Source organism: Microbacterium sp. (assembly GCF_026393345.1).
Taxonomy (GTDB): Bacteria; Actinomycetota; Actinomycetes; order Actinomycetales; family Microbacteriaceae; genus Microbacterium.
Genome location: NZ_JAPLAI010000069.1, coordinates 4,589 through 53,539, shown reverse-complemented (window position 1 = coordinate 53,539; position 48,951 = coordinate 4,589). Strand labels below are relative to the sequence as shown.

Annotated in this window: 50 protein-coding genes, 2 tRNA genes and 2 pseudogenes; 22 read left to right on the top strand and 32 right to left on the bottom strand. The window is 68.7% G+C overall.

The genetic code is table 11. The annotated features are described in order from the left end of the window. The 5 genes and pseudogenes from groEL to NT132_RS13885 all read right to left on the bottom strand — a co-directional run. A pseudogene (gene groEL / locus NT132_RS13905) lies at window positions 1-754 on the bottom strand (chaperonin GroEL); the annotation flags it as partial. A gap of 272 nt (window positions 755-1,026) precedes the next feature. Next, window positions 1,027-1,227, bottom strand: a complete 201-nt coding sequence (locus NT132_RS13900) for a cold-shock protein (protein WP_297790065.1) — start codon at window positions 1,225-1,227, stop codon at window positions 1,027-1,029. Between the two features lie 135 nt (window positions 1,228-1,362). Continuing rightward, entirely contained in the window at window positions 1,363-1,923 is a 561-nt protein-coding gene (locus tag NT132_RS13895; protein WP_297790063.1) for a LytR C-terminal domain-containing protein, read from the bottom strand. Between the two features lie 35 nt (window positions 1,924-1,958). Beyond that, entirely contained in the window at window positions 1,959-2,204 is a 246-nt protein-coding gene (locus tag NT132_RS13890) for a DUF3263 domain-containing protein (protein WP_297790061.1), read from the bottom strand. A gap of 9 nt (window positions 2,205-2,213) precedes the next feature. After that, complete coding sequence (locus NT132_RS13885; protein WP_297790059.1) at window positions 2,214-3,221, bottom strand: DUF2332 domain-containing protein; 1,008 nt, start codon at window positions 3,219-3,221, stop codon at window positions 2,214-2,216. A gap of 79 nt (window positions 3,222-3,300) precedes the next feature. Between NT132_RS13885 and msrB the strand changes: the two genes are divergently transcribed. Both msrB and NT132_RS13875 read left to right on the top strand, forming a co-directional pair. Next, complete coding sequence (msrB, locus tag NT132_RS13880; RefSeq protein WP_297790057.1) at window positions 3,301-3,708, top strand: peptide-methionine (R)-S-oxide reductase MsrB; 408 nt, start codon at window positions 3,301-3,303, stop codon at window positions 3,706-3,708. Next, complete coding sequence (locus NT132_RS13875) at window positions 3,705-4,250, top strand: nitroreductase family protein (protein ID WP_297790055.1); 546 nt, start codon at window positions 3,705-3,707, stop codon at window positions 4,248-4,250. The genes msrB and NT132_RS13875 overlap by 4 nt, the downstream gene beginning before the upstream one ends. 12 nt (window positions 4,251-4,262) lie before the next feature. On the opposite strand, the gene NT132_RS13870 is transcribed toward NT132_RS13875, so the two are convergent. The 5 genes from NT132_RS13870 to NT132_RS13850 form a co-directional block, all read right to left on the bottom strand. Beyond that, window positions 4,263-5,228 carry a DMT family transporter gene (locus NT132_RS13870; RefSeq protein ID WP_297790053.1) on the bottom strand — a complete coding sequence of 322 codons (966 nt, stop codon included), beginning with the start codon at window positions 5,226-5,228 and terminating at the stop codon, window positions 4,263-4,265. 177 nt (window positions 5,229-5,405) lie between these two features. Further along, window positions 5,406-5,714 carry a hypothetical protein gene (locus NT132_RS13865; protein ID WP_297790051.1) on the bottom strand — a complete coding sequence of 103 codons (309 nt, stop codon included), beginning with the start codon at window positions 5,712-5,714 and terminating at the stop codon, window positions 5,406-5,408. A 163-nt stretch (window positions 5,715-5,877) separates the two neighbouring features. Further along, on the bottom strand, window positions 5,878-6,126 hold the full coding sequence (locus NT132_RS13860; RefSeq protein ID WP_297790049.1) for a hypothetical protein: 249 nt from the start codon (window positions 6,124-6,126) through the stop codon (window positions 5,878-5,880). 188 nt (window positions 6,127-6,314) lie between these two features. After that, window positions 6,315-6,387, bottom strand: a tRNA-Thr gene (locus tag NT132_RS13855). A gap of 29 nt (window positions 6,388-6,416) precedes the next feature. After that, on the bottom strand, window positions 6,417-7,340 hold the full coding sequence (locus NT132_RS13850) for a thioredoxin domain-containing protein (RefSeq protein WP_297790048.1): 924 nt from the start codon (window positions 7,338-7,340) through the stop codon (window positions 6,417-6,419). A 209-nt stretch (window positions 7,341-7,549) separates the two neighbouring features. On the opposite strand from NT132_RS13850, the gene ugpC reads away from it, so the two are divergent. Both ugpC and NT132_RS13840 read left to right on the top strand, forming a co-directional pair. Beyond that, window positions 7,550-8,653: a sn-glycerol-3-phosphate ABC transporter ATP-binding protein UgpC gene (gene ugpC / locus NT132_RS13845; protein ID WP_297790046.1), complete on the top strand. Its 1,104-nt coding sequence runs from the start codon at window positions 7,550-7,552 to the stop codon at window positions 8,651-8,653. 70 nt (window positions 8,654-8,723) lie between these two features. Then, window positions 8,724-10,031, top strand: coding sequence for a DUF4032 domain-containing protein (locus NT132_RS13840; RefSeq protein ID WP_297790044.1), 1,308 nt, complete (start codon window positions 8,724-8,726; stop codon window positions 10,029-10,031). A gap of 276 nt (window positions 10,032-10,307) precedes the next feature. Here NT132_RS13840 and NT132_RS13835 read toward each other — a convergent pair whose 3' ends face one another. From NT132_RS13835 to cysS, 3 genes are read right to left on the bottom strand one after another with little or no spacing between them, the layout of a single operon-like run. Further along, a complete protein-coding gene (locus NT132_RS13835; RefSeq protein WP_297790042.1) occupies window positions 10,308-10,949 on the bottom strand; it encodes an NAD(P)-dependent oxidoreductase in 642 nt (213 codons plus the stop codon). Window positions 10,950-10,972: 23 nt separating this feature from the next. Next, window positions 10,973-11,971, bottom strand: coding sequence for a 23S rRNA (guanosine(2251)-2'-O)-methyltransferase RlmB (rlmB, locus tag NT132_RS13830; protein WP_297790040.1), 999 nt, complete (start codon window positions 11,969-11,971; stop codon window positions 10,973-10,975). After that, a complete protein-coding gene (cysS, locus tag NT132_RS13825) occupies window positions 11,961-13,379 on the bottom strand; it encodes a cysteine--tRNA ligase (RefSeq protein WP_297790038.1) in 1,419 nt (472 codons plus the stop codon). The genes rlmB and cysS overlap by 11 nt, the downstream gene beginning before the upstream one ends. Window positions 13,380-13,441: 62 nt before the next feature. On the opposite strand from cysS, the gene NT132_RS13820 reads away from it, so the two are divergent. After that, window positions 13,442-14,365 (top strand): EamA family transporter, encoded by a 924-nt coding sequence (locus NT132_RS13820; RefSeq protein WP_297790036.1) that lies wholly within the window; start codon window positions 13,442-13,444, stop codon window positions 14,363-14,365. A gap of 1 nt (window position 14,366) precedes the next feature. Further along, entirely contained in the window at window positions 14,367-14,828 is a 462-nt protein-coding gene (locus NT132_RS13815; RefSeq protein WP_297790034.1) for a GNAT family N-acetyltransferase, read from the top strand. A 79-nt stretch (window positions 14,829-14,907) separates the two neighbouring features. Here the strand turns inward: NT132_RS13815 and ispD are convergent, their stop codons facing one another. After that, on the bottom strand, window positions 14,908-16,113 hold the full coding sequence (gene ispD, locus NT132_RS13810; RefSeq protein WP_297790032.1) for a 2-C-methyl-D-erythritol 4-phosphate cytidylyltransferase: 1,206 nt from the start codon (window positions 16,111-16,113) through the stop codon (window positions 14,908-14,910). Window positions 16,114-16,126: 13 nt separating this feature from the next. After that, window positions 16,127-16,609 carry a CarD family transcriptional regulator gene (locus NT132_RS13805; protein ID WP_297790030.1) on the bottom strand — a complete coding sequence of 161 codons (483 nt, stop codon included), beginning with the start codon at window positions 16,607-16,609 and terminating at the stop codon, window positions 16,127-16,129. 142 nt (window positions 16,610-16,751) lie between these two features. Between NT132_RS13805 and NT132_RS13800 the strand changes: the two genes are divergently transcribed. After that, on the top strand, window positions 16,752-17,255 hold the full coding sequence (locus NT132_RS13800; RefSeq protein ID WP_297790028.1) for a DNA modification methylase: 504 nt from the start codon (window positions 16,752-16,754) through the stop codon (window positions 17,253-17,255). 72 nt (window positions 17,256-17,327) lie between these two features. On the opposite strand, the gene NT132_RS13795 is transcribed toward NT132_RS13800, so the two are convergent. Both NT132_RS13795 and NT132_RS13790 read right to left on the bottom strand, forming a co-directional pair. Then, window positions 17,328-18,011 carry a response regulator transcription factor gene (locus tag NT132_RS13795; protein ID WP_297790027.1) on the bottom strand — a complete coding sequence of 228 codons (684 nt, stop codon included), beginning with the start codon at window positions 18,009-18,011 and terminating at the stop codon, window positions 17,328-17,330. Beyond that, window positions 18,008-19,219 carry an ATP-binding protein gene (locus NT132_RS13790; RefSeq protein WP_297790025.1) on the bottom strand — a complete coding sequence of 404 codons (1,212 nt, stop codon included), beginning with the start codon at window positions 19,217-19,219 and terminating at the stop codon, window positions 18,008-18,010. Before NT132_RS13790 ends, NT132_RS13795 begins: the two co-directional genes overlap by 4 nt. A 152-nt stretch (window positions 19,220-19,371) precedes the next feature. Between NT132_RS13790 and phoU the strand changes: the two genes are divergently transcribed. Further along, entirely contained in the window at window positions 19,372-20,040 is a 669-nt protein-coding gene (gene phoU / locus NT132_RS13785) for a phosphate signaling complex protein PhoU (protein WP_297790023.1), read from the top strand. 441 nt (window positions 20,041-20,481) lie between these two features. Here the strand turns inward: phoU and NT132_RS13780 are convergent, their stop codons facing one another. Continuing rightward, on the bottom strand, window positions 20,482-21,231 hold the full coding sequence (locus tag NT132_RS13780; RefSeq protein ID WP_297790021.1) for a phosphoglyceromutase: 750 nt from the start codon (window positions 21,229-21,231) through the stop codon (window positions 20,482-20,484). Between the two features lie 52 nt (window positions 21,232-21,283). On the opposite strand from NT132_RS13780, the gene NT132_RS13775 reads away from it, so the two are divergent. After that, window positions 21,284-22,105, top strand: coding sequence for a class I SAM-dependent methyltransferase (locus NT132_RS13775; RefSeq protein ID WP_297790019.1), 822 nt, complete (start codon window positions 21,284-21,286; stop codon window positions 22,103-22,105). Window positions 22,106-22,238: 133 nt separating this feature from the next. On the opposite strand, the gene NT132_RS13770 is transcribed toward NT132_RS13775, so the two are convergent. The 3 genes from NT132_RS13770 to NT132_RS13760 all read right to left on the bottom strand — a co-directional run bounded on the left by NT132_RS13770 (window position 22,239) and on the right by NT132_RS13760 (window position 24,381). Next, window positions 22,239-23,336, bottom strand: a complete 1,098-nt coding sequence (locus NT132_RS13770) for a glycine cleavage T C-terminal barrel domain-containing protein (protein WP_297790017.1) — start codon at window positions 23,334-23,336, stop codon at window positions 22,239-22,241. Next, window positions 23,336-23,935: an FABP family protein gene (locus NT132_RS13765; RefSeq protein ID WP_297790015.1), complete on the bottom strand. Its 600-nt coding sequence runs from the start codon at window positions 23,933-23,935 to the stop codon at window positions 23,336-23,338. The genes NT132_RS13770 and NT132_RS13765 overlap by 1 nt, the downstream gene beginning before the upstream one ends. Window positions 23,936-24,087: 152 nt before the next feature. Next, window positions 24,088-24,381, bottom strand: coding sequence for a hypothetical protein (locus NT132_RS13760; RefSeq protein ID WP_297790012.1), 294 nt, complete (start codon window positions 24,379-24,381; stop codon window positions 24,088-24,090). A gap of 189 nt (window positions 24,382-24,570) precedes the next feature. Here NT132_RS13760 and NT132_RS13755 point away from each other — a divergent pair, with 189 nt between their 5' ends. The 8 genes from NT132_RS13755 to NT132_RS13720 all read left to right on the top strand — a co-directional run bounded on the left by NT132_RS13755 (window position 24,571) and on the right by NT132_RS13720 (window position 33,702). Continuing rightward, entirely contained in the window at window positions 24,571-25,269 is a 699-nt protein-coding gene (locus NT132_RS13755) for a response regulator transcription factor (RefSeq protein WP_297790011.1), read from the top strand. Between the two features lie 52 nt (window positions 25,270-25,321). Next, window positions 25,322-27,487 (top strand): RNA degradosome polyphosphate kinase, encoded by a 2,166-nt coding sequence (locus tag NT132_RS13750; protein ID WP_297790008.1) that lies wholly within the window; start codon window positions 25,322-25,324, stop codon window positions 27,485-27,487. Beyond that, a complete protein-coding gene (locus NT132_RS13745) occupies window positions 27,484-28,422 on the top strand; it encodes an NUDIX hydrolase (RefSeq protein WP_297790006.1) in 939 nt (312 codons plus the stop codon). Before NT132_RS13750 ends, NT132_RS13745 begins: the two co-directional genes overlap by 4 nt. 163 nt (window positions 28,423-28,585) lie before the next feature. Further along, window positions 28,586-29,698 (top strand): phosphate ABC transporter substrate-binding protein PstS, encoded by a 1,113-nt coding sequence (pstS, locus tag NT132_RS13740; RefSeq protein ID WP_297790004.1) that lies wholly within the window; start codon window positions 28,586-28,588, stop codon window positions 29,696-29,698. Between the two features lie 77 nt (window positions 29,699-29,775). Further along, the gene (pstC, locus tag NT132_RS13735; protein ID WP_297790002.1) at window positions 29,776-30,726 is read left to right on the top strand and encodes a phosphate ABC transporter permease subunit PstC; all 951 of its coding nucleotides are present in this window, start codon (window positions 29,776-29,778) and stop codon (window positions 30,724-30,726) included. Continuing rightward, complete coding sequence (gene pstA, locus NT132_RS13730; protein ID WP_297790000.1) at window positions 30,726-31,814, top strand: phosphate ABC transporter permease PstA; 1,089 nt, start codon at window positions 30,726-30,728, stop codon at window positions 31,812-31,814. Before pstC ends, pstA begins: the two co-directional genes overlap by 1 nt. Before the next feature lie 19 nt (window positions 31,815-31,833). After that, entirely contained in the window at window positions 31,834-32,613 is a 780-nt protein-coding gene (gene pstB, locus NT132_RS13725) for a phosphate ABC transporter ATP-binding protein PstB (protein WP_297789998.1), read from the top strand. A gap of 249 nt (window positions 32,614-32,862) precedes the next feature. Beyond that, window positions 32,863-33,702 carry a type IV toxin-antitoxin system AbiEi family antitoxin domain-containing protein gene (locus NT132_RS13720; protein WP_297789996.1) on the top strand — a complete coding sequence of 280 codons (840 nt, stop codon included), beginning with the start codon at window positions 32,863-32,865 and terminating at the stop codon, window positions 33,700-33,702. Window positions 33,703-33,905: 203 nt separating this feature from the next. Here NT132_RS13720 and NT132_RS13715 read toward each other — a convergent pair whose 3' ends face one another. The 4 genes from NT132_RS13715 to sigK all read right to left on the bottom strand — a co-directional run bounded on the left by NT132_RS13715 (window position 33,906) and on the right by sigK (window position 37,200). Then, window positions 33,906-34,790: an aminodeoxychorismate lyase gene (locus tag NT132_RS13715; RefSeq protein ID WP_297789994.1), complete on the bottom strand. Its 885-nt coding sequence runs from the start codon at window positions 34,788-34,790 to the stop codon at window positions 33,906-33,908. A 169-nt stretch (window positions 34,791-34,959) separates the two neighbouring features. After that, entirely contained in the window at window positions 34,960-35,598 is a 639-nt protein-coding gene (locus NT132_RS13710; protein ID WP_297789992.1) for a DNA-directed RNA polymerase subunit beta, read from the bottom strand. A 235-nt stretch (window positions 35,599-35,833) separates the two neighbouring features. After that, window positions 35,834-36,613, bottom strand: a complete 780-nt coding sequence (locus NT132_RS13705; protein WP_297789990.1) for an anti-sigma factor — start codon at window positions 36,611-36,613, stop codon at window positions 35,834-35,836. Further along, window positions 36,610-37,200: an ECF RNA polymerase sigma factor SigK gene (sigK, locus tag NT132_RS13700; protein WP_297789988.1), complete on the bottom strand. Its 591-nt coding sequence runs from the start codon at window positions 37,198-37,200 to the stop codon at window positions 36,610-36,612. Before sigK ends, NT132_RS13705 begins: the two co-directional genes overlap by 4 nt. A 187-nt stretch (window positions 37,201-37,387) precedes the next feature. Here sigK and NT132_RS13695 point away from each other — a divergent pair, with 187 nt between their 5' ends. Continuing rightward, the gene (locus NT132_RS13695) at window positions 37,388-38,044 is read left to right on the top strand and encodes a fasciclin domain-containing protein (protein ID WP_297789986.1); all 657 of its coding nucleotides are present in this window, start codon (window positions 37,388-37,390) and stop codon (window positions 38,042-38,044) included. A gap of 114 nt (window positions 38,045-38,158) precedes the next feature. After that, window positions 38,159-38,234 (top strand) — tRNA-Lys (locus tag NT132_RS13690). Window positions 38,235-38,996: 762 nt separating this feature from the next. Here the strand turns inward: NT132_RS13690 and NT132_RS13685 are convergent. From NT132_RS13685 to NT132_RS13670, 4 genes and pseudogenes are all read right to left on the bottom strand, one after another. Next, a pseudogene (locus NT132_RS13685) lies at window positions 38,997-39,443 on the bottom strand (transposase); the annotation flags it as partial. Window positions 39,444-39,786: 343 nt separating this feature from the next. Continuing rightward, window positions 39,787-40,776, bottom strand: a complete 990-nt coding sequence (locus NT132_RS13680) for a hypothetical protein (protein WP_297789983.1) — start codon at window positions 40,774-40,776, stop codon at window positions 39,787-39,789. Beyond that, complete coding sequence (locus tag NT132_RS13675) at window positions 40,776-42,134, bottom strand: aminomethyl transferase family protein (protein ID WP_297789981.1); 1,359 nt, start codon at window positions 42,132-42,134, stop codon at window positions 40,776-40,778. The genes NT132_RS13680 and NT132_RS13675 overlap by 1 nt, the downstream gene beginning before the upstream one ends. A gap of 145 nt (window positions 42,135-42,279) precedes the next feature. Next, window positions 42,280-43,191, bottom strand: a complete 912-nt coding sequence (locus NT132_RS13670) for a LysR family transcriptional regulator (RefSeq protein WP_297789978.1) — start codon at window positions 43,189-43,191, stop codon at window positions 42,280-42,282. Window positions 43,192-43,353: 162 nt separating this feature from the next. Here NT132_RS13670 and NT132_RS13665 point away from each other — a divergent pair, with 162 nt between their 5' ends. Genes NT132_RS13665 through NT132_RS13655 form a run of 3 tightly spaced genes read left to right on the top strand, consistent with a single transcriptional unit; the run spans window position 43,354 to window position 46,705 of the window. Then, complete coding sequence (locus NT132_RS13665; RefSeq protein WP_297789976.1) at window positions 43,354-44,439, top strand: iron-containing alcohol dehydrogenase family protein; 1,086 nt, start codon at window positions 43,354-43,356, stop codon at window positions 44,437-44,439. A gap of 15 nt (window positions 44,440-44,454) precedes the next feature. After that, window positions 44,455-45,951 carry an aldehyde dehydrogenase family protein gene (locus NT132_RS13660; RefSeq protein WP_297789974.1) on the top strand — a complete coding sequence of 499 codons (1,497 nt, stop codon included), beginning with the start codon at window positions 44,455-44,457 and terminating at the stop codon, window positions 45,949-45,951. Then, on the top strand, window positions 45,926-46,705 hold the full coding sequence (locus tag NT132_RS13655; RefSeq protein WP_366940418.1) for a class II aldolase/adducin family protein: 780 nt from the start codon (window positions 45,926-45,928) through the stop codon (window positions 46,703-46,705). Before NT132_RS13660 ends, NT132_RS13655 begins: the two co-directional genes overlap by 26 nt. A 32-nt stretch (window positions 46,706-46,737) precedes the next feature. On the opposite strand, the gene NT132_RS13650 is transcribed toward NT132_RS13655, so the two are convergent. From NT132_RS13650 to NT132_RS13640, 3 genes are all read right to left on the bottom strand, one after another. Continuing rightward, window positions 46,738-47,475: an amidohydrolase gene (locus tag NT132_RS13650; protein WP_297789970.1), complete on the bottom strand. Its 738-nt coding sequence runs from the start codon at window positions 47,473-47,475 to the stop codon at window positions 46,738-46,740. A 122-nt stretch (window positions 47,476-47,597) separates the two neighbouring features. Further along, the gene (locus NT132_RS13645; RefSeq protein ID WP_297789968.1) at window positions 47,598-48,341 is read right to left on the bottom strand and encodes a glucose 1-dehydrogenase; all 744 of its coding nucleotides are present in this window, start codon (window positions 48,339-48,341) and stop codon (window positions 47,598-47,600) included. Further along, a complete protein-coding gene (locus tag NT132_RS13640) occupies window positions 48,338-48,886 on the bottom strand; it encodes an EthD domain-containing protein (protein ID WP_297789966.1) in 549 nt (182 codons plus the stop codon). Before NT132_RS13640 ends, NT132_RS13645 begins: the two co-directional genes overlap by 4 nt. Window positions 48,887-48,951 lie beyond the last annotated feature (65 nt).

Below are 48,951 nucleotides of genomic sequence, written 5' to 3'. Positions count from 1 at the left end.
TGAAGATGCCGCGGATCTTGTTCAGCACCATGGTCGCGAGCGCCTCGCCCTCGACGTCCTCGGCGATGATGAGGAGCTCCTTGCCCTCCTGAATCACCTTGTCGACGATCGGCAGAAGATCCTTGATGTTCGAGATCTTCTGGTTCGCGATCAGGATGTACGGGTCCTCGAACACCGCTTCCTGACGCTCCGGGTCGGTGACGAAGTAGGGGTTGATGTAACCCTTGTCGAAGCGCATGCCCTCGGTGAGCTCGAGCTCGGTGCCGAAGGTGTTGGACTCCTCGACGGTGACCACGCCCTCCTTGCCGACCTTGTCGATCGCCTCGGCGATCAGCGCGCCGATGGCGGGGTCAGCGGCGGAGATGGAGGCGGTGGCAGCGATCTGCTCCTTGGACTCGACCTCCTTGGCGTCTGCGAGCAGGGCGGCGGTGACGGCTGCGACAGCCTTCTCGATGCCCTTCTTGAGCGAGATGGGGTCGGCGCCGGCCGCGACGTTGCGCAGGCCTTCCTTGACGAGCGCCTGGGCGAGGACGGTGGCCGTCGTGGTGCCGTCTCCGGCGACGTCGTCCGTCTTCTTCGCGACCTCCTTGACCAGCTCAGCGCCGATCTTCTCGAACGGGTCGTCGAGCTCGATCTCCTTGGCGATCGACACACCGTCGTTCGTGATCGTGGGGGCTCCCCACTTCTTCTCGAGCACGACGTTGCGACCGCGCGGGCCCAGGGTCACCTTGACGGCGTCAGCCAGCTGGTTCAGGCCGCGCTCGAGGCCACGACGGGCCTCCTCGTCGAAAGCGATGATCTTTGCCATGTGTGTGCGTCCCTCCCGGACGTTGAACCGGTCTTTAGCACTCAACGATGCTGAGTGCTAACTCATTCTGGCACTCGACCCTGGGGAGTGCAAGCGCGCGAGCACCCGCCGACACACACCGTCATCGCCCGCATCCGTTCCCCCACGCAGAAACGGGTCCTGAGCCCCGTTGCCGGAACTCAGAACCCGTTGCGCGATGAGCGGTGTGGATGCGGGGGTCAGACGACCCGCACGGCTTCTGCCTGCGGGCCCTTCTGCCCGGAGCCGACCGTGAACTCCACGGCCTGGCCCTCTTCGAGCACCCGGAAGCCGGTCATGTCGATGTTCGAGTAGTGGACGAAAACATCCTGTCCGTCGCCGGAGGTAATGAACCCATACCCCTTCTCAGCGTTGAACCATTTGACGGTGCCCTGGGCCATGCGAGTCTCCTGATGCTGTGGAACGTCGCCATCGTATCCACGCGAAATCACCGGAATTCGCCCCTTCGGCAACTGTTGACACGCGTGCCGCGAACTGTTTACGCCGCGGAAACACGCGACCGGACGCGGCTGTCGTCAGGGGGTCGGCGCGGGCGTGGAGAGCTGCCCGGTTCCGAGCACCACGGTCAGCTGCGTGGCGGCGGTGCCGGGCAGCGGGTAGTCCGGATCGAACTGCACCTCGGTGGCGCCGACGATCTCAGCGAGCCCCAGCGCGGCCGGGTAGGCGTCCTCCGAGGCGTAGTAGACCGTGGTGGTCTCGAACGTGCCGCCGGCACCGCCCGCGGTGACGTTCTGTTCTGCCCAACCGTTCGACAGCAGGGTGTCCTTCATCTGCGTCGCGAGGCCCTGCTCGTCGGTCGCGTTGAGGATGAGCACCGTGTACGAGGTGTCGACGACCGGGACGATCTCGGCCGTCGGCTCCGCCGTGGGCGTCGGGCTGGGGAACAGCGTCACCCGGCCCGACGCGATGAGGCTGCCGAAGATGCCGACACCGATCAGGACGATCGTTGCGACGATGGCCCACAGCAGCACGACGCCCGCGCGCATGCGGGGGTTCTCGGCGCGGTGGGCACCCACCCGTCCGGCGACACGGGGCAGGTCGTCGAAGCGGTCGCGGGGGAAGGTCTGTCGCGGCACCCCCCGATGCTACCGGGCGCGGCGGCGCTGGGCCGTCAGGAGGCGGCGCTCATCCGCCGGTCGCGCTCGCGGCGGCGCTCGTCGCGGCTCCGACGGAGGCGCCCGGTGAGCAGCGGATCGTAGACGAGGGCGTCCTCTCGCTCGATCAGCCGGCCGAGCAGCTGGTAGTAGCGGGCGGGTGCCAGCTCCAGTTCGGCGCGCACCGCCTCTTCCTTCGCACTCGTGTGCCCCGGCCACCGCGCCTCGAAGTCGAGGAGGGAACGGTCGAGGTCGCTGAGCACGCTGCCACGCTAACGCGGCGCGGCCCTCCCGCCGTCGCGCCACTCCACGAACCGCCCGAGCGGGTCGACCGCGGCGACCATCCTGCCGTCGATGGCGAGCGCGAACGCACCGTCCGGCCGCGGCGGCAGCGGATCCGTCCACGCCTCATGGGTGGACGGGTCGTCGAGCGTGATCCATGTCCCGGCCGCCCGGGCCTGCGCGATTGCGCGGGCGCGCTCGGCCCGCGGGACGTAGACGAGCACGCCCGGTGTCGTGACGACGACGGTCGCCCCGGCCGGTGCGAGCGCTGCCAGCCGCGTCACGGCGTCGGAGGCCGCATCCCCCGCCACCAGGAGAGGCGGGTCGGATGCGGCGATGTCGAGGGCGGCGTGGATGCGCGCGGCCCTGCCGGTCTCCCCCGGCCAGACGAGGCCCGTCAGCCACGCACGGGTGTCGGGTGCGGCGGGGTCGAGCGGGGCGAGGTCGATGCCGGCACGCCAGACGATCTGTGGCATGCGCCGGGGCGGCGGTGCGTCGCCGATCCATCGGCTCTCGAGCACGACCGCGCTCGGACCGTCCTGTGGGTCGAGCCGCACGATGGCGCCGTCGTCGGTCGTGTAGCGGTACGAGTAGCGGTCGGGGTAGAGGCAGAGTCCGGCGCTGGCTCCTATCTCGATGAGGGCGAGGGGTCCGTCGAACTCGGCGAGCGCGGGCAGGAGCGCGGCGCAGCGCAGCGGTTCGTTCGTCTGGATGCTGCGGTTCGCGCACTCCGCCGCGAGCTCCGCCGCGTGCACGAGCAGCCAGTCACGCCACCGTTCCGAGGGGACCTCCGGAGCGCGGAGCAGACGCATGACGGCGAACACCAGCGGGGGCTGGCGGTGTGCGGCCGGGATGCCGGCGATCACGGCGGCGAGGGCCGCATCCGTCGCCACCGCGGTGGCCCAGGCGCCGTAGAGCTCGGAGCGCCCGGGCGCCTCGTCGGCGGCGAATCGGGCGTAGCGCGCCACGACGGCGTCGATATCTTCCGGGGTGACCACGGCACCATTCTCGGGTAACAGTGGGAACAGTCCCGCACCGGAGGGGGTTGAATGGAAGGACCTGAGGAGGATTCATCCCATGAGCTATGCCGTGAACAAGTCCGAGGAGCAGTGGCGCGAAGAGCTGGGCGCCGAGCAGTACGCGGTCCTGCGTGAAGCCGCCACCGAGCGGCCGTGGACGGGCGAACTGCTCGACGAGAGCCGCGCCGGCGTCTACACCTGTGCGGCGTGCAACGCCGAGCTGTTCCAGAGCGGCACGAAGTTCGACTCGCACTGCGGGTGGCCGAGCTTCTACGAGTCCGTGCGGCCCGAGGCCGTGGAGCTCATCGATGACTCCAGCCACGGGATGCAGCGCACCGAGGTGCGGTGCGCGAACTGCGGCTCGCACCTGGGTCACGTCTTTCCCGACGGGTTCGGCACGCCCACCGGTGACCGGTACTGCATGAACTCGCTGTCGCTGAACTTCTCCGCCGAAGACGGCGAATGAGCGCGCTGGACGCGATGCGGCGGCGCCGCTCGTGGTCCAAGGTGACCGATGAGGCACCGGATCACGCCGAGCTGGTCCGACTCGTGTCCGCCGCCGGTCGGGTCGCCGATCACTCATCGCTGGAGCCGTGGCGGCTCATCGAGCTGCGCGGTGATGACCGACGGGTGCTGGGGCGCGCCATCCATGCGGCGGAGAAGAAGGACGGGGAATCCACGAAGCCGCTGCGCGCTCCGCTGTTGATCGCGGTGGTCGCCCGCATCCGCAAGAGCGACAAGGTTCCTGACTGGGAGCAGGAGGCGGTCGCCTCCGGCGTTGCGCACGCACTGAGCCTGGTGCTTGACGAGGCCGGGTGGGGCGTCATCTGGCGCACCGGGAGGTACACCCGCAGCAAGGCGGTCAAGAAGGCGCACGGGCTGAAGAAGCGGGAACGGCTGATGGGCTGGCTGTACGTCGGTGGCAAGCCTGCGTCGACCGAGCGAACCGGTCACCGCCGCAGCGTGGACGGCGCAAAATTCCTCTCCGGAATGCCGTCGGCCGAGTAGCCCCGGTACCGCTCAGCGGCGACGCCAGCGCGGCACGACGGCGATCGTGACACCGACGAGCGCCACCGCCACCGCGATGAGCGCGATGACGAGCGGTGCCCCCGCGGGGGCGGGCCACACGGCGTCGATGACGACGGACGTGGCGAGCAGGCCCAGCACTGACCCGAGTCCCAGCTGCAGTACCCCGGTGTGCCGCACGAGCGCGGCGGACAGGAAGATGTAGACGACTCCGGTGGCACCGCCCAGGTACATCCACGCCTCGGTCGGGAACCGGGTCGGCGGCCCCGCGAACGCCACCCGGATCGCCGCGGCTACCAGCAGCGCGAAGGTGCCGCCGGCAAAGTTCACGAGCGTCGCGGTCAGCGGGCTGTCGACCGCGTGGCGGAGCCGCCCGTTCGTCGCCTGCTGCCAGGCGATGCCGGCGCCAGCGAGGAACGGCAGCGCGAACATCCACCACGGCGCCGAGGTCGCTCCCTCGCCGAGGAGCGCGATGACGACCGCGACGACGGCGAGCCCTCCCCCGGTGAGCCGCGCGACGGTGATGCCGACGACACCGCCCGGGCCGTACCCGACGCGGTCGAGCACGATGCCGCTGATCGTCTGCCCCGCGACGACGCCGACGGTGAAGGTTGCGACGCCGATCGTGGCGACCGTGAGCGTTTGCGTGCCCACGGTGAAGGCTCCCGCGAAGCCTCCCACCAGCATCCAGAACGGCACGTGACGGCCACGGATGCCGGAGGCCAGACGCACGAGGCCCGCCCGGCCGTTGCGGGTGAGCAGGGAGAGCACGAGCAAGATGAGGAAGCCGGAACCGAACGAGATCACCGAGGCGATCGCGCCGTCACCGATGCCGGCGCTGAGCGCGCCGTTCATCTGCGCCTGGATGGTGGTGAGGACGCCCACCAGCACCGCTCCGGCGAGGGCGACGCCCGCGGGCAGCCGGCCGTGGCCGGGGCGGGGGCGAGGTGTGGTCGGCACCCGTCGAGCTTAGGCGGCGGCGCGAAGGTGCCCGCACACCTCCCCGGGCATCACCCGATCACAGGAGAAATCCCGAGAACAGGAGGATGCGGCGGGATTCCTCCTGTCGCCGGGATTTCTCCTGTGCTCGCGCGCGAAGAGGACCAGGCAGACTGCGCCGCCTGGCCCTGCTCGGCGTCAGGAGCTACTGCAGCCGTTCGCCTTGAGTGCCCGCAGGGCAGCGGCGTGCTCGCGCCGCGCATCCTGACGCTGCCGCACCGGGAAGGCGATCAAGCCACCCGTGACAGCCGCGGTCGCTCCGCTCAACGCCGCCTGCTGCCAGGGCGCACCGGTCAGCGCGAGCACGATCGTGACGACCACTGCTCCGCCGGCCGCTACCGCGAGTGCCCAGATCAGCCACTGGTAGAGCTGCACGACCCGCCATTGCGCTCGCTCGATGCGCCGATAGCTCGCGCACATCGAGGCCGGCGCTGCGCGAGCAGCCATGATCCCCTGCTGGTGATCGGCACCAGCCGTTCCTTCAACCGATGCCAGGAGCTCCTCATAGAGCTCTTCATCTGTGCTCGTTCACCTGGTCGTGCTGAGTTCGGCGCTCAGCTGCACGGCGGGGTGGAGGGGCATGCGGTGAAGGTACGCGGGGTAGGCGAGGTCACGCCCAGCCGGTGAGTATCTGGATCGCTGCGATGCCGAGCCCGACGATACCAAGGACGGCACCGGCCCAGAACGACGGGTCGTGCTTGCCGTGGCTGAGGAGTGCGGTGGCGAGCAGTCCGATGCTCGCCGCGGCGAGGCTTGTGCCGGTCCACGGCTTCCCTTGGGCAAGGATGAGGCCTGCGGTCACGGGAATGAGGAGGCAGAGCGTCGCGAGCGTCAGCACGTAGAAGGCGATCAGCGTCATCCCGGAGGACCGCCCGGGCGCCGGCCGTGTCATCCTGCGCGCCTGACGCTGAGCAGCTCGTGGCCGTGGGCGGACCGTGCGCAGCTGTTCCATGGTGTCCGCGTCGATCTCGCGGAGCTCGCCGCGGCTCTGCGCCTTCCCATCGATGATCTCCAGAGCGTTCGAGGCCGCGATCCGCGTGTTTCCCGTGCCGGCTACAGGACTTGAACCTGCAACCCCCTGTTTACAAGACAGGTGCGCTACCAATTGCGCCAAGCCGGCGGAGCCACCAGTCTAGTCAGCGACCGCGCTCACTCCGTGGCGCTGGGCGTGGGGGTCGGCGTGCCCTTGTAGTACGAGGCGCTCGCGGTGGTGAGCACGAACTGCGCGAATTCCTTGGGGTCATCGAGCGAGCCCTGGTAGACCTCGCCGTTGACGAGCACGAGCGGCGTACCGGTGAGCGTCAGATCATCGGTGTCCGGGATGCCGGCAAGGGCCGCATCCGTGGCCGTCTTCGCCCAGGAGATGTAGTCCTCATCCTCGATGCAGGAGCGCACCGCCTTCGGCGACGAGGCGCCCTTCGCGATCGCGAGTGCGGCGAGGTCGGCGTCGGCCATGCCGGCCGAGTCCATGTCGGGCTGCTGAACCAGCAACTCGTGCGAGAAGGCGTAGACGCTCTCCGGCGAGTAGGTCGCGACGCACGCGGCGGCGCTGGCGGCGCGCAGCGAGTACTTCGTGCCGTTCGACTTCGCGGTGAGCATCGCCACCGGGTAGTAGGTCACCGTGGCCGAACCGGCGGTGAACCACTTCGACAACTGCGGCGCATTCGCGACCTCGAACTCCTGCGCCCCGGAGGCGAGATAGTCGACGTAGATGCGGATGTCGACGGTCGACGCCGAGGTCGGGCTCGCGGTGGGCGTCGGCTCGGTCGGCGCGGCCGTGGGGTCGCTGAGCGAGGCGGTCGTGTCGGCGACGCCGGCGACGGAGGTGATCGGGATGCCGCCGTCCGAGGTGACGTTCTGAGGCGCAGCCACGGTGGTGGATGCGGAGGAGTTCACCGCAACGACGACACCGGTGATCACCGCGGCGACGACGACGACGGCGAGCGCCGACAGGCCGACCAGGCGGAAGGTGCGGAGGCGGGCATGCTTTGCCTGCACCTGCTGAGCCTTCTCACGGACGGCCTCCCGCCGGTCGCGCGGAGCGGGGACGTTCGATGAGTCGTCGTTGGACATGGGACCTCTGGGACAGCGAAAAGCCGGTCACACCGGCGGGCCACCCGGGTGAAGCAGCCTTGACGATGCTAGTCAGCCAGCCTGGGAAATGCCCAGACGGACGTGCCATACTTGACGATGCGCCCAACGATGTGCGCGCGGGACAAGCCCCCGCATATTCCATTCACTACGGATCGTCCGGCACGTACCTGCCGGTGAAGGAGAAAAAAATGGCGTCCGTCACGTTTGACAACGCAACCCGTCTGTACCCCGGTGGAACCCGCCCGGCGGTCGACAAGCTCAACCTCGAGGTCGGTGACGGGGAGTTCCTCGTCCTCGTCGGCCCGTCCGGTTGTGGCAAGTCGACCTCGCTGCGCATGCTCGCCGGTCTCGAAGAGGTCAACGAGGGCCGCATCCTGATCGGCGACCGCGATGTCACCGACATCCCCCCGAAGGACCGCGACATCGCGATGGTGTTCCAGAACTACGCGCTGTACCCGCACATGACCGTCGCCGAGAACATGGGCTTCGCCCTGAAGATCGCCGGCGTCGGCAAGGAAGAGCGCGCGCAGCGCGTCCTCGAAGCCGCCAAGCTCCTCGACCTCGAGCAGTACCTGACCCGCAAGCCCAAGGCACTCTCCGGCGGTCAGCGTCAGCGCGTCGCCATGGGCCGCGCCATCGTGCGTCAGCCGCAGGTGTTCCTCATGGACGAGCCGCTGTCGAACCTCGATGCCAAGCTGCGCGTGCAGACGCGCACGCAGATCGCGTCGCTGCAGCGTCGCCTGGGCGTCACCACCGTCTACGTCACCCACGACCAGACCGAGGCGCTCACCATGGGCGACCGGATCGCGGTCCTGAAGGACGGCGTCCTGCAGCAGGTCGGCACGCCCCGCGACCTGTACGAGCGTCCGAGCAACGTGTTCGTCGCCGGCTTCATCGGCTCCCCCGCCATGAACCTTTTCCCGGCGGGTCTCGCTGAGGGCGGCGTGCGCTTCGGCGACACGATCGTCCCGGTCGAGGCCGACACCATCGGCAAGGCGAGCGGTTCCGAGGTCACCATCGGTGTGCGCCCCGAGGACATCCAGGTCGCCCCGGCCGACGGCAAGGGCCTGCAGGTCGTCGTGGACCTCGTCGAGGAACTCGGCGCGGACGGCTACCTCTACGGCCACACCGACCTCGACGGCAAGCGCACCGACATCGTGGCGCGCGTCGATGGCCGCCGCCACCCGAACGCGGGCGAGATGATCACGCTGGCGCCGATCCCCGGTCACATGCACGTGTTCGACCTCGAGTCGGGCGAGCGACTCACCGACAAGGCGATCGCCTCCGCCTGATCCCTTCTCGACAACGACGCGGCGCGGCGGGTTCATCGAACCCCCGCGCCGCGTCTGCATCCGGAGCACCATGACCGAATCGCTCTCCATCACCGCTACCAGCGTCGACCCCGGGTTGCTGAGCCTGCCGTGGAATGTGCCGCTGGGTGAATGGCCGAGCACAGCGATCGTGTCGCTGCCCAAGGGGCTGTCGCGCCACCTGGTGCGCTTCTCCAGTCTCTCCGGCAAGGTCATCGCGGTGAAGGAGACGACCGCGGAGATGGCCCGCCGCGAGTACGACATGCTCGGAAACCTCGCCCGGCTCGACGTGCCCTGCGTCGAACGGGTCGCGGTCATCGCCGGACGGAAGGATGCGGACGGCAACCCGCTCCCGGCCGCCCTCGTGACCGCGCACCTGAAGTTCTCGCTCCCCTACCGGGCGCTGTTCACCCAGGTGCTGCGGCCGAACACCGCCGCCCGACTCGTGGATGCGCTCGCGGTGCTCCTCGTGCGCCTGCACAACGTGGGCTTCTTCTGGGGCGACGTGTCGCTGTCGAACACCCTGTTCCGCCGGGACGCGGGCTCCTTCGCCGCGTACCTCGTGGATGCGGAGACGGGCGAGCTGCACGAGCGGGGTCTCACCCGCGGGCAGCGGCTGCACGACCTCGACGTCGCCCACACCAACATCGCGGGCGAGATCATGGACCTCGCCGCGGGCGGCCGGCTCGAGGGCGGCATCGACGCGGTCGCCATCGCCGACGGCATCGTCTCGTCCTACCACTCGCTGTGGGGTGCCCTGACCGACCAGGAAACGTTCTCGGTCGACGAGACGTGGCGCATCACCGAACGCGTCCAGCGCCTGAACGCCCTCGGTTTCGACATCGACGAACTGTCGATCCAGACCACCCCGGACGGTGCGACCGTCTCCATCCAGCCGAAGGTCGTGGATGCGGGGCACCACCAGCGCCGCCTGCTGCGCCTGACTGGGCTCGACGTGGAGGAGAACCAGGCCCGCCGGCTGCTGAACGACCTGGACGAGTTCCGGGCCCGGATCTCTCGGCTCGGTGCCGACGAGGAGATGGTGGCGCACGAGTGGCTCACCCGCGTGTTCGAACCGGTCGTGAAGGCGATCCCGTTCGAGCTGCGCAGCAAGCTGGAGCCGGCGGAGGTGTTCCACCAGGTGCTGGAGCACCGCTGGTACATGTCGCAGGCACGGGGCCGCTCGGTGCCGCTCGCCGAGGTGCTGACGAGCTACATCGACGACGTGCTGCGCCACCGCCGCGACGAGGCCACCGTGATGGGTCCGGTCACCGAGACCGTGTCGATCCCTGTCATCCGTGACGGTGTCGCACCCGCCGACGACGAGGACGAGGACGTCGACTGGCGCGACCTGGTCTGAGCGCGGTCCGCGACCCTCGCCGCATCCACCCCCGCTTCTTTCGCACGTCCCTCTCTCGCGCGTCGCGACCGCCGCGCCCCACGCTCACCTGTCACCTCCTGCGACCCGCACGCGCATCTAGCGACAGGGGAACCGCCCACGCCCACGCTCACCTGTCGCCTCCTGCGACCCGCACGCGCACGTGGCGACAGGGGAACCTGCGCGAATGACTAGCGCGAACGACGAAGGCGGATGCGGCGACTCATCCGAGCCGCAGCATCCGCCTTCGCGGAACGCTCAGTAGCCGACGGTGAACCGGCGGCGGCTGTGCGCGGAGTTCTCGATCTCGTCGACCACGGCGACCGCGAGATCGGCGCCGGAAATGTACGACTCCCCCGCCTCGTCGACGACGAGCACGTCGCCGCCGTCACGGTAGGAGCCGGTGCGCTCGCCGGGAGCCCACACACCGAAGCCGCCGGCCGGGTGGATGTAGAACCAGTCACGACCCGACTGATCGGCCTGCAGGTCCTCCAGGATGCCGTAGGCCTCGAGCGACTCCGGCTTGTACTCCTCGGTGAACCCCTCGGTGTCGACTAGCCGGGGACCGCCCTCGGCGACGAGGCTTCCGCCCGCACCGCCGATCACGCCGATGCGCACGTTCCCCGGCAGTACCGAGTTCAGTTCGGCGATCGCCGGGCGCACGAAGCCCAGCATGTCGCCGCGCGGCGCGACCGCCGACACGACCACGTCGACGCCCTCGAGCTGGGTGACCAGCGACGGCACGTCGAGCAGCGACGCTTCGAGGTAGGTGGCACCCTCGACCCGCTCTGCGGCCATCTTGCGAGCCACCGACAAGACGGTGTGTCCCCGGTCGACGGCTTCCTGAACGATGTGGCGGCCGGCATAGCCGGTTCCGCCGAGGACAGCGATGACAGCCATGGCGTTCCTTTCGGTGAAGAGTGTCACTCCCGCGCGGCGCGGAGAGTGGACACCTGGTAGAGGGCGACGGATGCGGCGATGCCCGCGTTCAGCGACTCGGTGGACGCGGAGATGGGGATGGAGACGACCTGGTCGCAGGTCTCGGTGACCAGGCGCGACAGCCCCTTGCCCTCGGAACCCACGACGATGACGACCGGGCGGGCGGCGAGCTCGATCGCCGGGAGCGATACGTCACCGCCACCGTCGAGGCCGAGCACGAACACGCCCTGCTTCTTGAACTCTTTCAGCATGCTGGTGAGGTTCGAGGCGAGGGCGACGGGGATGCGGGCGGCAGCCCCCGCGCTGGTCTTCCAGGCGGCGGAGTTGACGCTGGCACTGCGCCGCTGCGGCAGGATCACGGCGTGGCCACCGAAGGCCGCGGTGGAGCGGATGATCGCACCGAGGTTGCGCGGGTCAGTGATGCCGTCGAGGGCCACGAACAGCGGCGTCTCACCGCGACCCATGACGTCCTCGAGCAGATCCTGCGGGTGGGCGTACTCGTAGGGCGGCACCTTCAGGGCGACGCCCTGGTGGACACCGTCGAACCCGGCCATGCGGTCGAGCTCCGGCCGGGTGACCTCGAGCACCGGGATGCCGCGGTGCGTGGCGAGAGCGAGCATTTCCTTGACGCGGTCGTCCATCTCCACGCGCTGCGCGATGTAGAACGCGGTGGCGGGGATCTTCGCCCGCAGCGCCTCGAGCACCGAGTTGCGACCGGTGACGGTCTCGGTGTCATCCGCGGCCTTGCCGCGCGGGGCGCGGTTGCCCGCGTTCAGCGGCTTCGGACCGGGTGCGGTCCTGCCGCCCGCGGCGGTGAAGCGTTCCTGCGCCGCCTTCCGCTTGCCGGCGGGGTGCCAGGCGCGGTCCTCCGCCTTGGGTGTCGGACCGCGTCCTTCCAGCGAACGCTTGTTCTTGCCGCCCGTGCCCTTGGTGGGGCCCTTCTTGCCTTTACTGGCGCCGGGGCGCCCTGGCTTACCTGCCATTGATACTCCAATGAGTTCCGTCCGGAGTGTCCTCCAGAGTGATTCCTGCGGCGGCGATCGCGTCCCTGACGCGGTCGGCTGCGGTCCAGTCCTTGGCAGCCCGCGCATCGGCACGCTGCGCGATCATGGTCTGGACCAGGGCGTCGAGGGCGACCGCTTCAGGAGCGGCGGTCCCGGTGGACCACCGCGGGTCGAGGGGATCCAGGCCCAGCAGCCCGGTCATGGTGGCGACGTCGGCGAACGCGCGCTGCACGCCGGCCCGGTCGCCTGCGTCGAGGGCGGAGTTGCCCTCGCGCACGGTTTCGTGAATGACGGCGAGCGCCTGCGGCACACCGAGGTCGTCGTCCATGGCGCTCGCGAACCGCTCCGGCACCGAGGCGCTCACGGTCACGTCGGCGGTGTCGTCACGGAGAGTGCGCACGGCGCGCTCGAGGAAGGTACGGATCCGCTCCAGCGCCGCATCCGCCTCGTCGAACGCCCTGTCGGACACATCGAGGTTCGACCGGTAGTGGGCGGCGGCGAGCGCGTACCGGACCACGAGCGGGTCGCGGGTGGCGAGCACGTCGGCGGCGAGCAGAAAGTTCCCGAGTGACTTCGACATCTTCTGCCCGCCGGCGGTGACCAGGCCGTTGTGCACCCAATAGCGCGCGAACGGGTCACCGGCCGCGGTGGACTGGGCGAGCTCGTTCTCGTGGTGCGGGAAGCGCAGGTCGAGGCCGCCGCCGTGGATGTCGAATTCGGGGCCGAGGTAGCGGCGGCTCATGGCGGAGCACTCGATGTGCCAGCCGGGGCGCCCCGCACCCCACGGTGCGCTCCAGGTGGCATCCGCGGGCTCGGTGGGCTTGGCGCCCTTCCACAGCGCGAAGTCGTGCGGGTCACGCTTGCCGCGCGGGTCGGCGTCGGCCGCCGGCTCCATGGCGTCGAGCTCCTGGTGCGTCAGCGCACCGTACGCGGGCCAGGACCGTACGTCGAAGTACACGTCGCCCGAGCCGTCCGGTGCGCGGTACGCGTGCCCGGTCTCGATGAGACGTTCGATGAACGCGATCATCTCCGGGATCGACCCGGTGGCGCGAGGCTCGTAGGTGGGGGTCCGGATGCCGATGGCGGCGTACGCGGACGCGAACTCCTGCTCCATCCGGTAAGCGAGCGCCCACCACGACTCCTCGGGTCCGGCGTTCTGCAGCACCTTGTCGTCGATGTCGGTGACATTGCGCACGAACGTCACCCGACCGAAGCGGTGCTCCAGCCAGCGGCGGAGGATGTCGAAGCTCAGCGCCCCGCGCAGGTGACCGATGTGGGGACCCGATTGCACGGTCGGCCCGCAGACGTACATCGTGACGTTTCCGGCGTCGCGAGGCGCGAACGCGCGCAGCGCCTGCGCCTGGGTGTCATAGAGCCGAACCGTCACCGTGCCAGCCTACCGGCGCCCCCTGTCACGGAGCCGACACAAGAAGACGGTAGAACGGAAGGATGCTGCCCCTCCTCGCCGTGATCGCGGCCGCCGTGCTGTTCGGGACGACAGGCACGTCGCAGGCGCTCGGGCCGGCCGACACCACTCCGCTCGGCGTCGGCGCGATGCGCCTGGTCGTCGGGGGCACCGCGCTCGCGGCGCTGGGGTTCAGCCTTGCGCGGCGGCGACGGACCGCATCCGGTCGCCGGAACCCGTCGCTCAACCACCGCGCCGTGCTGCTCATGGCCCTGACGGGCGTCTGCCTGGCGGCGTATCAGCCGCTCTTCTTCCTCGGCACGGCGCGGAACGGCGTCGCCGTGGGCACCGTCATCGCCCTCGGGTCGGCCCCGGTGCTCGCGGGACTCATCGAGTGGGTGCTGACCCGGAGGGTGCCGCGGGCGACGTGGTTGGGGGCGACGGCGCTCGCCACGGCCGGCGTCGCGTTCCTTGCCTTCGGGGGTGATGCCGGGTCGACCGGCGCCGACCCGGTGGGCATGCTCGGATCGATCGGGGCGGGCGCCGCGTTCGCCGTGTTCGCGAACGCGCAGCGCCGGCTGATGGATGCGGGGTGGGATCCCTTCACGGTCGCGGGGGCCATGGGGCTCGGCGCGGCGGTGTGCTCGGCGCTGCTACTGCCCTTCGCTGACGTGACGTGGGTGCTCGAGCCGTCCGGCACGATCATGGTGCTGTGGCTCGGCCTTGCCACCATCGCAGTGGCCTACACGGCGTTCACATGGGGGCTGGAGCGGCTGAGCGCGGCGACCGCCGCGACCCTGACACTCGCCGAGCCGCTCACCGCGAGCTTGCTCGGCATCGTCGTGCTCGGCGAGCTGCTGTCGCCACTGGCGGTGGTCGGGCTCATCGTCCTCGGCGGGGGTCTGCTGCTGCTGGCGTGGGGTGCACGCCCGCCCCGCGACCCGCGGCCGTTCGTGGTGGAGGGGTGACATGGAGATTCGCGTCGACGATCTGACCGATCCGCAGGTGCAGGCGCTCGTCGGCGCGCACCTCGCGGACATGCACGCGGGCTCGCCGCCGGAGAGCGTGCATGCCCTCGGGCTCGCCGCACTGTCGGATGACGCCATCACCGTCTGGTCGGCGTGGCACGACGACCGGCTGGCGGGCATCGGCGCGTTGCAGCGGCTCTCCGACACGAGCGGGGAGATCAAGTCGATGCGGGTGACGGATGCGGCACGCGGCACTGGGGTCGGCCGTGCCCTGCTCCGGCACATCATGGCTGCCGCGGCCGCGCAGGGCATGACGAGCCTGTGGCTCGAGACCGGCAGCGCCGCATCCTTCCTGCCCGCGCGGCAGCTGTACGCGAGCGAGGGGTTCATCCCGTGCGGACCGTTCGGCGGGTACACCGACGACCCGCTGTCCGCCTACTTCACCCTCCCCCTCCCCCTCTGATCGCGCGAGTGGGCAGTCGTGGCCGCCATCACGGCCCGGATAGCGGCCACGACTGCCCACTCGCGGAAGGGGGGTGGGGTCAGGCGCGGACGAGGAGGGCGACGGCGGTCGCGGCGACGCCCTCACCGCGGCCGGTGAAACCCAGGCCGTCGGTCGTCGTGGCGGCGACGGATACCGGGGCGCCGCCGAGTGCGGCGGACAGCACAGCCTCGGCCTCGGTGCGCCGATCCCGGAACCGGGGGCGGAGGGCTTGCACCTGCACCGAGACGTTGCCGATGCGCCAGCCCGTCGCGGAGAGCAGACCGACGGTGCGCGCGAGGAACGCCTCGGCGTGCGCGCCGGCGTACTCCGGGCGATCGGTGCCGAAGTGGGTGCCGATGTCGCCGAGACCCGCGGCGGACAGCAACGCATCCACAATCGCGTGCGAGACCGCATCCCCGTCCGAGTGACCTGAGAGCGCCTGCTCCCCCGGCCATTCCAGTCCGGCGAGCCACAGCGTGCCCTCACCGCCGAAGGCGTGCACGTCGGTGCCGACACCGACCCGCGGCAGCGTGTCGTGTGTGTCGGGACGCAGAGTCGCCGTCGACACCGGGTCGGGGGTGACGAGCGAGCGGGCGCGGTCGAGGTCGGCGGGCGTCGTGATCTTGAACGCGAGCGCGGACCCCTCTACCGCAGCGATGCGGTGCCCGGCGGCCGCGACCAACGCGGCATCGTCGGTGAACTCCTCGTCGGCCACGCGGTATGCGGTCACGAGGATATCGCGGCGGAACCCCTGCGGGGTCTGTGCGGCACCGAGCTCCGACCGGTCGACGGCGCCGAGGATCTCGCCCTCGCCGACGCGCTTGATCGTGTCGACGACCGGCAGCACCGGGATCGCGGCGGGCACCCGCTCGCTCAACGCCTCGACGACCCGGGTGAACACCTCTGGCGGGGTGAGTGCCCGCGCCGCGTCGTGCACGAGCACGGACTCGACGTCGGGCCACACGGCGTCGAGGCCCGCGGCGACCGACTGCTGACGCGTCGCACCGCCGGTGACCACGCGCGCGAGTTCCCGCCGGTCGCCTGCCGCCGCGAGCACATCGGTGAGTGCGTCGCCCTCATAGCCCGCGGGCGCGACGACGATCACCTGCGCCGCGGGTCCCGCGAACACCGACCGGAGGGCATGACGGAGCACCGTGTGCTCGTCGATGCCGACGAAGGCCTTGGGGGAACCGGCACCCAAACGGGTGCCGGAACCCGCCGCGACCACGATGACCGCGATCCGCGGCACGGGGGCGACGTTCACGCGCGCGCCGGCCTCAGCTGGCGAGGACCTCTTCGAGAAGGACGCTGGCCTTCTCCTCGTCGGTCTTCTCGGCGAGTGCCAGCTCGGAGATGAGGATCTGCTTGGCCTTCGCCAGCATCCGCTTCTCCCCCGCGGACAGGCCGCGGTCCTGGTCACGGCGCCACAGGTCGCGCACGACCTCGCTCACCTTGATGACGTCACCCGACGCGAGCTTCTCCAGGTTCGCCTTGTAACGGCGAGACCAGTTGGTGGGCTCTTCGGTGAACGGTGCGCGCAGCACCTCGAAGACCTTTTCCAGGCCGTCCTTACCGATGACATCGCGCACACCCACGAGATCGACGTTCTCCGCCGGTACCTCGATGATCAGATCGCCCTGGGTGACGTTGAGCTTCAAGTACTTCTTGGTCTCGCCCTTGATGACGCGTTCCTTGACCTCGATGATCTTCGCCGCACCGTGGTGCGGGTAAACGACCGTTTCGCCAACCTCAAAAAGCATGGAGTTATGTCCTTTCGGCAGCTACCAGAATACCACAGGGGTTCTGCGCTAAGGTATGCGCCCGCATCCGGCCGGCGTCCGTCGCTGGTCGCGCCGACCACATAGAATGACGGAAGAACCCGTCTGCACCGTGGGAGGTACTGTGAAATCGCGTTTGATCGCGTCTCTGGCCGTGGGCGCCGCTGTCGTCCTCGGGACGACCGGCTGCGGCCTGATCGCCCCCCAGAGCACCACCGTGCAGTACCAGCCGTCGGACGGCATGAACGTGCCGAAGGACAGCGGCCCGCTGCAGATCCGCAACGCGCTCATCGTCGCGAATGAGGACGGCAGCGAGGGCAACCTCGTTGCCGCGATCGTCAACGGCACAGACGAGGATCACGTCCTGAACCTCGAGATCGGTGAGGGCGCGGATGCGGTGAAGAAGACGGTGCGCGTCTCCGCCGGCACCACGAAGAGCCTCGGCGTCAGCGACATCGAGGGCGTCGAGAACCTCGTCGGCGCGAACCCGGTGCTCATCCAGGGCCTGGACACCGCGCCCGGCGCGACGGTGCCGGTCTACTTCCAGTCCGGCGACGGCGAGGGCGCCCTCGTCGAGATCCCCGTGCTCGACGGCACGCTGGACTATCTTACGGAGCTCGCTCCCTGAGCCTCGGACACGTCATGCGGAAGGGCGGCACCCCGATCGGGTGCCGCCCTTCTTCGCGTTCGCCTCAGGTCCTCAGGACTCGAAGCGGTAGCCCAGCCCGCGCACGGTGACGAGCATCTCCGGCTCGCCGGGGGTGCGCTCGATGCGGGACCGGATGCGTTTGATGTGCACATCCAGCGTCTTGGTGTCGCCGAAGTAGTCGGTCCCCCACACCCGGTCGATCAGCTGCCCGCGGGTGAGGACCCGTCCGGCGTTGCGCATCAGGACCTCGAGCAGTTCGAACTCCTTCAGCGGCATGGCGATCTCACGCCCGTCGACCGCGACCGTGTGCCGGTCGATGTCGAGGGTGACGCGGCCGGCACTCAGCACCCGCTCGTCGAGGTCCGCGTCCAGCTGGGCGTAGCGGCGCAGCACCGCCCGCATCCGTGCCAGCAGCTCTCGTGCCGAGTAGGGCTTGGTGACGTAATCGTCGGCGCCGAGTTCGAGCCCGACGACGATGTCCACCTCGCTGTCCTTGGCGGTGAGCATGATGATTGGCACCGACGACTCGGCGCGCAGCTGCCGGCACACCTCGGTGCCGGGGATGCCGGGGAGCATGAGATCCAGCAGCACGATGTCGGCGCCGCGGTCGTGGAAGGCAGCGAGTGCGGCACTGCCATCTTCGGCCGTCTCGACCTCGAAACCCTCCCGTCGCAGCAGGTACGCCAGCGGGTCGGCGAGGTCGGGTTCGTCCTCCACGATCAGTACGCGGGTCATGCGGTGGCTCCGTTGTCTCGGGCGTCGGCGGGGACCGACTTCTTGGATTTCTTCTTGCGCGCCTTAGCGGGCGCCCGGAAGGCCTGCGGCTCGTCGATCAGCGGCAACTGGATCGTGAACGTGGAACCGCGGCCGGGGCGCGACCATACCCGCACCTCGCCGCCGTGCCGCTGCACCGCGTGCTTGACGATCGACAGCCCGAGGCCGGTGCCGCCGGTGCGGCGCGACCGGGCCTGGTCGGAACGGTAGAAGCGCTCGAACACCCGCTGCTGCTCCTCCTCCGAGATGCCGATGCCGCGATCGGTGACGGCGATCTCGACCGCGTTGTGGATCTGCTTCACGCCGATGCCGACATGGGACCCTGCCGGGGAGTACGCGATCGCGTTGGCGACGAGGTTCCCGAGGGCCTCGCTGAGGATCTGCGGGTCACCGAGGACGAACAGCCCCCGCGTCCCGCCTCGGACGAGGGTGACGCCAGCGGCGTTCGCGGGCAGCGCGTGCGCCTCGATGACCGAGGTGATGACCTCGTCGATCGGCACCTCCCGCACCTGCGTGGATTCGTCCGCCGACTGCAGGCGTGACAGATTCATGACGCGCGAGGTGAGCCCGGCGAGCCGCGCCGCCTCCGCGCTCATGCGAACGGCGAACGCCCGCACCTGCGCCGGGTCGTCCGCGGCGGACTCGATCGCCTCCGCCAGCAGGGTGATAGCCCCCACCGGCGTCTTCAGTTCATGGCTCGTGTTGGCCACGAAGTCGCGCCGCATCTGCTCCACGCGTTCGCGTTCGGTGATGTCCCGCAAGATCACGAGGGTGAGTCGGGGCGAGATGACCGCCGCCCGCGCGGACACCTGCCGCTGCTCCGCCGGCGCACCCACCCGCCGCAGCGTCAGCAGGTCGGCGACCGAGCCGCCGGTGCGCACCGTGCGGACGAGCTCGCGCAGCCGCTCCTCCCCGAGGATCTCCCCCACCTGCAACCCGAACCCGGATGCGGCGGCGGAGGCGGCACGGATCGTCGTGGACATGTCGACGACGATGGCCGCGTCATCCATGGCGCGCAGTACATCGGCCACGCCCTCCGGCAACGCCGTCGAGGTCTGCGCCCGCATCCGGTCCCTCGTGCGCACCGAGACGACGATGAGGGCGGCGACGCCGCCTCCGATGACGACACCCACCAGGAGTGCGAGCAGCGCAAGCTGCGTCGGGTCCATGCCCTCAGCGTAGATGCCCGGGTGAGGGGAAATCCTCCTGCGGATGCCCGCGGCGTACTATTCACTCGCGCGGCACCGTTCGTTAACCTTCGCCCAGGACAATCGACTCTGGCCCGTGTGCCGCGCCGTCGACCAGGAGGTCCGTTTCCATCATGCGCGAGGTTTTCCAGCAGTCCCTCGACGAGGTGCGCGTGCGCCTGGTCGAGATCGCCGAACTCGTCGAAGAGGCGATATCGAAGGCGACCCGCGCGTTCGGCACCAGCGATGTCGCCCTCGCCGAGGAGGTCATCGACAACGACTCGGTGATCGACGACAAGGCCATCGAGCTGGACGAGCTCGCGATCGACATCCTCGCCCGGCAGCAGCCGGTGGCGAGCGACCTGCGCACCGTCGTCTCGGCGCTGCGCATCAGCGCGTCGCTGGAGCGGATGGGCGACATCGCCGAGCACATCGCGCAGCTGACCCGGATGCGTTTCCCCGACCGCGCCATCCCGAAGGGCCTCAAGGGCACCTTCAGGAAGATGGGCGAGATCGATGTGGACGTCGCCCGCAAGCTCACCGAGCTGCTGCGCACCCGCGACCTGGAGCTCGCGGAGCAGATCCGTAACGAGGACGACAAGCTCGACGAGCTGCACGTCAGTGTGTTTGAGAAAGTGCTGAGCGAATCGTGGCAGGGCGAGGCGTCGGCCACGGTCGATGCGACCCTCGCCAGCCGGTACCACGAGCGCTTCGGCGACCACGCGGTGTCGGTGTCGAAGAAGATCGTCTACCTCGCCACCGGCGACTGGGTGCCCGTCACCATCCCCGCACCGGAGGCCTGAGACAGACAGAGGATGGGGACGGATGCGGCTGCATCCGTCCCCATCCTCTGTCTCTGCGGGTTCGGCTGGGCGTTTGTCGCCGTTCAGCCCGGCGCAGGGCCGGGGTACGGTCGGCGTGCGAGCGGGGTTCGGCTGGCGGCTGAGCGGGGTCCGGCCGGCGGCGTTGGGGTTCGGCTGGCGGCCGGGTGGGGTTCGGTGGCGCGACGCGTTCACAATTCAGGCAGAACGGGTGCCGATTGCCCCCTGCGGCCCCTCTTGGCCCGGTTCTGCCTGAATTGTGAACGCCTGAGGGCGTCCGGGTTCGGCGGGATGCCGCTCCGCGCCTGCCGCCATAACGGGGAGGCGGCGCCGTGTCCATCTTCGGCCGTTCTCTCGCCGGCGCCACGACGAGGATGGGGACGGATGCAGCCGCATCCGTCCCCATCCTCTGTCCGTGTGGCGTTACTTCTTGCCCTGCGAGGCGACGGCCGCAGCGCCCGCGGCGGCTGCCTCGGGGTCGAGGTATTCGCCCTTGCCGAGCGGCTTCAGGTTCTCGTCGAGGCGGTAGACCAGCGGGATGCCGGTGGGGATGTTCCACTCGGCGATGTCGTCGTCGCTGATGCCCTCGAGGTGCTTGACGAGGCCGCGCAGCGAGTTGCCGTGCGCGGTGACCAGCACCGTCTTACCGGCCTCGAGGTCGGGGACGATCTCCTCGTCCCAGTACGGCAGCAGGCGGTCGATGACGAGCTTCAGCGACTCGGTGCGCGGCACCTCGCCGTCGATGCCGGCGTAGCGGGGGTCGTTCACCTGGCTGAACTCGGAGTCGTCGGCGAGCGGGGGTGGCGGCACGTCGAAGGACCGGCGCCACAGCATGAACTGCTCCTGGCCGTACTCGGCCAGGGTCTCGGCCTTGTCTTTGCCCTGCAGGGCGCCGTAGTGACGCTCGTTGAGGCGCCACGAGCGCTTCACCGGGATCCACAGGCGGTCGGCGGCATCGAGCGCGATGTTCGAGGTCTGGATGGCGCGGCTCAGCAGCGACGTGTGCACGACATCCGGCAGCAGGCCCGACTCGGCGAGCAGCTCGCCGCCGCGGGCAGCCTCAGCTTTGCCCTGATCGGTCAGGCGTACGTCGACCCATCCGGTGAAGAGGTTCAATTCGTTCCACTGGCTCTGGCCGTGGCGCAGCAGGATGAGGGTGCGTGGCGAAGTCATGTCCCGATTCTATCGAGGCAGTCGTTCAGGTCGTGTTTGGCATCATTGCGTGGTGCCCGCATCCCTTGCCCCCGTCGGCCGCGCCACCCGCGGCACGACCGGCACCAACCGGCTGCGGCGCGTGGACCGCTGGATCGCACGGCACCCGGCGCTGCGGACCGCGGGTTCCGACCCCCTCGTCGTGGACCTCGGATTCGGGGCCAGCGGGGTGACCGCGTTCGAACTCGAGGCGCGCCTGCACCGCGCGCGCCCGGACGTCGAGGTGCTGGGGCTCGAGATCGACCCTGCACGTGTCGCAACCGCGCGGACGCAGCTCGAGGGCGTGCGTGCGGGCACCGCGCCGTTTCGCACCGATGCCCGTGTCTCATTCGCAACCGGCGGCTTCGAAGTGCCCTCGGCACGGCGTCCCCGCGTCATCCGTGCCATGAACGTGCTGCGTCAGTACGACGAGGCCGACGTCGCGGCGGCGTGGCGGCGGATGGCGGAGCGGCTCGAACCCGGCGGTCTCCTCGTGGAGGGCACCTGCAGCGAGATCGGCCGCGTCGCCACCTGGGTCGCGATCGACGCGCAGGGAGCACCCGAGACGTTCACGGTGGCGCTTCGGCTTGCGGAGCTCGAGGCCCCGTCGGTGGCGGCGGAGCGGCTGCCGAAGGCCCTCATCCACCGGAACGTCCCCGGGGAACGCGTACACGACTTCCTCGCGGCGCTCGACCGGGAGTGGGAGCGCGCGGCCCCGCTGTCGGCGTTCGGTGCGGTGCAGCGGTGGCGCGGGGCGATGCAGGCGATGACGGATGCGGGCTGGCCGCTCCGGACGCCCGCCCGCTGGCGTCTCGGCGAGGTCACCGTGCCGTGGTCGGCGGTCGCGCCCGCCTGAGCCCCGCTCGCCTGTCGCGAACCGCGGCCTCACGTCGCAGCAAGCGACAGGGGAAGCGTCAGGCACCGCATCCCCCACCCGCTCACCTGTCGCGAACGGCGACCTGGAGTCGCAGCAAGCGACAGGGGAAGCGTCAGGTACGGCGAGAAAGCCGGGTGAGCTTCGGAATGGATGCGGTGGCCCCCGCATCCGAGGGCACCACGGTCTGCGCAGCGGCCGCGATCGGCCCGTCCGCCGTCTCGACGAGGTATGCCGCATCCGCCGAGGCGGAGCGCTTGATGAGCGCGAGGGCGATCGGTCCGTCCTCGTAGTGCCGCGCAACGGAGGTCACGGCCCCGACGGTCACGCCGTCGGCGGTCACCGCATCCCCCCGCTCCGGCAGCACCGCGTCGCTTCCGTCGAGCTGCAGCGCGACGATGCGACGGGGCGGGTGGCCGAGGTTGTGCACCTTCGCAACCGTCTCCTGCCCGCGGTAACAGCCCTTGTTCAGGTGTACCGCGGTGCGCAGCCAGTCGACCTCGTGCGGGATGAGCCGCTCGTCCGCCTCGGCCGACCACCGCGGCCGCCAGGCCGCGACCCGGAGGGCATCGGCGGCGAGGGATCCGGCCACCGCGCGGTCGCCACGCACCGCCGCCTCGACGAGCGCACGGGCGTCGGCCTGGGTGACGAGCACCTCGTTCCAGCGGCGTTCGAGCCCCGGATGCTGCTCGGGCACGGCGTACGCGGTACCGCCGGTGCCGACGTTCGGCCACGGGTCGTGCCACACCAGCGGCAGTCCCGCCGGGGACGCGGCGGGCACGGTGTCGACGGCGGAATCGGCCACGCCGACGACCACAAGATCGGTCGCCGCCTGCGGGTCGACACGCAGCCGGAACCGCATCCGCTGCAGCCAGGTGAGGAGGGCCTCCGCGTCACCGCGGTCGGCGATGAGCCAGGTCGTCTCGCCGTCATCGATGACCGCGGCGGCGTGTTCAACGCGGCCGTTCGGGTCGAGGATGAGCAGCTCGGTCGAGACCCCGGGTTCGAGGTGGGTGAGCGCCTGCGACGATACGGAGTCGAGCCAGGAGAGCCGGTCGACGCCGGAAATCCCGATCACGGCGCGGTCGAGCAGCAGGGCGACGGCGGTGCCGGCGGCGAGGGCACGCTGCTCGGCGAAGGGATTACCGACGTGCAGCAGGACGCCGTCCGTGTCGGTTACAGCGGCGGGGAGCCCGTCGAGCAGGTCGGTCATCATTCCACTTTCGCGAGGCGCGCGGAGGCGTGGGAGCCGAGCTCGTGATCGAGCGCGGCGATGTCCCACGCCCAGAGCAGGTGGCCGTCGACGAGGCCATAGAGGCGCGTCGCGGCGGCATAGGGTTTCGCGCCGGGCGGGCGGACCACGGCGTCGGTGGCGATGTCGATGCGGGGTCCGCGGATCTGGCCGAGGTACAGCTCGCTCAGGCCGTCCGCGTGGACGATCGACGCCTGGATCTCGAAGCCGCCCTCGGGGGTGCGCAGGCCTTCGACGTCGTCGGCGGTGCGTACGGCGCCGCCCGCGCGGGCGGGCAGGAGCCCGGGGCCCGGGTCGGAGTCCTGCGCGGGCCGGGACAGCCGCCAGAACCCGACCTCGGAGACGAGGCTCAAGGGCACATCGCCCTCGAGGAGTCGTGCCGTAGCGGAGTAGTTCAGTGCACCGCTGCCGTCGTCACTGAAGCTGACGCGGTGCGAGAACTCTCCGTTGAAGTGGTGACCGTCGACCTCGTAGTCGATGACGCCGGTGCCTTCCCAGACTCCGAGGAGCCAGGAGAGGGGAGCGAGATCGGCGGGCAGATCGGTCGGAAGCTCGATCATCGCCCCGCCCGTCAGCGCTGGCCGCGGTACAGGTTCTTCAGCACGACGCCGGCGGTGAAGGCGATCGCCAGCGAGGCGAGCGCCAGCAGTCCCACGAAGAAGAGTTCGAGTGCGACGAGGTCCATGTCACCCATGCTATCCCCCGTGCGAGGTCACACGGTGCGCAGCAGCGCGACCAGCGCCGCGAGGGCGCTGATCACGCCGAGGAGGACGAGGGAGCCGACAGCGGTGAGCGCGGTGCGCTGGATGAACCGCTGCGGGCGACCGTAGGCGAGCTGCACGACGAAGGCTGCGATGACCGCGGCACCGAGGGTGACCGTGATCCACGGGATCTGCCACTCCGCGGGGACGAACAGCACGATCCCGAGGCCCACGAGGACGGTCGCGATCCAGACTCCGACGATGCCGCCGATCGGCCGACGGGGCACCAGTTCGGGAGCGGTCATGCGTTCATTCTCCCGTACGCGGACGCGTTCCGCATCCGCCGGGATCAGCGCACCTCATCCGCCGGGATCGGCGCCGCGTATCCGTCACGATCGGCGCTCCGCATCCGCCCGGATCGCCGCACGCGCGGCAGAGTGCCCACGTGCGCCTAAGATAAAGGCCGAAACGGGGAAATTGCCGGGAGGACTCCATTGGCACAGCTACTTGTCCTGAGCTCGGCGCCGGCCGGTGCCCCGGTCCTGCCGTCGCTCGAGCTGTTGAGCCACCGCGTCCGGCAGATCCCCGCCGAGCCGGCTCAGCTGGTCAACGCCCCGAGCGCGGATGTGGTCTTCGTCGACGCCCGGTTCGACCTCGTCGGGGCCAAGTCGCTGTGCAAAATCCTCACCACCACGGGCCTGGACGCGCCCCTCATCCTCATCGTCACCGAGGGCGGACTCACGGCCGTCTCCCCCGACTGGGGCGTGGATGACGTCATCCTCATGGCCGCCGGTCCTGCCGAGGTGGACGCCCGCATCCGCCTCGCCATCGGCCGCATGTCGAAGGAGCAGGTCTCCACCCGCATCCAGACCTCCGGCATCACGATCGACGAGTCCTCTTACTCGGCGAAGGTGCACGGCCGCCCGCTGGATCTCACCTACAAGGAGTTCCAGCTGCTGCACTTCTTCGCGACGCACCCCTCCCGGGTGTTCACGCGCGAGCAGTTGCTCAGCGAGGTCTGGGGCTACGACTACTTCGGGGGCACCCGCACGGTCGACGTGCACGTGCGGCGCCTGCGCGCGAAGCTCGGCGACCTGGAGCAGCTGATCGGCACGGTCCGCAACGTCGGATACCGCTTCAACGTCTATGAAGAGGACCAGGTCCCCGCCCCCAAGGAACGCTCGGGAGCATAACCCCGTCGGACCGGTTCACACTCTTGTCACCTCCTGCTGCAATGATGAGGTGATGATCGAACAGGACGTGCTCGACGCTGGTCTCGGCGACGCGGACGACGACGACTTCGACGCCATCGAGACGCCGGATGCGGAACTGCCCGAGGGCCGCTACCTCGACCGGGAACTGAGCTGGCTCGCGTTCAACCAGCGCGTGCTCGAACTCGCAGAGGACCCGGCGGTCCCGGTGCTGGAGCGGGCGAACTTCCTCGCCATCTTCGGCAGCAACCTCGACGAGTTCTTCATGGTGCGCGTCGCCGGTCTGAAGCGCCGCATCATCACCGGCCTCGCGGTGCCGAGCAACGTGGGCCGCTCCCCCGCGGACGTGCTCACCGACATCTCGGAAGCCGCCCACGCACTGCAGGTGCGGCACGCCGAGGACTGGAAGAACCAGGTGAAGCCCGCCCTGGCGGACGCCGGGGTCGAGATCCTCGACTGGGGCGACCTCGACCAGGACGACAAGGACAAGCTCTACGAGTACTTCCAGTCGCAGGTGTTCCCGGTGCTCATGCCGCTCGCGGTCGACCCGGCGCACCCGTTCCCGTACATCTCCGGGCTGTCGCTAAACCTCGCCATCCGCATCCGTAACGCCCGGACCGGCCGGCAGGAGTTCGCGCGCCTCAAGGTGCCGCCGATGCTGCCCCGGTTCGTGCAGGTCTCGCGGGTCGGCGAGCGCTCGCGCTACATCGCGCTGGAAGACCTCATCGCCAACAACCTCGCCGATCTCTTCCCCGGCATGGAGATCCTCGACCACCACGCCTTCCGCCTCACCCGCAACGAGGACATGGTCATCGAGGAGGACGAGACCGAGAACCTCATCCAGGCGCTCGAGGCGGAGCTGATGCGCCGCCGGTTCGGCCCGCCGATCCGGCTCGAGATCACCGACGACATGGACGAGCTCACCCTCGACCTGCTCATCAAGGAGCTCGACATCACCGAGCAGGAGGTCTACCGCCTCCCCGGCCCGCTGGACCTGCGTGGCCTGTTCGATCTCGGCCGGGTCGACCGGCCCGAGCTCCGCTTCCCGCCGCACGTGCCGACGACCGCGACCGCGTTCCAGCCGGGCGACAACAACGAGCGCCCCGACGTGTTCGCGGCGATCCGCAAGGGCGACGTGCTCGTGCACCACCCGTACGAGTCGTTCGCGACCAGCGTGCAGGCGTTCCTCGAGCAGGCGGCGAAGGACCCGAACGTCCTCGCCATCAAGCAGACCCTGTACCGCACCTCGGGGGACAGCCCCATCGTGCAGGCGCTCATCGACGCCGCTGAGGCGGGCAAGCAGGTGCTGGCGCTGGTCGAGGTGAAGGCCCGGTTCGACGAGGCCAACAACATCGTCTGGGCGCGGAAGCTCGAGAAGGCGGGCGTGCACGTCGTGTACGGCCTGGTCGGGCTGAAGACGCACTGCAAGCTCGCGCTCGTCATCCGCCAGGAGGGCGGGATGCTGCGCAGCTACTGCCACGTCGGCACCGGCAACTACAACCCGAAGACCAGCCGCATCTACGAGGACTTCGGCCTGTTCACCGCCGAGCCGGAGGTCGGCCGCGACCTCACGCGCCTGTTCAACGAGCTCAGCGGCTACGCGATCGAGAAGAAGTTCAAGCGCCTGCTGGTCGCCCCACTGCACCTGCGGAAGGGGCTCGTGCGTCTCATTGACCGGGAGCGCCGCAATGCGCAGGCGGGCAAGCCCGCCGGCATCCGGATCAAGGTCAACTCGATGGTCGACGAGCAGATCATCGACGCGCTCTATCGGGCGAGCCAGGCGGGCGTACCGGTCGAGGTGTGGGTGCGCGGCATCTGCAGCCTCATGCCGGGCGTGCCCGGGGTGAGCGAGAACATCACGGTCCGCTCGATCCTCGGTCGATACCTGGAGCACTCGCGCATCTTCGCGTTCGCCAACGCCGGAACCTCGATCGCGTACATCGGCAGCGCCGACATGATGCACCGGAACCTCGACCGCCGGGTCGAGGCGCTCGTGCGCATCTCGGACCCCGCCCAGATCACCGAGCTGAACGACCTGTTCACGTTCGCCATGCGCGACGACACCAGTTCGTGGTGGCTGGGTTCGGACGGTGTGTGGACCCGGCACTATCAGGATGCGGACGGCAAACCGCTCGCCGACATCCAGGACACGATCATGCTGCAGGTGCAGCGTCGTCGCCGTCCCCGGGCGGTGAGATGACGGCCACCGCTGTGTACGCCGCCGGTGGGGTGGTCTGGCGCGTGGTCGAGGGGAAGCTCCGCATCCTCCTCATCCACCGCACCCAGTACCGCGACGTGACGCTTCCCAAGGGCAAGGTCGATCCGGGCGAGACGCTCGTGGAGACCGCCGTCCGCGAGATCTTCGAGGAGACCGGCATCCGGGTGAGCCTCGGGCTGCCGGTCGGCGTCTCCCGGTACACCATGCCGAAGGGGCGCGAGAAGGTCGTGCACTACTGGGCAGCAGAGGCGACCGAGGATGCCATCCGCGCCTCGGCGTTCGTGCCGAACAAGGAGATCGCGGCGCTCGAGTGGGTCAGCCCGAAGAAGGCCCTGACGTACCTCAGCTACCCCGTGGACGTCGAGATCGTGGAGAGCTTCCTCACGTTCGCCGACGACGGCGTGCTGGAGACCTTCCCGATCATCGCGCTGCGGCACGCGAAGGCGCTCTCGCGCGGCGAGTGGGACGGCTCGGATGCGACGCGGCCACTGAGCGAGCGTGGCGCTCGGCAGGCGAAGGCCATCGTGGGCCCGCTTCGCGCCTACGGCGTGCGACGGATCGTGTCGAGCGACGCCGTCCGGTGCGTGTCGACGGTGAAACCGCTGTCGAAAGCACTGGGACGCAGCATCCGGACCACCCCCGATCTCAGCCAGGACGCCTGGGAGGAGGGCGCCTCCGACGCCCGCGCGGTCGTCGGCAAGCGCGTGCGCGCCCGGAAGCCCGCGGTGCTGTGCAGCCACGGTCCCGTGCTGCCGGAGATCCTCAGCGAACTGGCGCTCGCGACGGGGACGCTCAAGGGTTCGTACCTCGGCAGCGCGTCGAGCCTCGAGGTCGCCGGGTTCTCGGTCGTGCATCTGTCGCGCACCAACCCCGGTTCGGGGATCGCTGCGATCGAGACGATGCTGCCGCCGGTCTGATCATGACCGGCCGGTGTCTCGCACCGGTCCATCACCCCGGACGGTTTCAGGGTGTTCACCCGCCGTTCACCCGCACAGCCCACTCTGGTCAACACACGTGTTTAGCGTCGAGGCGAGCCCTGCACCGGGCCCGTAACCCTGACCTGTGAAGGACACATTCACTGTGAAGATCTCTCGCCTCGCCCAGGTGGGCGCCCTCGCGGCTGTCGCCGCCCTCGCGCTCGCCGGCTGTGCCGCGAACGAAGGCGGTACCCCTGACGCCACCACCAGCTCCGCCGCCTCGGAGCTGCCCACCGGCCTGACCGGCACCCTCAACGGTTCCGGCGCCACGTCGCAGCAGGTCGCCGTCCAGTCCTGGACCCAGCTGGTCCAGCAGGCCAACCCCGACGTCACGATCAACTACGACCCGCAGGGCTCCGGCACGGGGCGCGAGTCGTTCCAGTCGGGCGCCGTGCAGTTCGCCGGCTCCGACCGCGCGTTCAAGACCGACGAGATCGCCGCCGGCCCGTTCGACGCCTGCGCCGCGGACTCCGACCTCGTCGAGATCCCCGCGTACGTCTCCCCCATCGCCATCGTGTTCAACGTCGAGGGAGTCTCCGACCTGAACCTGGACGCGACGACCGTCGCCGGCATCTTCGCCGGCACGATCACCAACTGGAACGACCCCGCGATCGCCGCGACCAACGCGGACGCCGACCTGCCGGACCTTGCCATCACCCCGGTCCACCGCTCGGACAAGTCCGGCACGACCGGCAACTTCACGGACTACCTCGCGGCCAACGCTGAGCAGGCGTGGAGCTACGGGTCGGTCGAGGAATGGCCGATCGCCGGCGGCGAGGCCGCACAGGGCACCTCGGGTGTCGTGAACGCGGTCAAGGGCGGCAACGGCACCATCGGCTACGCCGACTCGTCGCAGGCCGGTGACCTCTCGTCGGTCGCCGTCCAGGTGGGCGAGGAGTTCGTCGGTCACTCGGCCGAGGGCGCCGCGATCGCCGTCGACGCGTCCCCGTTCGAGGACGGTCGCGCCGACACCGATCTGGCGATCGCGATCGACCGCACCACCACCGAGGCCGGTGCCTACCCGGTCGTGCTGATCAGCTACCTCATCGGCTGCGCCGAGTACGAGGACGCCGCCACCGCTGACCTGGTGAAGGGCTTCTTCACCTACGCGATCAGCGCCGAGGGCCAGGACACTGCCGCCACGAACGCCGGCAGCGCCCCGATCTCGGACACGCTCCGTGAGAAGGCCAAGGCCGCGGTCGACGCCATCAAGTAAGTCCCGCAGGCGGTCCCGGGTGACTCACCCGGGACCGCCTCTTCCCGCATCGCCCCGACCCGACGAGGATGCTCGACATGACAGCCACCACCGCGGCCGCTGATCCGCGGCCGCGCGCCACGCGCCGGCCGGGCGATATCTGGTTCTCCGGGACCGCGCTGTTCGCCGGATCCATGATCCTGGTGACCCTCGCCGCGGTCGCCCTGTTCCTCATCGTGCAGTCGGTCCCCGCGCTCGGCGCCGACAGCGAGTCGGCCTCCCTGCTCACCTCGAACTTCTGGGCCTACGTCTGGCCGCTCCTGTTCGGCACGGTGTGGGCCGCGTTCCTCGCGCTCATCATGGCGGTGCCGCTGTCGCTCGGCGTCGCCCTGTTCATCACCCACTACGCCCCTCGCCGCCTGGCGCAGGGGCTCGGCTACGTCGTGGACCTGCTCGCCGCGGTCCCCTCCGTCGTCTTCGGCCTGTGGGGCATCCTGGTGCTCGCCCCCACCGTGCAGCCCGCGTACGCCTGGCTGACCGCCAACGTCGGCTGGTTCCCGCTGTTCAGCGGTGACGTCTCCGCCACCGGCCGCACCATCTTCACCGCCGCCATCGTGCTGGCGGTCATGGTCGTCCCGATCATCACCGCGATCTGCCGCGAGGTGTTCCTGCAGACCCCGCGCCTGCACGAAGAGGCCGCGCTCGCGCTCGGCGCCACCCGGTGGGAGATGATCCGGATGGCGGTGCTGCCGTTCGGCCGCTCCGGCATCGTCTCGGGCGCCATGCTCGGCCTCGGCCGCGCGCTCGGCGAGACGATGGCCGTCGCGATGGTGCTCTCCACCACCGGCACCGTGACCTTCGACCTGTTCACCTCGACGAACCCGTCGACGATCGCCGCGAACATCGCCCTGACCTTCCCCGAGGCGTTCGGCACGAACATCAACGTGCTCATCGCGACGGGCCTGATCCTGTTCGTCGTCACCTTCGCCGTCAACGCGCTCGCGCGCTGGATCGTCAGCCGCCGCAAGGAATTCTCGGGAGCGAACTGATGACCGTCACCGCCACCGCGCCGCGCCTCGCGGGCACCGCATCCGGAATCAACAACGGCCACCTCGGCAGGTGGGTGCCGTGGGCACTGCTGGCCGCATCCATCGTCGTGTTCCTGCCGGTGTTCCTCATGCTCGCCTCCATCAGCGGCGAGGGCCTGAACATCGCGGGCTGGCTCATCACCGCCGCCCTGGTGTACCTGGTGCTCATCTTCACGATCTCCGCGATCGTCGAGGGGCGTCGCAAGGCCGTGGACCGCCTCGTCACCGGTGTCGTCACCGCCGCGTTCGTCGTCGCCATGGTGCCACTCGTCTCGGTCGGCTGGACCGTCATCGAACTTGGGGTCCACCGGTTCGACGCCATGTTCTTCTCGTCCTCGATGCGGAACGTCGTCGGCGAGGGCGGTGGCGTCATCCATGCGGTGTGGGGCACCCTGCTCATCACGCTTGCCGCCGCGATCATCTCCATCCCGATCGGGCTGATGACCGCCATCTACCTCGTGGAGTACGGCCGGGGCCGGCTCGCTCGCGCCATCACCTTCCTCGTCGACGTCATGACCGGCATCCCCTCGATCGTCGCGGGTCTGTTCGCGTATGCGCTGTTCGCGCTATTCTTCGGCGCCGGGGTGCGACTCGGCTTCATGGGGTCGATCGCGCTCGCGGTGCTGATGATCCCCGTGGTCGTCCGCTCCAGCGAAGAGATGCTGCGGCTCGTGCCGAACGAGCTGCGGGAGGCCGCGTACGCGCTCGGCGTGCCCAAGTGGCTGACAATCGTGAAGGTGGTCCTGCCCACCGCGATCGCCGGCATCACGACCGGGATCATGCTGTCGATCTCCCGCGTGATCGGTGAGACGGCGCCGCTTCTCATCACCGCCGGCTTCACCGACTCGCTCAACCTCAACCTGTTCGACGGGCGGATGCAGACCCTCCCGGTGTTCGTGTACTCGCAGTACGCGAACCAGGGCATCCCGCCCGAGGCCTATTGGGACCGCGCCTGGGCTGCGGCGCTCACCCTCATCCTCATCGTCATGCTGCTGAACCTCCTCGCCCGGCTCATCGCGAAGATCTTCGCGCCCAAGACCGGCCGCTGACCTTCGGAGAAAGAACCTCGTGTCAAAGAGCATCGAAGTAAACGACCTGAACGTCTACTACAGCGACTTCCTCGCTGTCGAAGGCGTCTCGCTCGAGATCGAACCGCGCAGCGTCACCGCGTTCATCGGCCCGTCCGGATGCGGCAAGTCCACGTTCCTGCGGACCCTCAACCGCATGCACGAAGTCATCCCCGGCGCGCGCGTCGAGGGCGAGGTGCTGCTCGACGGCGACGACCTCTACGGTCCCTCCGTCGACCCGGTGCTCGTGCGGCGCCAGATCGGCATGGTGTTCCAGCGTCCGAACCCGTTCCCCACGATGTCGATCCGCGAGAACGTGCTGGCCGGGGTGAAGCTCAACAACCGGCGGATGTCGCGCTCCGATTCGGACGCCCTCGTGGAGTCGTCGCTGCAGGGCGCGAACCTGTGGAACGAGGTCAAGGATCGGCTCGACAAGCCGGGCTCCGGCCTCTCCGGCGGTCAGCAGCAGCGACTGTGCATCGCCCGCGCGATCGCCGTCTCCCCCGACGTGCTGCTGATGGACGAGCCGTGCTCGGCCCTCGACCCCATCTCGACGTACGCGATCGAGGAGCTGATCGAGGAGCTCAAGAGCACCTACACGATCGTCATCGTCACGCACAACATGCAGCAGGCATCCCGCGTCTCGGACAAGACGGCGTTCTTCAACATCGCCGGCACCGGCAAGCCCGGCAAGCTCATCGAGTACGACGCCACCTCGACGATCTTCACCACCCCATCCGTGCAGGCCACCGAGGACTACGTCTCCGGGCGCTTCGGGTAAGCCTGCGCCCCGGGTCGGCCCGCATCCGCTCCCGCATCCCGCTCCCGCATCGCCTCCCGGTCTCCTGCCGTCGTTCGGATTCTGAGCGCGACACGCGGGGTACGGCTGCTGTTTCGCGGCCTGCGACCCCCGAAATCCGAACGACGGCGGGTGGGCGACGTCTCCTCCCCAAGCGGCGAGGGCGGCCTGAGATTCGATGGCTCAGGCGGATGCCGCATCGGCGGAGACGGATGCGGTCACGCTCGAGGCATGAGCCGACCGCTCCCCCGCGCCGCGACGGGGCCATTCGTCCGCACCTGGCAACTGCGCGCACGCGGATGGAGCCGCGACATGATCGCCTCCGCCGTCGCCACGGGCGACCTGCATCGTGTGCACCGCGGCGTGTTCGCTCGACCCGGCACGCACCCCCTCCTCATCGCCGCCGCGCGGCACGGCGGTTCACCGGCGTGCGTGACCGCGGCCAGCATCCGTGGGCTGTGGGTGCTCGATCCGGCCGGTGTCCATGTGCTCATGGGCACCGACGGACACGTCCTGCGGAGCCACCTCGACTGCACCTGTGTAGAGCATTGGGACGGCCCACGCCTCGAGCGCGGTCGAATGCTGAACATCGCCGAATGTCTCCCCCAGATCGCTCACTGTCAGGGGGCGGAGGCCTTCTTCGTGAGTCTGGAGTCGGCGCTGGCGCTCCACCGTCTGCATCCGTCGCAGGTCATGGCCATGGCGGCTGCGCTTCCACCGGCGGTGCGGCGCATATTGCCCCTGGCACGCACCGACTCCGGATCGGGAACGGAGTCGCTGTTCTTCCTCCGGATGCGGCGGCATCGTCTGCCGATGACCTCGCAGCCTGCGCATCCCGCGGGCGGGCGTTCGGACTTCCGGATCGGCGAGCGTCTGCTCATCGAGATCGACTCGGAGGCGCATCACGGAGGCACCGTGCAACGCCGACGCGATCTCGAGCGTGACGCCGCGGCCGCACTGTGCGGGTTCGAGACGCTCCGCTTCGACTATGCGCAGGTGCGGGGTGATTGGGACATGGTCGAGCAGGTCGTGCTCGCCAAGGTCGCCGCCGGCGACCACCGCTGGCGCTGAGCCCTCTCGCATCCTCGCCGCCGCCGCGCCCGCTTCCGTCGCGCCATCCGCCGTCGTTCGGATTCAGAACGCGACACGCGGGGCAGAAGTGCCATCTCGCGGACGCAACCCCCCGAACTCCGAACGACGGCGGGGGTGCCGAGCGTCGCGCACGGCACCTCCGAACGACGGTGGGGGTGCCGGGCGCGGCGCGCGGGGCCAGGTCAGTCGCGGGGCGAGAGGAGGTACCGGTTGATGGATGCGGTGAAAGCGGCGTCGTACGGCAGCGGCGCGCCGTCGACCGAGGTGATCCCGGCGGCGAGTCGCACGCTCGACAGCAGCCACGCCGCATCCGCCTCGTGCAGCGCAGACACCGGGAGCGTCTCATATCCGGTCTCGTAACCCTGCGACTCGAGCCATGCGAACAGGCTCAGCTGGGTCGTGCCATGGAGGATGCCGGCGCCCGGCGCGGGCGTGACGAACCGGTCGCCTTGGCGGAGGATCAGCGACGACGTCGGCCCCTCGAGCAGGATCCCGTCGCTCGAGACGAAGACGGCGTCGTCGGATCCGCGACGGTGCGCCTCGCGGATCGCAGCCATGTTCGTTGCGTACGACAGGGTCTTCGCGCCGAGCAGCAGCCACGGCGCCCGGGCGGGTGCAGCGCTGTCGTAGCCGCGGTCGAGGATCACGACCCGGATGCCCCGCTCGCGCACCGCGGAGTTGTCGGGCGCCGTCGCGACCGTGACCCACGCGGTCGGGGTCGGGCCGTGCTCGACGCCGCGGCTGAGGATGAGCTTGATCACGCACTCCCCTGCCGGGCACTCGGATGCGGCGGCGGTCACGGCCTGCCGCCACTGCACGACGTTCGGCACCGGCAGGTCGCAGAGCTGCGCGGAATGGGCGAGGCGCTCCAGGTGCGCATCGACCTCCTGCGCGTGGCCATCGACGACGCCGATCGACTCGAAGATGCCGTCCCCGCGCTGCGTGCTCAGCTCCCCCACGCTCAACGCCGGTGCCGACGGGTCGATCACGGTGAACGTGTCGGCGAAGTCGGTGCGGACATCGTCGGATGCCGCGGGGGTGAGCAGAAGTGCGTGACGCCAGGCCATGAATTCGAGCCTAGGGGAATGCCTCGCGCGCGGCCTCGGTTACACTGGATCAGCCGGGCCGCTGTAACCCCGGGCTCCATCTTTTGCCGCTTTGAGCGGCCTCGCGCCGAGAGGCGTTCAGCGGCCCGGCACCTTCATGTCCGGGCGGCGATCCGCATCCCGGCGAGAATCAGGTCAGCGACTCCCGGCGCCACAGCCCCGCGGCCGCCGCGAGATCTTCCGCGTAGGTCGACAGCCGCAGCGCGCGCGTCGTCAACGCGGACGCCCGCTCCGGCTCGCTGAGCTCGTAGTCGTCGGCGACATGGGTGGCGCCGGCCGACTGGATGCGGCAGAACGCCGCCGCACGCTCCAGCGCGATCGCGAAATCACCCTGGAAGAGGCCGCGCAGGATGGTGTCGATGAGAGCGACCATCTCCTCCGGGCTCGCCGGCACTGGAGCGCCGACGACGACCTCGTCCGAGGAACCCGTGGCCACGCGTCCCCGCTCGTACAGGAGCGCGGACGAGGGGGCGTCGTCGTGGATCATGAGCTGCAGCAGGTACAGCCGCCATAGCGCCCCGGGAAGCGAGCGGGCCGGAGCCCGCGACCACAGCTCGGCGATGTCGTCGATGCCGTTGTGATCCGTGAAGGCGACGAGGCGCTCGACGACGTCCGCATCCGGGTCGGCGCGCACACGCGACAGCAGCGCCATCGCGGTGGAGTGGGCCACGCGCGAGACCTCGGCCGGGTCCTCGGCCGAGAACAGGCGGTCGAAGAGCTCCGCCGGGCGCCGGACGGGCTTGTGGAAGGGCCGGGAGTCGTCTGTCACCGAATCCAGGGTACTCGCGGGTCAGGCGGTCCGGATCGCGACGATCCCCGGGGGCTTCGGGTCAGGCGGTCGGGATCGCGACGATCCCCGGGGGCTTCGGGTCAGGCAGTCCGGACCGCGACGATCCCAGGGCGCTGCGGGTCAGGCGGTCGGGATCGCAACGACCCCAGGGGGCTCCCGCGTCAGGCGGTCCGGACCGCGGGTCCGGATCGCGACGATCCCCGGGGGCTTCGGGTCAGGCGGTCGGGATCGCGACGATCGCATCTGTGGTCGGGTCGCCGGTGGGTGAGCCGCCGGCCTGTTCGATCGTCACCGCGATCACGTCGCCGGCGTGCATATCGCCGGTGAGCCGCGCGGTCGCGTCATCGCCCTCCGCGGTGAACACACCCGCCGAGATGGGGGTGCCGTCGCGGATGAACCACAGCTCGAACGCGCGATCCTCGGGGATCTCCGGCAGCCCGTCGCTGACGAGTACCGCCTCCCCCAGTGACGGCGACCAGTGCGCGGTCGCCACACCGCCGTCGGCGAGGGTGGTGGATGCGGTCTGCGCGTCGCCCGCACCCTCGATCCGCTCCAGCGCGACCGCGGCCGGCGAGGGCTGCACCTGCTGGCTGAACACGGCGACGCCCGCGCCGACCGCGACGATGAGGGCGATGCTCGCGGCAAGCGCGAACCAGGCGCGGCCGAAGCGGGAGGGGCGAGGCCCGGTCACCGCGGACGGACCCGCAAGGTCGTTCGGGAGCAGCGCCTCTTCGGCGTCGGCCCCAGGCGCGACCGCATCCGGGGTCTGCGGGGTGGTGGCGATCTGCGCGAGCAGGCGCGCCCGGAGGTCGGCGGGGGGCGTCTCGTCGGCGACCGCGTCCGAGAGCAGGGCGGCGGCGGTCTCGTCGGCACGGCCGTGAGCCTGCCGGTCGGGCCGGGCGGCGAGCGCCTGCTGGTAGGCGCGCTCGTCCTCCGCCGACAGGGCATGCAGGGCGTGCCCGGCGGAGAGTTCGTCGAAGTCTCGTTCGTTCATGCCGTCACCCCCATACTCGTTCGAAGTCGCGAGAGTCCGTCCCGCATCCGTGTCTTGATCGTGCCGAGCGGCGCCCCGACGAGCGCCGCGATTTCGCTCTGACTGTAACCCCCGTAATAGGCGAGGGTGAGCGCTTCACGCTGTGCGTCGGGTAGCTGGTTCAGCGCGTCGGACACCTTGGCGCCTTCGATCCGCAGCTCCACTTCCTCGGCGACGCCGTCATGCGGCGCACCCAGGTCGCGGAACCCCGCTCGCACGTCCCGGTCCGTGCTCGACTGCGACGCTCTGACGCGGTCGACGGCCCGGCGGTGTGCGATCGTGAGCACCCATGTCCTTCCTTGCCCCTTGTTCGGAACAAAGCGGGATGCGGATTGCCACACCTCGAGGAACACTTCCTGCAGCACTTCCTCGCTCTGCGACCGGTCGACGAGCACCCGAAGGATGAGGCCGAACGCGCGGGAAGAGAGCATGTCGTAGAGCTCGGCGAACGCTGCCTGATCTCCCGAGGCCGTGCGCACGAGCAGTTCACCGATGTGGTCGACCGGGACTGACCCGTCGTCGGGCACGTCGATGCCGTCGATCACCATGACCCCAGCATGACCGAAGACGCTCCGTTGCCCGCATCCGGTGCCGGGGGTTGACGCGACGCGGAACCGCGTCCTTCGGGCATCGAAAAGATTCTTCTGAATCTTTTCCCATCCGATTCAGGCGGGGCACCGAACGACCCTGTGAACGCCGCAACAGCGCGGCGTCCTCACACCGGAGGTAGTACTCATGCTCAGCACGAAGAAAAAGTTTGCAGCCGGCCTGTCCCTGGCTCTCGCGGGAGTATTCGCCCTCTCCGCCTGTAGCGGCACCGCATCCGAGACCACCGAGTCGCCTAGCTCCGCTCCGATGGAGAGCGAATCCGCCATGCCCACCGACGACGCGATGGCCGACCTCGTCGGCGCGGGCTGCGCCGACTACGCCGAAGCCGTGCCCTCCGGCGCCGGCTCCGTCGAGGGCATGTCGATGGACCCGGTCGCGACGGCGGCCTCCAACAACCCCCTGCTGACGACGCTGGTCTCCGCCGTGAGTGGGCAGCTGAACCCCAACGTGAACCTCGTCGACACGCTCAACGGCAGCGAGTTCACCGTGTTCGCCCCGGTCGATGACGCGTTCGCGAAGATCGACGCGGCCACCATCGAGACACTGAAGACCGACAGCGACCTGCTGACGAAGATCCTCACGTACCACGTGGTCCCCGGCCAGATCGCGCCGGCCGACATCGAGGGCATGCACACGACCGTCGAGGGTCAGGACCTCGAGGTCACCGGCAGCGGTGACGACTGGATGGTCAACGGCGAGTCCACCGTCATCTGCGGCGGCGTGAAAACCGCCAACGCCACCGTGTACCTCATCGACACGGTGCTGATGCCCCCGGCAGCGTAAGCACCCGGGATGCAGCGCCCGCCGGTCTTCGGATCGGCGGGCGCTTCACGTGTGTTGAGCGTCCGGTTCGTCGTTTCCGAGTGGCCTCACGGACGAAGTAGTCTGGAGGCATTGGGGCCTCTAGCTCAGTCGGTAGAGCATCGGACTTTTAATCCGCGGGTCGTGGGTTCGAGCCCCACGGGGCCCACCAGTATTTCGACCGCCTTCATCCCTAATCCCGACTGGGATCGCAGCGGTCACGCCTCGCCGAAATGGCCGCGGTGTGCCGCAGGTCGTGCGGCGTCACGCGCGGGAATGGGTGCGGCGGCTCCTCCCCCGCATCCACAGCAGCCTCGATGGCGGCCGCCGACTTCTCCTGCGCGCGGCAGACCGCACTGTTGCACTATCCCGTCGTCGCCTTCGGACGACGTACGTGGATCCGCCCCTCGCCGAAGACAAGTGCGTCGCGCCCTTTGCCGGCGACGAGCGTCTGCATCGTGTCGGCGAGGAACGCCGGGTAGGGCACCTGACGCTTCTCATGGGTCTTGGGAGTGCCGATCTCGATGAAGCTGCCCACCTCGACGGCGTTCTCCTCCACGCTGACGCGTCGACGCTTCAGATCGATGTGCTTGACACGGAGGCCGGTCGCTTCACCCCACCGCAGACCGGTGTAGGCCAGGAAGACGATGAGTTCCGGACGCGCAGCCTCCGCCGCGGGCCGCTTTACGCCGCGGGCAGGATTCGTCGAGATACGTCGATCTCTCGTCGCGATCTCGAGGATGCCGGCGAGCACTTCGTGCGCGCGACGTACACTCGTCGCGCTGTGGGTGGACGACAGCGCCGCGATCCAGCAGTGCGAGAAGAAGCCCCGGAATATCCGGGGCTTCTTCTCGTTTCTACACCAACCGTTCGGCGACCGTCTCGGCAAGGTCGTGCTCGTCGACTTCGGGCATGGCCTTCTTCGGGAAGAAGAAGCGGCGACGTCCTCGTCGAGGTTCTGGCAGATCCGGGAGACCTCGGACTTGCTGATCCCGGTGTCGGCGCCGAGCGCCTTCACGAGATCGTCGACCTTCCTCGTGGAGACGCCGTGGACGTACGCCTCCATCACGACCGCGAACAGGGCTTGGTCGACCCGGCGGCGGCGTTCCAGCAGCGACGGGAAGAACGACCCCTGCCGCAGCTTCGGGATCCGCAGCTCGAGCTCACCCGCGGTCGTCGTCAGCGTGCGCAGCCGGGTCCCGTTTCGCTGCGCAACACGATCCGGGGTGCGCTCGAATGGGGCGGCGCCGATGAACGCGGCCGCTTCCGCGTCGATCAGCTCTTGATAGAGCGTCTCGGTCGCGACCCGGATTCGGTCATTCACATCGGTGAGTTTCAGTTCCCCGAGCAGCTCGAGGAGGGCAGACTGGTCAAGAGCCATCGTGCGTTTGTGTCCTTTCGTGAGATTCCTAGACAGTTCTCACTGACCATCGCACGATGGCTCACCACGTCCCGGACGTGAAACTCGAGCCGGAAAACTACACCACCCCAGGGGACGTCACCGTCGCAGGGTCGCGCGTGACGTCTGGGCCGATTCGGTGCGGAACGCGCTGACTCCCTACTCTCGTCTGAGCAGCCCGTGTTTCGGCGGAAATCCGGGCTTCTCAGGCGACGCTCGCCACCCACGCAGACGGCTTCGCGACTCGCCAGAATCGTCCTTCTCGGGACGCTCCGGACACTTAGCCTCGCTTGTGATGGGTTGCCGCGGAAGCCGAGTGGCGCTGTTAGATGACGAAGCCTTCCTCAACCCCTGGCGCGAACATCTCCTCCGGTGTGCGCAGTGTCTGGGATAGCCCCTGATCGTACGAATAGCGGGCGAAGGTCTCAAGGACATGGCGGTTCTTGGCGATCCCGTATCCCCAGTAGTCTTCGCCGAGCGCGTGTACTGTTTCGGCGACGTGCTGCTGCAGCCATGGCAGCATCACCTTCAACGCCGACCGCTCACGCAAGCCGGCATAGGCGACGGCGAGCGACTCGTTGAACGCCTTCAGCAGCGACCGGGCGATCCACGGATGCTTCTCGTAGACCTCCGTCTTGATCGCGACTACGTGCATGATCGGGAAGATCCCGGTACGGCTGAAGTACTCCTTCTCGACGTCAACGAAGTCCTCGAACAGGTGTCGTACCTGCGGCTCCTTCCCGAATGTCGAGGGCGCCGGTGCCGTGTAGATCGCGTCGATCTCCCCGGCTGCGAGCATATCGGAGAGATTGCGGCCCTCCTCTATCGGCGTCACCCGGATGTTCTCCGGCAGCTGCAGGCGGATCTTCTCCTCCCGCTTCTTCGTGCCCGATAGGGCGCCGGTGACGTACTCGACTGAGTCCACGGGCACGCCGTACTCGTCGGCGAGAGTCCCGCGCTGCCAGACCCCGGCAGTCATCTGATACTCCGGCGTCCCGACGCGCTTGCCCACCAGGTCCTGCGGCGACGAGATCTTGTCGGAATTGACGTAGATCGACTGGTGTCGGAAGAACCGCGACGGGAACACCGGGATGGCGATGAACGGCGGGTTCGGTTCGTTGCGAGTCAGCAGGTACGACGACAGGCTGAGTTCACACAGGTCGAACTCGTGCCCACGCAGCGCGCGGAAGAACGTCTCCTCCACCCGGAGGGGAAGGATGTTGAGATCGATCCCTTCCGGTGCGACGGTGCCATCCTGCAGCGGCTTAATGCGGTCGTAATCCCAGCAGGCGAACGTCAGCTGCAGGCGCGACATCACTTGTCCCGGTACGCTTCGCGGGCGTACTGGTGGTACGGCGCGGGCGCCACTGTCGCGCGGATGGCGATCTGCGTGTGCGGCTCGACGCCCGGCTTGCTCGACAGCGGGTCCTCGCCCCACAGCACGGTGACCTCTGTTCCCTCAGCGAGGTCGGAGTCCACCGACGCCAACGACAGGAACACCTGCTCGTTGGAGATGTAGCCGAGGTCCATGGAGACACCGACGAGACGGTCGCCGATGAGCACCGCGTCCTTCTGGTAAATGGCGTAACGCGGCTTCGGCAGGTTGATCAGCTTCGCACGCTGCCCGGACGGCTCGAAGAGGCTCGCGAACGCGCGCCCGAGGTCCTCGGGGTTCCACACCAGGCTGACCTTCTTACGGTGCGGCGCCGCGGCGACCTTCTCCAGCGCCTTCTTGCCGATGAAGTCGTGATCGAACGAGACCACATAGTCGTATCCGAGGTCGAACGGGGTGAGGTAGTAGTCCTCGATGCGGTCGTAGTTCAGGCTGCCTCCGAGCGCTCCGATGTTGTCGACGGGGAGCCATTCGCGGAATGCACGCGTCGACTCTCCGGAGAAGATACCGGGCAGCGTCGGGGGGATCCACCCGGATGCCACGTTGGCCGTCGCATACGCCTTGGCGCCGACCCGCTTCAGGTCGAGTCCCTCACCGGCGGCCAGCAGGGCAGCGAGGACGTCCGCACCGTCGGCCCAGGGTCCGAAGAGCTCGTATCCGGGCTGACCTGCCATGCCGTGACGCAGGGCGTGCACCTCGTGGCCGGCGATCTGGAAGGTCGCCACGTGGAAGAAGCGGACCTCGGGGACCTCGCCGCCGATCGCCTTGGCGACGAGGGCATTCGCGTTCGGGCCCTGAAGCTCGTAACGGTAGAGCGTCGGGTTCTTGCCCTTCTCGCGCACCGCCGTGTTGTCGTCGCGCTCGGCTGTCGCATCGTAGTCACCCGTCTCCAGATGGAACTGGACCCAGTCCATCACGATCTCGCGACCGACCAGGTTGAACGTGCCATCGGGCAGATGGAACAGGATGACGTCGCCGATGTAGTGCCCCTCGGGGCTGGTTACGATGAGCTGCTTGGCGCGATCGGTCCCGAAGTTCTTGAAGCTGTTCACACCGAGGTCGGTGAGCAGCCGCAGCGCGTCGGGGCCGCGCAGGAACAGGTCGGTCATGTGGTGCGACTGGTCCATGAGGGCGACAGTGTCACGCCAGGCGCGCTGCTCCTCCTGCCAGTTCGTGTGCTCGGCGGGCACCGGCAACGTGTGTGCACGGGCGCTGCGGTTGCGGAGGAACTCAATCGGTCCTCCGGCGGCATTGATGGCGGACTCAAGGCTTTCGGACATCGTCGGCACTTCCTGCGGTTCACCGAGCGCGATCCTTCGATCGCACTCGTCGGCTAGATAGGGGCGACTGCGCCCTTACACCGACTGATGGTGCCCGCACCGCGAACGCTTCTTGAAGGGAATTCTGCACGACAGAACTTCTGGGTCACGCGACGGCGAGGACCGGTCCTTCTTCGCCCATCGTCGCAGCCACAGCCTTGAAAACCGGCCCCAGCAGGCGGGAATCGTTCTCAGCTCGGGCGATCAAGTAGATCGGGAGCGTGGGACCGTCCACGGGCACAAAAGTCACCCCAGGGATCGCCCCGGGGCGGGTGAACACGTCCGGAACCACTTCGATGCCGTGGCCTTCGGAGACACCGACGAAGTCATCGTCGTAGTTGCTGCTCGCGGTAGCTGCAACCTTGAGCCGGAAGCCGGCCTCGACGCACATGGCATGCATGAGCGAGTTCGACGCGTAGACGTCGGAGCTCGGCAGAATCCACCGTTCGTCCCGCAACTCCCAGAGTGTCACCGACTCCGCACTGGACAATGGATGCGTCTCCGGCAGGGTTGCCACCATGTGCGTATCCCGCACTCGCAGGGCGCGGAGAGTCGCGATGTTCGCAGGAGCGACGACTACTGCGGCGTCGATGCGCCCGTCAGCGACCGCCTGCACGAGGCGGACGCTGCTCTCCGAGACAATGTCCAAGGTGAGCCCGGGCGCAACCGTGGCGAGCTGGCTGAGAATCGAACGACGCAAAGCCGGCCGGAACCGGGACGATACCCCGACGCTGACATTCCCGGCCCCGCCTCCACGCAGCTTTGCGGCCGTCGCCAACGTGCTGTCGTAGCTCTCGACCACCAGACGTGCCTGCGCTGCCAGCTCCTCACCCGCCGGAGTCAACTCGACGGCGCGCGTGTTTCGCTCGAATAACCTGATCTGCAGCTCCTGCTCGAGCTTTTTGATCTGCGCGCTCAGCGCAGGTTGCGCGAGATGAAGACGCTCTGCGGCACGCGTGAAATGCAACTCTTCCGCTACGGCGAGAAACTGCCGCAGATGCCGGATTTCGATCGACATCGCTGACTCCTCACGAGATGGTCACGACCTCGTTGCCGGACCATTCATACGAGCATAACAATAAGTCGCGGGAGCTTGGTCTTTCCTCGCTCGGCCGCGACCCGCCTAGTCTGGCAAACGTCCACCACCACTGTTGCGGAACGCACAGGATCGAAGTTGATCATGACCAAGAGCCCCTTGTACACCACACCGACCCGAGTCCACACGGGCCTCGGGTCGACGGCCGAGTTGGCCACGCACGTCGCAACGCTGGGCGGTCAACGCGTTGCACTCATCGGCGACGCCGGGCTGAAACGCATCGGCCTGCTCTCGAACATCGAGAATCTCCTCGGTGAGTCGCTCGTCTCTGAATCTCTCGCCGACGTCGACCCCACGATCTCCGCCGCCGAGCACGCTACCGAGCTGGCCCGGCAAGCCGGTGCCGACCTCGTCGTCGGGGTCGGAGGAGGAAGCGCACTGAGCCTTGCCAAGGCAGTCGCGTTGCTGCTGACGAACTCCGGGCGTGTCGTCGAGTACAAGGGCGTCGACCGGGCACCGGTCAGGCCCGCGCCATTCATCGCGATCCCCACGACCGCCGGGTCCGGCTCGGAAGTCTCCAATGCATTCGTGCTGTACGACACGGATAGCGCCACGAACGTCGGCATTCGCGGCTGGGGGTATGAGCCCGACATCGCGATCCTCGACGGTAGACACCTCATCGGCCTACCGGAGGTGCCGATGCGGGACGCAGCGGCCGATGCGCTCAGCCACGGGTTCGAGGCTCTCTGGGCCAACGGCGCCACGTACTTCACGGACTCCGCGGCCCTTCACGCCGTTCGGACTATCCGGGATGTCCTCCCCCGGGCCCTGCGAGAGCGCCGCGCCGAGGATCTGCAGCGACTGCTCGAGGCATCCACCATGGCGAACTTCGCCTGCGGCAACGCCGGGCTCAGCCTCGTACACGCGATCACCGCGTCGTCGAAGATCCGCATCGCGCACGGCCGCCAGAACAGTGTCGTGCTTCCTCTGGTTGCCGAGTTCAACCGCTCGGTGGTCAGCTCGGATGTGATCGCGGAGATCGATGCACTCCCCGCCCTATACGCGGAGGCCGCCATCCCGACTGCGTTCTACAAGAACGAGCTCCCCACTGATGCTGCGCAGGAGTTCTTCCGTGCCGGGTCAGCCAGCCCGTTCCGCAACAACAACCGCCGGCCCGCTAGCGACGACGACCTTCTCAACCTTGCCACGCGCGCGGCCACCCCCGCCTGATCGAAAGACGCCCCAGTGAGCACTACCAGCAACGCACTCCCGACCGACATCTCCAACCTCGCCTTGATCGGCGGGGAACGTCGAGGAGCACGCGACGGACAGACCATCGATGTCCTCAATCCCTCCACCGGTCAGATCATCACCACGATCCCCCGGCTGACAGCGGCCGACGTCGACGACGCCGTGCAGGCCGCGAAAGACGCCTTCCCCGCCTGGGCGGCTCTCGAGCCGCTGCAGCGCGCTCAATACTTGGACCGCCTCGCCGATGCCATCGAAGAGAACAGCGAGCGGCTCGCATCGCTGGACTCGCTGGACAACGGCAGCCCCCTGCACGAGATGCGGTTCGACAGCAAAGTCACCGCCGGACAGCTGCGGTATTTCGCCGGGCTCGTGCTTGAAGCGCAAGGCGCGACCATCCCGTCCAGCAGCGAACGGCTGATGTACTCGATGCGTCAGCCCTACGGCGTCGTGGGCCGGATCAGCGCCTTCAACCACCCGCTGCTGTTCACGGTCGGCAAGATGGCAGGGGCACTGGCCGCGGGCAACACCGTCGTCACCAAGCCCTCGGAGCACACATCTCTCTCCTCGCTGGCCGCGGCCGACATCATCAGCGAGATCTTCCCCCCCGGCGTGGTGAACATCATCACCGGCTATGGACATGAGGCCGGCGACGCACTCGTGGTCCACCCCGATGTGCACCGCCTCGCGTTCATCGGTGCGGACCCCACCGGACGGATGATCCAGCGCCGTGCCGCAGAGGTCGGGATCAAGCACGTCTCGCTCGAGCTGGGCGGGAAGAACCCGCTGGTGATCTTCCCGGACGCCGACGTCGACAAAGCGGTCGCCGGCGCCCTGCGCGGCATGAACTTCACCTGGCAGGGGCAGTCCTGCGGCTCCACGTCGCGGCTGATCGTGCACCGGAGCATCCATCGGCAGGTGGTCGACGCTCTCGGCGAGCAGATGGAGGCCATGCGGTCGGGGCCGCCGCACGACGAGAGCACTGACACCGCCTCGATCGTGAACAAGCAGCAGTTCGACAAGGTGATGAGCTACATCGAGCTCGGAAAATCCGCCGGCTACGACCTCGTCGCTGGCGGCTATCAGGTAACCGACGGGGAGCTCGCCAACGGCCTTTTCGTCCGCCCGACGCTGTTCGACAACGTCGACCCTTACGGACGCCTGGCGCAGGAGGAGATCTTCGGCCCAGTGCTCGTGGCGATGCCCTTCGACGACTACGACGAGGCGCTCACCATCGCCAACAGCGTCCACTACGGCCTGACCGCCAGCGCGTATACGAACGATCTTCGCCTCGCGCATTCGTTCGCCCGCGACATCCAGGCCGGGTATGTCTGGATCAACGAGACCAGCAGGCACTTCCTCGGCACCGGATTCGGCGGGTACAAGGACTCCGGTATCGGACGCGAGGAGAATCACGAGGAATTGCTGTCCTGGACCCAGTCGAAGAACGTCAGCGTGCTCTTCGGCGATGAGTCGATCGCGGCCGGGCACTGAATCGATGGTCGATCAGCACCGCGGGTACACCGCCGAGTCCACGCAGCGCTCGGGCTTCGCTGCCGCCCCGACCGACGACGTTTCCGCTGCTCTCCAGGTCAGCCGTGCCAGCAAGGCGCTCGCGTACGGAGGCCTCACCGACTTCGTGTGGGGCCACGTGTCCGTTCGCGATCCGCAGGGACGCGGTTTCTGGATGAAGGCGTCAGGACTCGGGTTCGACGAGATAGAGCCCGACCAGGTCCACCTCGTCGGCTGGAACGGCGATGTCATCGCCGGTACGGGCCCCCGCCACATCGAATGGTTCATTCACGCCGGGGTGTACGAGGCCAGACTCGACGTCGGATCCGTGGCGCACGCGCACAGTGACAACGTGAACGCATGGTGTGCCACAGGTGAACCGATGCGCGCACTCAGCCACGCCGGGATCGAATTCACCAGGCAGCAGCTGCCGCGCTTCACCGAGACTGCGTCGCTGATCCGGAACAGGGCGCTCGGACAGCAGCTTGCCGCCACCCTTGGCGACAGTATCGGCGTGCTCATCCCTCAACACGGATTCGTGATGACCGGCGACGATGTCGCCGCATCGGTCATGCGATCGGTTCTACTGGAGCGAGCCACCTGCGTCCTGTTGCAGGCCCTCACCGCTGGAGGGATCGAGTCGGCCATGTCCGACGACGACTTGGCCGTGCAGGGATGGCCGCAGTCGCAGATACACGCCGGATTCGACTATCTGGTCAGACAGAGCAGCCTGTGAACGAGGCGCAGACCGCCAGCCCTCCGGGGGCTCTAACCGATCGGGACGAAGCGCCGCGTGCGGAAGAACAGCTCGAACGCGTTCGCACCCCGCACGCGAGCGAGTTCTATGGCGCTCAGCCCGGCGTCCGCGATCCAGTCGACACCCTCTTGGTAGGTATGGAAGGCGTGTACCCGTGTCCAGTCCGTGCCCCACAGCACTCGTTCGGGCCCGAACGAGTCGATCAGGCGCCGCAACGCGTCCCGCAGATCTGTGTACGGGTATGGCTGGTGTGAGAGAGCCGGCATCCCGGTGACCTTCACTTGCACGTTCGGGTAGTCGGACAGCGCCAAAATGTCGGCCAGTGTCGCGAACGGTTCCCCCGGTGCAGGCGGGGCTGGCGAGGCGGGTAAACCCAGATGATCGATCAACACCGGGAGGGCGGGGAACCGGCTCGCGATCCAGACGGCTTCCGCAGTGCCCCCGCCCAGAGCCAGGCACAGCGGAACACCGGCATCCTCCATACGGTTGAAGACATCATCCAGGCGGCCATCGCGCACGGCCTCCCGCGACGCCGGACTCCACAGCATCTGCCGCAGCCCCGCACCGTGTGGGTGCGCGATCAGGTCATCGACGATGCCGGCCGGGTCGGCGCGGGTCAGGTCGATCGGAGCCACTACCGCAAAACGTCCTGGATAGGCGGCCGCGACCTCCAACGAGTACGAAGCATCCGCCAGGTAATTCAGCCAGGGGGAGACCAGCACGGCCGCGTCGACACCGGCACGATCCATTCGTTCGATCGTCTGCGCTCCGGTTGCTTCGTGCAACGGGCTGCCTTTACCGGTCCACGGGCGCCCCGCGTGGTCGCTCTCGAAGCAGTGGATCTGCGCGTCGACGATCGGTGCACGCCCCATCAGGCGGTGACACCACCATCGGCCGTGAACACGCCACCTGTGATGAACGACGCCTCGTCGCTGAGCAGCCACGCCGCCAGCGCCGCGATCTCGTCGGGCTTCCCGAACCGGCCCAGCGGGACATCGGCGAGGAACTGCGCCTTCCGTTCGACCGATGCGGCCAGCAGGGTGGGTGTCTCCGTCGGACCGGGGAGGATCGCGTTGACCCTGACCACCGGGGCGGCCTCCACTGCCGCAGTCCTGGTGAGGGAGATCACCGCCGCTTTCGTCGCCGAATAGAAGCCGGTGTTCGGAGCGGATCCCAGGGCGGTGCCGGACGAGTTGTTCAGGATCACCCCAGTCCGCCCGTCGAGATGACGGATCATCTTCTGCATCATCCGGAACGTGCCGAGCACGTTCACCGATGCGACCCGCTGGGCAACCTCCGGATCGAGCTCGGCGAGCGGCACCCTCGGGGCTGTGATGCCCGCGTTGTTGAACAGGCCGTCGAGCGCGCCCCAGCGCTCGACGGCTGCCTGGAAGGCGCGATCGGCCGCGACGGGATCACCAGCGTCTGCGACCGCTCCCGAAACGCGGTCATCACCGAGCTCGGCCACGACCGACGCGACACGGTCGCCGTCGATGTCCGTAACAGTGACCTGTGCCCCCGATTCCACCAGCCGGCGCACCGTGGCGAGGCCGATGCCAGAGCCGCCCGCGGTCACCAGGATCCGTTTGCCGGTCAGCCCGGGCAGCGCGGTCATGATTCGACCTCGACTCCGATCCACTGCGGGCACTCGGCCGAGTCGGCAAGGAAGTGCTGGTAATCGTCCGAGACTTCTTTCTTCAGGTTGCCGAGCCCGGCCTCGTGCTCCTCGAATGCTTCCCGACTGGGAAACCACTCCTGCAGCACGCCATCCCAGGTACTGTCCGGATCAGTGGCGATGTTCGTCGTGTAGTAGTCGTAGTGCGGGTTCATGCCGATCGCCATCGGAGCATGCACTTCACGCCAATGACGGGCGAACTGATCACGGCTGATTCCCGGCTTGCGCACATTCAGCAGCAGTCGAACCACGCCGCCCCTGCCCGGACCGGATCCCGGCCGCTCGAACATCAGCTGTCCTTCAGCCGGGATGACCAGTTCTGCGTCAGGGAGCAGCTCTGGCCCGTCTGCCAGGTAGTGGGCGCGCTGCAGATCGTCTGGCAACGGGTGCTTCTGAGAGGCGTGGGGTCGCGGTGTCAGCTCGTACAGCCGAGTGCCCTCCGGCAGCGTTGACGGCTTGGTGGTGAGGAAACTGAAGATCGGCATGACTCCACTATCGATCTGACTGGACCGGGCGACAATGACGGACTTGCGCTATTTGATATCGAGGC

Excerpts from the sequence above, each read along its gene's own strand:
- ugpC (WP_297790046.1), top strand. The coding sequence starts at position 7,550 with ATGGCGTCCGTCACGTTTGACAACGCAACCCGTCTGTACCCCGGTGGA.
- NT132_RS13780 (WP_297790021.1), bottom strand. The coding sequence starts at position 21,231 with ATGACTTCGCCACGCACCCTCATCCTGCTGCGCCACGGCCAGAGCCAG.
- NT132_RS13865 (WP_297790051.1), bottom strand. The coding sequence starts at position 5,714 with ATGGCTGCTCGCGCAGCGCCGGCCTCGATGTGCGCGAGCTATCGGCGC.
- NT132_RS13695 (WP_297789986.1), top strand. The coding sequence starts at position 37,388 with ATGCTCAGCACGAAGAAAAAGTTTGCAGCCGGCCTGTCCCTGGCTCTC.
- NT132_RS13765 (WP_297790015.1), bottom strand. The coding sequence starts at position 23,935 with ATGATCGAGCTTCCGACCGATCTGCCCGCCGATCTCGCTCCCCTCTCC.
- NT132_RS13795 (WP_297790027.1), bottom strand. The coding sequence starts at position 18,011 with ATGACCCGCGTACTGATCGTGGAGGACGAACCCGACCTCGCCGACCCG.
- phoU (WP_297790023.1), top strand. The coding sequence starts at position 19,372 with ATGCGCGAGGTTTTCCAGCAGTCCCTCGACGAGGTGCGCGTGCGCCTG.
- sigK (WP_297789988.1), bottom strand. The coding sequence starts at position 37,200 with ATGGTGATCGACGGCATCGACGTGCCCGACGACGGGTCAGTCCCGGTC.
- NT132_RS13745 (WP_297790006.1), top strand. The coding sequence starts at position 27,484 with ATGACGGCCACCGCTGTGTACGCCGCCGGTGGGGTGGTCTGGCGCGTG.
- NT132_RS13770 (WP_297790017.1), bottom strand. The coding sequence starts at position 23,336 with ATGACCGACCTGCTCGACGGGCTCCCCGCCGCTGTAACCGACACGGAC.
- NT132_RS13790 (WP_297790025.1), bottom strand. The coding sequence starts at position 19,219 with ATGGACCCGACGCAGCTTGCGCTGCTCGCACTCCTGGTGGGTGTCGTC.
- rlmB (WP_297790040.1), bottom strand. The coding sequence starts at position 11,971 with ATGGCAGGTAAGCCAGGGCGCCCCGGCGCCAGTAAAGGCAAGAAGGGC.
- msrB (WP_297790057.1), top strand. The coding sequence starts at position 3,301 with ATGAGCTATGCCGTGAACAAGTCCGAGGAGCAGTGGCGCGAAGAGCTG.
- pstC (WP_297790002.1), top strand. The coding sequence starts at position 29,776 with ATGACAGCCACCACCGCGGCCGCTGATCCGCGGCCGCGCGCCACGCGC.
- NT132_RS13750 (WP_297790008.1), top strand. The coding sequence starts at position 25,322 with ATGATCGAACAGGACGTGCTCGACGCTGGTCTCGGCGACGCGGACGAC.
- NT132_RS13670 (WP_297789978.1), bottom strand. The coding sequence starts at position 43,191 with ATGTCGATCGAAATCCGGCATCTGCGGCAGTTTCTCGCCGTAGCGGAA.
- NT132_RS13665 (WP_297789976.1), top strand. The coding sequence starts at position 43,354 with ATGACCAAGAGCCCCTTGTACACCACACCGACCCGAGTCCACACGGGC.
- NT132_RS13715 (WP_297789994.1), bottom strand. The coding sequence starts at position 34,790 with ATGGCCTGGCGTCACGCACTTCTGCTCACCCCCGCGGCATCCGACGAT.
- NT132_RS13720 (WP_297789996.1), top strand. The coding sequence starts at position 32,863 with ATGAGCCGACCGCTCCCCCGCGCCGCGACGGGGCCATTCGTCCGCACC.
- NT132_RS13815 (WP_297790034.1), top strand. The coding sequence starts at position 14,367 with ATGGAGATTCGCGTCGACGATCTGACCGATCCGCAGGTGCAGGCGCTC.
- NT132_RS13805 (WP_297790030.1), bottom strand. The coding sequence starts at position 16,609 with ATGCTTTTTGAGGTTGGCGAAACGGTCGTTTACCCGCACCACGGTGCG.
- NT132_RS13850 (WP_297790048.1), bottom strand. The coding sequence starts at position 7,340 with ATGTCCAACGACGACTCATCGAACGTCCCCGCTCCGCGCGACCGGCGG.
- NT132_RS13760 (WP_297790012.1), bottom strand. The coding sequence starts at position 24,381 with ATGACCGCTCCCGAACTGGTGCCCCGTCGGCCGATCGGCGGCATCGTC.
- pstA (WP_297790000.1), top strand. The coding sequence starts at position 30,726 with ATGACCGTCACCGCCACCGCGCCGCGCCTCGCGGGCACCGCATCCGGA.
- NT132_RS13705 (WP_297789990.1), bottom strand. The coding sequence starts at position 36,613 with ATGAACGAACGAGACTTCGACGAACTCTCCGCCGGGCACGCCCTGCAT.
- NT132_RS13820 (WP_297790036.1), top strand. The coding sequence starts at position 13,442 with ATGCTGCCCCTCCTCGCCGTGATCGCGGCCGCCGTGCTGTTCGGGACG.
- NT132_RS13680 (WP_297789983.1), bottom strand. The coding sequence starts at position 40,776 with ATGTCGCGCCTGCAGCTGACGTTCGCCTGCTGGGATTACGACCGCATT.
- NT132_RS13875 (WP_297790055.1), top strand. The coding sequence starts at position 3,705 with ATGAGCGCGCTGGACGCGATGCGGCGGCGCCGCTCGTGGTCCAAGGTG.
- NT132_RS13645 (WP_297789968.1), bottom strand. The coding sequence starts at position 48,341 with ATGACCGCGCTGCCCGGGCTGACCGGCAAACGGATCCTGGTGACCGCG.
- NT132_RS13650 (WP_297789970.1), bottom strand. The coding sequence starts at position 47,475 with ATGGATCGTGCCGGTGTCGACGCGGCCGTGCTGGTCTCCCCCTGGCTG.
- NT132_RS13655 (WP_366940418.1), top strand. The coding sequence starts at position 45,926 with ATGAGTCGATCGCGGCCGGGCACTGAATCGATGGTCGATCAGCACCGC.
- NT132_RS13840 (WP_297790044.1), top strand. The coding sequence starts at position 8,724 with ATGACCGAATCGCTCTCCATCACCGCTACCAGCGTCGACCCCGGGTTG.
- NT132_RS13860 (WP_297790049.1), bottom strand. The coding sequence starts at position 6,126 with ATGACGCTGATCGCCTTCTACGTGCTGACGCTCGCGACGCTCTGCCTC.
- NT132_RS13640 (WP_297789966.1), bottom strand. The coding sequence starts at position 48,886 with ATGCCGATCTTCAGTTTCCTCACCACCAAGCCGTCAACGCTGCCGGAG.
- NT132_RS13675 (WP_297789981.1), bottom strand. The coding sequence starts at position 42,134 with ATGTCCGAAAGCCTTGAGTCCGCCATCAATGCCGCCGGAGGACCGATT.
- NT132_RS13900 (WP_297790065.1), bottom strand. The coding sequence starts at position 1,227 with ATGGCCCAGGGCACCGTCAAATGGTTCAACGCTGAGAAGGGGTATGGG.
- NT132_RS13835 (WP_297790042.1), bottom strand. The coding sequence starts at position 10,949 with ATGGCTGTCATCGCTGTCCTCGGCGGAACCGGCTATGCCGGCCGCCAC.